Source organism: Microcoleus sp. LAD1_D5, from assembly GCF_036702115.1.
Lineage (GTDB): Bacteria > Cyanobacteriota > Cyanobacteriia > Cyanobacteriales > Microcoleaceae > Microcoleus.
In genome coordinates this window covers 114,103-162,600 of the sequence record NZ_JAUBSA010000006.1, presented here as the reverse complement: position 1 = coordinate 162,600, position 48,498 = coordinate 114,103, and the positions used below count along the sequence as shown (strand labels likewise).

39 protein-coding genes, 1 tRNA gene and 4 pseudogenes (1 of these 44 only partly in view) are annotated in these 48,498 nt (G+C 45.2%); 27 read left to right on the top strand and 17 right to left on the bottom strand.

All coding sequences use genetic code 11. The features are described 5' to 3' along the window. Nucleotides 1-120 precede the first annotated feature (120 nt). Nucleotides 121-1,234 (top strand): annotated as a pseudogene (locus QUA70_RS05135) (IS630 family transposase). Nucleotides 1,235-1,278: 44 nt separating this feature from the next. On the opposite strand, the pseudogene QUA70_RS05130 reads toward QUA70_RS05135, so the two are convergent. The 3 genes and pseudogenes from QUA70_RS05130 to QUA70_RS05120 form a co-directional block, all read right to left on the bottom strand. Beyond that, nucleotides 1,279-1,371: pseudogene (locus QUA70_RS05130) on the bottom strand (D-aminoacyl-tRNA deacylase); the annotation flags it as partial. Between the two features lie 288 nt (nucleotides 1,372-1,659). Beyond that, nucleotides 1,660-2,790 carry a GTP-binding protein gene (locus tag QUA70_RS05125; protein WP_333334698.1) on the bottom strand — a complete coding sequence of 377 codons (1,131 nt, stop codon included), beginning with the start codon at nucleotides 2,788-2,790 and terminating at the stop codon, nucleotides 1,660-1,662. A 462-nt stretch (nucleotides 2,791-3,252) separates the two neighbouring features. Continuing rightward, complete coding sequence (locus QUA70_RS05120) at nucleotides 3,253-3,654, bottom strand: fasciclin domain-containing protein (protein ID WP_333334689.1); 402 nt, start codon at nucleotides 3,652-3,654, stop codon at nucleotides 3,253-3,255. A 426-nt stretch (nucleotides 3,655-4,080) separates the two neighbouring features. On the opposite strand from QUA70_RS05120, the gene QUA70_RS05115 reads away from it, so the two are divergent. The 6 genes from QUA70_RS05115 (at nucleotide 4,081) to QUA70_RS05090 (ending at nucleotide 12,473) form a co-directional block, all read left to right on the top strand. After that, nucleotides 4,081-5,118 carry an aldo/keto reductase gene (locus tag QUA70_RS05115; RefSeq protein ID WP_333334687.1) on the top strand — a complete coding sequence of 346 codons (1,038 nt, stop codon included), beginning with the start codon at nucleotides 4,081-4,083 and terminating at the stop codon, nucleotides 5,116-5,118. Nucleotides 5,119-6,126: 1,008 nt separating this feature from the next. Next, nucleotides 6,127-7,254 carry a glycosyltransferase family 1 protein gene (locus tag QUA70_RS05110; protein ID WP_333345356.1) on the top strand — a complete coding sequence of 376 codons (1,128 nt, stop codon included), beginning with the start codon at nucleotides 6,127-6,129 and terminating at the stop codon, nucleotides 7,252-7,254. Between the two features lie 123 nt (nucleotides 7,255-7,377). Next, complete coding sequence (glf, locus tag QUA70_RS05105) at nucleotides 7,378-8,625, top strand: UDP-galactopyranose mutase (RefSeq protein ID WP_333334685.1); 1,248 nt, start codon at nucleotides 7,378-7,380, stop codon at nucleotides 8,623-8,625. A gap of 104 nt (nucleotides 8,626-8,729) precedes the next feature. Then, nucleotides 8,730-9,086, top strand: a complete 357-nt coding sequence (locus QUA70_RS05100) for an STAS domain-containing protein (RefSeq protein ID WP_333334683.1) — start codon at nucleotides 8,730-8,732, stop codon at nucleotides 9,084-9,086. 222 nt (nucleotides 9,087-9,308) lie between these two features. Continuing rightward, nucleotides 9,309-11,192, top strand: a complete 1,884-nt coding sequence (locus QUA70_RS05095) for a glycoside hydrolase family 2 TIM barrel-domain containing protein (protein ID WP_333334681.1) — start codon at nucleotides 9,309-9,311, stop codon at nucleotides 11,190-11,192. A 162-nt stretch (nucleotides 11,193-11,354) separates the two neighbouring features. Next, entirely contained in the window at nucleotides 11,355-12,473 is a 1,119-nt protein-coding gene (locus QUA70_RS05090; RefSeq protein ID WP_333345354.1) for a beta-glucosidase, read from the top strand. 134 nt (nucleotides 12,474-12,607) lie between these two features. Here the strand turns inward: QUA70_RS05090 and QUA70_RS05085 are convergent, their stop codons facing one another. From QUA70_RS05085 to QUA70_RS05070, 4 genes are all read right to left on the bottom strand, one after another. Continuing rightward, the gene (locus QUA70_RS05085) at nucleotides 12,608-13,657 is read right to left on the bottom strand and encodes a hypothetical protein (protein WP_333345353.1); all 1,050 of its coding nucleotides are present in this window, start codon (nucleotides 13,655-13,657) and stop codon (nucleotides 12,608-12,610) included. Between the two features lie 618 nt (nucleotides 13,658-14,275). Beyond that, nucleotides 14,276-14,348: transfer RNA gene (locus QUA70_RS05080), tRNA-Glu, on the bottom strand. Nucleotides 14,349-14,456: 108 nt separating this feature from the next. Next, nucleotides 14,457-14,624 carry a hypothetical protein gene (locus tag QUA70_RS05075; protein WP_333410323.1) on the bottom strand — a complete coding sequence of 56 codons (168 nt, stop codon included), beginning with the start codon at nucleotides 14,622-14,624 and terminating at the stop codon, nucleotides 14,457-14,459. Between the two features lie 87 nt (nucleotides 14,625-14,711). Beyond that, a complete protein-coding gene (locus tag QUA70_RS05070; RefSeq protein ID WP_333345349.1) occupies nucleotides 14,712-14,975 on the bottom strand; it encodes a hypothetical protein in 264 nt (87 codons plus the stop codon). A gap of 430 nt (nucleotides 14,976-15,405) precedes the next feature. Between QUA70_RS05070 and QUA70_RS05065 the strand changes: the two genes are divergently transcribed. Both QUA70_RS05065 and QUA70_RS05060 read left to right on the top strand, forming a co-directional pair. Beyond that, nucleotides 15,406-15,750, top strand: coding sequence for a transposase (locus QUA70_RS05065; RefSeq protein WP_333334671.1), 345 nt, complete (start codon nucleotides 15,406-15,408; stop codon nucleotides 15,748-15,750). 40 nt (nucleotides 15,751-15,790) lie between these two features. Further along, on the top strand, nucleotides 15,791-17,509 hold the full coding sequence (locus tag QUA70_RS05060) for an ATP-binding protein (protein ID WP_333334669.1): 1,719 nt from the start codon (nucleotides 15,791-15,793) through the stop codon (nucleotides 17,507-17,509). Nucleotides 17,510-17,654: 145 nt separating this feature from the next. On the opposite strand, the gene QUA70_RS05055 is transcribed toward QUA70_RS05060, so the two are convergent. Then, nucleotides 17,655-17,903 carry a hypothetical protein gene (locus QUA70_RS05055; RefSeq protein ID WP_333345347.1) on the bottom strand — a complete coding sequence of 83 codons (249 nt, stop codon included), beginning with the start codon at nucleotides 17,901-17,903 and terminating at the stop codon, nucleotides 17,655-17,657. A gap of 430 nt (nucleotides 17,904-18,333) precedes the next feature. Here QUA70_RS05055 and QUA70_RS05050 point away from each other — a divergent pair, with 430 nt between their 5' ends. From QUA70_RS05050 to QUA70_RS05025, 6 genes and pseudogenes are all read left to right on the top strand, one after another. Beyond that, nucleotides 18,334-19,095: an FkbM family methyltransferase gene (locus QUA70_RS05050; RefSeq protein ID WP_333345345.1), complete on the top strand. Its 762-nt coding sequence runs from the start codon at nucleotides 18,334-18,336 to the stop codon at nucleotides 19,093-19,095. A gap of 239 nt (nucleotides 19,096-19,334) precedes the next feature. Then, nucleotides 19,335-19,679: pseudogene (gene dtd, locus QUA70_RS05045) on the top strand (D-aminoacyl-tRNA deacylase); the annotation flags it as partial. Nucleotides 19,680-20,199: 520 nt separating this feature from the next. Beyond that, entirely contained in the window at nucleotides 20,200-21,426 is a 1,227-nt protein-coding gene (locus QUA70_RS05040) for a HetZ-related protein (protein ID WP_333334661.1), read from the top strand. Nucleotides 21,427-22,053: 627 nt separating this feature from the next. Continuing rightward, a complete protein-coding gene (locus QUA70_RS05035) occupies nucleotides 22,054-22,965 on the top strand; it encodes a DUF2382 domain-containing protein (RefSeq protein ID WP_333330786.1) in 912 nt (303 codons plus the stop codon). Nucleotides 22,966-23,315: 350 nt separating this feature from the next. Further along, the gene (locus QUA70_RS05030) at nucleotides 23,316-23,528 is read left to right on the top strand and encodes a hypothetical protein (RefSeq protein ID WP_333330784.1); all 213 of its coding nucleotides are present in this window, start codon (nucleotides 23,316-23,318) and stop codon (nucleotides 23,526-23,528) included. A gap of 336 nt (nucleotides 23,529-23,864) precedes the next feature. After that, the gene (locus QUA70_RS05025; RefSeq protein ID WP_333345343.1) at nucleotides 23,865-25,091 is read left to right on the top strand and encodes a mechanosensitive ion channel family protein; all 1,227 of its coding nucleotides are present in this window, start codon (nucleotides 23,865-23,867) and stop codon (nucleotides 25,089-25,091) included. Nucleotides 25,092-25,286: 195 nt separating this feature from the next. Here QUA70_RS05025 and QUA70_RS05020 read toward each other — a convergent pair whose 3' ends face one another. The 4 genes from QUA70_RS05020 to QUA70_RS05005 all read right to left on the bottom strand — a co-directional run bounded on the left by QUA70_RS05020 (nucleotide 25,287) and on the right by QUA70_RS05005 (nucleotide 29,001). Next, complete coding sequence (locus QUA70_RS05020) at nucleotides 25,287-26,255, bottom strand: TIGR03885 family FMN-dependent LLM class oxidoreductase (RefSeq protein ID WP_333345341.1); 969 nt, start codon at nucleotides 26,253-26,255, stop codon at nucleotides 25,287-25,289. A 189-nt stretch (nucleotides 26,256-26,444) separates the two neighbouring features. Next, nucleotides 26,445-27,296, bottom strand: coding sequence for a DUF1206 domain-containing protein (locus tag QUA70_RS05015; protein WP_333345339.1), 852 nt, complete (start codon nucleotides 27,294-27,296; stop codon nucleotides 26,445-26,447). 213 nt (nucleotides 27,297-27,509) lie between these two features. Further along, nucleotides 27,510-28,559 (bottom strand): AI-2E family transporter, encoded by a 1,050-nt coding sequence (locus QUA70_RS05010; RefSeq protein ID WP_333345338.1) that lies wholly within the window; start codon nucleotides 28,557-28,559, stop codon nucleotides 27,510-27,512. Nucleotides 28,560-28,572: 13 nt separating this feature from the next. Then, on the bottom strand, nucleotides 28,573-29,001 hold the full coding sequence (locus QUA70_RS05005; protein WP_333345336.1) for a hypothetical protein: 429 nt from the start codon (nucleotides 28,999-29,001) through the stop codon (nucleotides 28,573-28,575). A 353-nt stretch (nucleotides 29,002-29,354) separates the two neighbouring features. On the opposite strand from QUA70_RS05005, the gene QUA70_RS05000 reads away from it, so the two are divergent. From QUA70_RS05000 to QUA70_RS04985, 4 genes are all read left to right on the top strand, one after another. Continuing rightward, nucleotides 29,355-30,215, top strand: a complete 861-nt coding sequence (locus QUA70_RS05000) for a formate/nitrite transporter family protein (protein WP_333327771.1) — start codon at nucleotides 29,355-29,357, stop codon at nucleotides 30,213-30,215. Nucleotides 30,216-30,308: 93 nt separating this feature from the next. Further along, entirely contained in the window at nucleotides 30,309-30,923 is a 615-nt protein-coding gene (locus tag QUA70_RS04995) for a hypothetical protein (protein WP_333345335.1), read from the top strand. Between the two features lie 452 nt (nucleotides 30,924-31,375). Then, nucleotides 31,376-31,942, top strand: coding sequence for a DUF3611 family protein (locus tag QUA70_RS04990; RefSeq protein ID WP_333327765.1), 567 nt, complete (start codon nucleotides 31,376-31,378; stop codon nucleotides 31,940-31,942). A gap of 437 nt (nucleotides 31,943-32,379) precedes the next feature. Continuing rightward, the gene (locus QUA70_RS04985; RefSeq protein ID WP_333345333.1) at nucleotides 32,380-34,011 is read left to right on the top strand and encodes an alpha-amylase family protein; all 1,632 of its coding nucleotides are present in this window, start codon (nucleotides 32,380-32,382) and stop codon (nucleotides 34,009-34,011) included. Nucleotides 34,012-34,034: 23 nt separating this feature from the next. Here QUA70_RS04985 and QUA70_RS04980 read toward each other — a convergent pair whose 3' ends face one another. Together QUA70_RS04980 and QUA70_RS04975 are read right to left on the bottom strand one after the other, a co-directional pair. Next, nucleotides 34,035-35,000 (bottom strand): S-layer homology domain-containing protein, encoded by a 966-nt coding sequence (locus QUA70_RS04980; RefSeq protein ID WP_333345331.1) that lies wholly within the window; start codon nucleotides 34,998-35,000, stop codon nucleotides 34,035-34,037. A 50-nt stretch (nucleotides 35,001-35,050) separates the two neighbouring features. After that, nucleotides 35,051-35,974 (bottom strand): DUF2382 domain-containing protein, encoded by a 924-nt coding sequence (locus QUA70_RS04975; RefSeq protein ID WP_333345330.1) that lies wholly within the window; start codon nucleotides 35,972-35,974, stop codon nucleotides 35,051-35,053. 493 nt (nucleotides 35,975-36,467) lie between these two features. Here QUA70_RS04975 and QUA70_RS04970 point away from each other — a divergent pair, with 493 nt between their 5' ends. The 6 genes from QUA70_RS04970 (at nucleotide 36,468) to QUA70_RS04945 (ending at nucleotide 42,153) form a co-directional block, all read left to right on the top strand. After that, nucleotides 36,468-37,079: a hypothetical protein gene (locus tag QUA70_RS04970; RefSeq protein WP_333345328.1), complete on the top strand. Its 612-nt coding sequence runs from the start codon at nucleotides 36,468-36,470 to the stop codon at nucleotides 37,077-37,079. A gap of 155 nt (nucleotides 37,080-37,234) precedes the next feature. After that, complete coding sequence (locus tag QUA70_RS04965) at nucleotides 37,235-37,786, top strand: SH3 domain-containing protein (RefSeq protein ID WP_333345327.1); 552 nt, start codon at nucleotides 37,235-37,237, stop codon at nucleotides 37,784-37,786. A gap of 14 nt (nucleotides 37,787-37,800) precedes the next feature. Beyond that, nucleotides 37,801-38,922 carry an EcsC family protein gene (locus QUA70_RS04960; RefSeq protein ID WP_333345324.1) on the top strand — a complete coding sequence of 374 codons (1,122 nt, stop codon included), beginning with the start codon at nucleotides 37,801-37,803 and terminating at the stop codon, nucleotides 38,920-38,922. A gap of 134 nt (nucleotides 38,923-39,056) precedes the next feature. Next, a complete protein-coding gene (locus QUA70_RS04955) occupies nucleotides 39,057-40,043 on the top strand; it encodes a mechanosensitive ion channel family protein (protein WP_333345322.1) in 987 nt (328 codons plus the stop codon). 14 nt (nucleotides 40,044-40,057) lie between these two features. After that, nucleotides 40,058-41,383, top strand: a complete 1,326-nt coding sequence (locus tag QUA70_RS04950) for a DUF2254 family protein (RefSeq protein WP_333345320.1) — start codon at nucleotides 40,058-40,060, stop codon at nucleotides 41,381-41,383. Between the two features lie 17 nt (nucleotides 41,384-41,400). Further along, a complete protein-coding gene (locus QUA70_RS04945) occupies nucleotides 41,401-42,153 on the top strand; it encodes a hypothetical protein (RefSeq protein WP_333345318.1) in 753 nt (250 codons plus the stop codon). Between the two features lie 181 nt (nucleotides 42,154-42,334). Here the strand turns inward: QUA70_RS04945 and QUA70_RS04940 are convergent. Continuing rightward, a pseudogene (locus tag QUA70_RS04940) lies at nucleotides 42,335-42,593 on the bottom strand (IS701 family transposase); the annotation flags it as partial. Nucleotides 42,594-42,722: 129 nt separating this feature from the next. Here QUA70_RS04940 and QUA70_RS04935 point away from each other — a divergent pair. Next, entirely contained in the window at nucleotides 42,723-45,140 is a 2,418-nt protein-coding gene (locus tag QUA70_RS04935; RefSeq protein WP_333327737.1) for a bifunctional serine/threonine-protein kinase/ABC transporter substrate-binding protein, read from the top strand. A 410-nt stretch (nucleotides 45,141-45,550) separates the two neighbouring features. Next, nucleotides 45,551-46,270: a PHP domain-containing protein gene (locus QUA70_RS04930; RefSeq protein ID WP_333327734.1), complete on the top strand. Its 720-nt coding sequence runs from the start codon at nucleotides 45,551-45,553 to the stop codon at nucleotides 46,268-46,270. 349 nt (nucleotides 46,271-46,619) lie between these two features. Here the strand turns inward: QUA70_RS04930 and QUA70_RS04925 are convergent, their stop codons facing one another. Both QUA70_RS04925 and QUA70_RS04920 read right to left on the bottom strand, forming a co-directional pair. Further along, nucleotides 46,620-47,786, bottom strand: coding sequence for a CO2 hydration protein (locus QUA70_RS04925; protein ID WP_333345316.1), 1,167 nt, complete (start codon nucleotides 47,784-47,786; stop codon nucleotides 46,620-46,622). Between the two features lie 281 nt (nucleotides 47,787-48,067). Then, nucleotides 48,068-48,498, bottom strand: the end of a protein-coding gene (locus QUA70_RS04920) for an NADH-quinone oxidoreductase subunit M (RefSeq protein ID WP_333345314.1). 1,084 nt of this gene lie beyond the right edge of the window; the window shows 431 of its 1,515 coding nt (coding positions 1,085-1,515); its start codon lies beyond the right edge, outside the window — the gene reads right to left on this strand; the stop codon is at nucleotides 48,068-48,070.

Below are 48,498 nucleotides of genomic sequence, written 5' to 3'. Positions count from 1 at the left end.
AAACTTATATTGCCGAGGAGAACTCGAATTCACTCATCTTTCTAAATGCTGTTTTCTCACTTTTTCAGCAAGCCCTAAATAAGGTATAACTAAAATTTAGTTTAGTCAATCCATACACAAATGCCCGCCAAAAACCATCTCAATCCAAAACAAATAGAGAAACTACAAAAAGCCTTAAGAGAGGAAGAAAAGGCAAATATCAGAGCAAGAATTCTGATTTTATTATTGCTCAATGACGGCAAAACGCAATCTAAACTCACTGAGTTTTTGGGTTGTTCAGTAAACAAAGTATCTAAAAGAGTGTCTGAAAGGAGACCCCGACAATTTAGAAAGTTTAATAGATGACAGGATGAAGGGGAATCACAAAAAAGCCAGAGATAAATATATAGAAATATTATTAGAAACCATAGAGAAAGACCCTCAAAAATTAGGATATAATTTTGGAAGATGAACAGCGCAGAGAGTAGCAACATACTTAGAGGAATCCACAGGAATAAAATTAAGCGGAGGACAAGTTAGGAGAATATTAAAGCCAAAAAAGTATGTTTACCTCGCTCGCTAAGTATAGCCTGGAGTCCAAGAGAAATCCCGCAAAAAGAACAGCGTTTAAAATCAAGATAGCAGAATATTTAAAAATAGAAAAAGAAACTCCCGAACGATTACAGGTATGGTTTTGGGACGAGAGTGGATTTAGTTTAAGAGTCACCATAAGAAAAAAATGGTGTAAAAAAGGCAGCCGAAAAAAGGTCAGAGGCGACCGAAGAAAAGGCAGAGTTAATGTAATGGGAGGAGTGAGGAATTCAGATAAAAAAAGGTTTGTAGAGTTTCTGAAGAAAGGCAATTCACATGATTTTTATAAAGTCCTAAAAGTTTTTTATGAAGAGCTAATTAATGAATGGGTCTCAGCAGGTAATCAAGCATCAGAATTTGCTGAAAAAAAGCGAAAATAGTGATAGTTCTTGATAATGCTAGTTTTCATAATCAAGAAGAGTACCTAAAAAAAATTGAAAGAGAAATGCTTAATCTCCCTTTAGAATTTCTCCCCGAATACAGCCCCGACTATAACTTAATTAAATTAGTATGGCATGCGACAAAAGAATATATTGCCAATAGGCTATTTAAATCTATTGAAGAGCTAGAGTATTTATTGCAGATCCTCTTAAATGAAGGACAATTAATAATTAAATGGGGGCGAAAAATCAAAAATAAGGGTAATGCTTGTATCACAGTTTAAATGTGCAACAGCTTACTATCTTACCATTATTACTTCTTGGCCACTACCAGCAAGTTAAGTCCGTAGGCAATTTTGCCGACAATTTGACCGTTAATTTCGACTTGAGATGATTTGACTCGCGGGATGATGACTCGCATTGAAAATAGGTAATTGGTAATAGGTAATTACTCGTTACCAGGCTAAAGCCGGGTAAGGCAGATTCTGGCGTTGCTTAATCAGGGTATGAAAAAAATAACTTGAAAATCCCGCAGCTTTGTGGATACTGGTTTCTATGGCTGGCATATTTAGCCCTTCATACCCTAAATCAGCAACGCCCAGATTCTTATGCTCTGCCTCCTATCTTCCTGAGTACCACAGAGGCTCTTCCTCTAGACATCGGTTCCCAGGCTAGAGCCTGGGAACCAGTAGAAAAGAATATTTTACCGTTAGTTTTTCCCAAAACCTTTGCCGCGATTGGTTGAAGGCATACAAAGACAGTTTTCGAGTTGCGATCGCAAATTCTCGGTATCCAAACCCTGACCGATGAGAACAAGCTGGTTTTTCCGCTCACCTTTCCACTCGTCATCGTCCATCGAAAATCGCTTGCCGCTCAAGTGAAAAATATGCCGTTTGGGACTTTCTTCAAACCACATAATCCCTTTCGCGCGAAACACGTTTGTTGGCAGTTGGTTGTCTAAGAAATATTGAAATTTCCTCAGAGAAAAGGGCTTGTCGCTCTGGAAAGAAATTGAGGTAAATCCGTCATTTTCTAAATGGTCGGAGTGGTCGTGATGGCTGTGATCGTGATGGCTGTGATCGTGATGGCCGTGGTCGTGATGGCCGTGGTCGTGATGTTCATGATGTTCGTGGTGGTCGTGGTCGTGATGTTCGTGACTGCTAGGAGTTTCCTCAGATTGGAAATATTTGTCAGATTCAAACAATCCTACACTGAGGACAAGCGGCAGTGGAACTTGCGATTTTACTGTTCGCAGAATTCTAGCACCTTCTTTGATATCGCGAATCTTAACTTCCAACAAATCTAACTCTGCTTCTTCAACCAAATCAGTTTTGTTGAGGATAATTATATCGCCGTAAGCTATTTGACTGTAAGCTGCTTGAGAGTTGAACAAATCTAAGCTGTAGTTGGCTGCGTCTACTACTGTCACTATCGAATCGAGACGAGTTAGGTCGCGCAGTTCTGTTCCTAAAAAAGTCATTGCTACTGGCAGCGGGTCGGCGAGTCCGGTTGTTTCGACTACTAGATAATCGAGATTTTCTTGACGTTCTAGAACTTTGTAAACTGCATTAACTAAATCTTCATTAATAGTGCAGCAGATGCAGCCGTTGTTCAGCTCAACCATGTTGTCGTCGGTGGTGACAATCAGTTCGTTGTCGATGCCGATTTCGCCAAATTCATTTACCAAAACTGCTGTTTTCAAACCCTGCTGGTTGGTCAGGATATGGTTGAGCAGGGTTGTTTTCCCGCTGCCGAGAAATCCTGTAATAATTGTAACGGGCAATCCGTGTTTGGGAGCGTCCATCGCCTGTTCTGTCTCGGACTGAGTTGTAGATTGCATAGCTTGACTGTCAAATAATGTCGATCGCACTTTCTTTGTGGTTCTTATTGTATCTTAATTAGGACAATGCCTCCTCAACCCAGTTTCTCGGAAAAATGTTGGGTTTGGTTGCCCTGGTATCTACGCCTCAACCGGGAATCAGCCCGATAGTGCAAAATAAGTGGGCCGCTAATTATCGGCAATTGCTAACGAGTCGCGATCGCACTTTTTTATTTTTTTGATAAAATTTTTGTCCAGAGTACGTGTCGCAGTTAGCCTGCAACCAGTTTTCCCGGTAAATCCAACAGCGACAAATTGGGGGCAGAATTAAGCTGAGTGCGATCGCCCAATTCCCGCTGCTCTATAATAATTTTAATTATCGAGCTGCGTAAAATATTTAAATCTCAACTATCAACTGAAACAGGGCGGTGGCTAACAACAGCCACCGCCCTCAAGATAGTATGGCGCTATCTAAATCTGTGCTTACGCAGGAAGCAAGACTGAATCAATAATGTGGATGACACCATTATCAGCAGCAACATCGGCTGTTGTAACGGTAGAATCATTAATTTTGACGCCGTTGGAAGCATCAATTTTAACTTCTGAACCTTCAACTGTCTTGGCAGATTTCAGGTTGACCACATCAGCGGCCATAACTTTGCCAGAAACGACATGATAAGTCAAGATTTTTGTGAGCTTAGGAATGTCCTTAAGCAGTGCGTCTACAGTACCTTCGGGAAGCTTAGCAAAAGCTTCGTCAGTAGGTGCGAAAACTGTGAAGGGGCCAGCGCCTTTGAGAGTATCTACTAAACCAGCAGCTTTGACAGCAGCAACTAGGGTTGTAAAAGAGCCAGCCGAAACGGCGGTATCAACGATATCAGCCAAGTGAGTCACCTAGTTTTTGTAATCTATAAATCACTATAACGCTAAAAAGTTAATTTAGCTACATTAATTTTTTCTCTAGTTCTGTCTGGTTTTCTAATTATTTAAGATAGTATTTTTTTATTTAACTCCTTTCATAAAATACCTATCTAAAGGTAGATATTTATTTTGTCATTTTACGGTATTTAATTTATTCATGTAATCCTAAATACATTAGTAAGACGATCGCCCCTGCGCTGTTTAAACTAAACGCAGGGGCAATGGTCCGGAACCCTCGACCCTGCTACGACATTTTGATTAACTTGGCAAAACATTTAACATTCAGCGCAGCGCTAACACATTACAAAAGCCCGCCACCCCGACTGATGGCAACAGTTTGGGAAATCCCGATCTAAACTGTTAACAACCATTAACTAGCGGAAGGGTGACATGAGATACAAACTACTAGGTCACAGCGGACTTCGCGTTTCCGAAATCTGCCTCGGAACCATGACTTTTGGGGAAGAGTGGGGTTGGGGGAGCTCCTACGACGAAAGCCGGAAAATGTTCGACGCCTTTGCAGAAGCGGGCGGCAATTTCATTGATACCGCGAATCTCTACACCAACGGTACTAGCGAAAAATATGTCGGCGAGTTCATCGCAGCCGATCGCGAAAAATGGGTAGTTGCCACTAAGTATAGCCTCAACATGAAGAATGGCGACATCAACGGTTTCGGCAACCACCGCAAAAATATGGTCCAAGCAGTAGAAGCAAGTTTGAAGCGATTGCAAGTTGAATACATAGATTTGCTGTGGCTGCACGCTTGGGATTTTACGACACCCGTCGAAGAAGTGATGCGCGCTTTTGACGATTTGGTGCGCGCAGGCAAAGTTCTTTATATCGGCATTTCCGATACGCCGGCTTGGATTATTTCTCAAGCAAATACGATCGCCCACCTTCGCGGTTGGACACCATTTATCGGGTTGCAAATCGAGTATTCTTTAAAAGAGCGAACTCCTGAACGGGACTTGATCCCTATGGCAAAAGCCTTTGATATTGGCGTCACAGCTTGGAGTCCCCTAGCAGCGGGTTTGCTGACAGGAAAATACAACACTTCAGAAACAGCCAGCGAAGCTAAACGGCTGAATTCACCTGAATCGGGAAAAATTAACGAACGGGACCTCAAAATTGCTGACGAAGTTAGCAAAATAGCAGCCGAAATTGGCAAACCTGCTTCTCAAGTAGCCCTAAATTGGCTGATCCAACAGCCAGTCCAAGTTATTCCGATTGTGGGTTCGCGCAAACTCTCGCAACTTCAGGAAAATCTGGCTTGTTTGGAGTTTGAATTAACTCCCGAACAAATGCAGCAGTTAGACAAAGTAAGTGCAATTGAATTGGGTTTCCCTCACGATTTCTTAAAGAGTTCGACTGTGCAAGATTTTGCCTTTGGAGGGGGAATCGCCAAAATTGACAGCCGCCGACTGTAAAGTTGCTGCTATTTTCTAGTCGCGGGTTTACGTGGATGTTTTGCCTTTGATCGCAGATATCGGCGAACCCGCCCTTAGAGGGATGATTGACATTTGTGCTGTGGGCGCAAGGTTAAACTGACGCCCACAGCGCAAATGTCGTCACTTTGCTTTCTTGCCACAGACTCGCGCAAAATATTAGGTTTATCGTTGCGGTTGCCTGGTTTCTTTGGTATTGTTGAGACAGGTGTTCTTCGGTGAATTTAACCCGACTCCATAAACTGTTAATTGTTAATCTATCGGAAGTCAGAAATCTCCGAGGGAATTTGTATATTAGGATACAAATTTTTCCTACTAGCGAGTCGGATGACTTTAAAAAAGGCTAGGTTTGTCGAATCAAAAAGCAACATAAATTTGATCGCAAATTTTCTATCCTCTCCAAATAAAGCAATAAAACTCGCTCTTTTTTCACCCCGTACCTGCCACTTAAGAGTCATTTTACAAGGTCGATCGGCATTTTAACGGCTTTTGAACCCAGCATGCAAGCTAAGCGCGTCCTGAGATAGAAGTCATCCTTCAGATAGAAGTTATGGCTGAAAAACTGGGCTACATTTAACAACAATAGCAAGTCTAGCAATATTAACTTATCTCCAAGTTTCAATTCTGAAAAAAGCAGATAAGCGTGTTTTCCCGCAGCTAAACAGTTTCTTTGTTTGGTTCAATGAATGCGGCGCTTGCTCGTCAATAAAAATTCTCAGATTTATGCTTGCAACTTCAGTAAGACACTGCTGAGAAATATATCCTATTGACCAATTTTAACGGACAATTTTCATTGACTAATTCCAGAGGCTAATTATGTCGCCCCCAGAAAACTCAGTAAACAATAATTATAGCAATAAAGCTCGAGCATGGGAGATCCGATTTACCTCTATAGATCCAGCCAAATCGCCCTCTCAATTCGCACCCTCGCCCGCATTGCGCGCCAACTTATCAAAAACTGATGCTTTAGAGGCACCAGATTTAGTTTGCATGTCTCATTTGCGGTGGAATTTTGTCTATCAGCGTCCGCAACATCTCTTGAGTCGGTGTGCCCAACATCGTCGGGTATTCTTTGTAGAAGAACCCATTTTGAGCGGGGCTACAGATTGGTGGCTTGATGTCAGCATCCACGAAAGCGGAGTCTGGGTAATAGTACCACACCTGAGCGAAGGAATCAGCGAACCAACAGCACAAACTGCTCAGCAAGCCATGCTAGATGATTTGTTTCGAGCGGCAGAAATTAGCCAGTACATCCTCTGGTATTACACCCCAATGGCTGTCAGTTTCACAAACCACTTAAAGCCGCTAGCCGTAGTCTACGACTGCATGGATGAATTGTCAGCATTCAAAGGCGCGCACCCGAATTTAAAAGCCAATGAAAACCAGCTATTAAAGCGCGCCAGCGTAGTATTTACAGGCGGACATAGCCTTTACGAAGCTAAACAGCACCAGCACGAAAACATTCACCCCTTCCCCAGCAGCATCGAAAAAGAACACTTTGCCACAGCCAGGAATGTTTCAGAAGAACCGACGGATCAAAAAGACATTCCTCACCCGCGTTTGGGATTTTATGGCGTCATAGACGAACGCATGGATATCGAACTGCTGAGGGGAATTGCGGAAGCAAGGCCGGAGTGGCATTTAGTCATAATTGGCCCCGTGGCGAAAATCGATCAGGCAAGTCTGCCAACTCACCCAAATATACACTATCTTGGCGGCAAATCTTATCAAGAACTGCCAGCGTATCTTGGGGGGTGGGATATAGCAATGCTACCTTTTGCGATTAACGAATCGACTAAGTTTATTAGTCCCACGAAAACTCCAGAATACCTCGCTGCAGGCAAACCAGTGATTTCTACTCCGATCCGCGATGTGGTGCGGCCCTACGGAGTAAAAGGCTTGGTTCGGATTGCTAGCAATTCAGAAGAATTCGTTGCTTGTGCCCACGAAATTCTCAGCGAAAGTTCGGACGTTCGCACCAAGTGGCTGAGCGAAGTAGACGCCTTTTTAGCAGACAATTCTTGGGACAATACCTGGGGTGAAATGCTGGGGTTGATCAAAAGTGCGATCCACGAGAAACGGCAGAAAGCCGAAGACCGGATGAAAGTTTTAAGTTAGGAATGTGGAGGTTTAAGTTAAAGAGTTACCAATGCACCCACTCAAAACTTAACACTCAACACTCATCGCTTTGTTTGCAATTAGAAATGACCCATTAACTTACTAAAAATCAGAGGTGTTTCAATGTTTGACTATTTAATCGTCGGAGCCGGATTTGCAGGTAGCGTCATTGCCGAAAGACTAGCAAATGAGGCCGGAAAAACAGTCTTGATAATTGATACCCGCAACCACATCGGTGGCAACGCATACGATCACTACGACGACCACGGCATTCTCGTACACAAATACGGCCCCCACATTTTTCACACCAATTCCCGCCCAGTTTTCGAGTATCTTTCGCGCTTCACCGAGTGGCGGCCCTACGAACACCGCGTCCTAGCCAGCGTTGACGGTCAACTGCTGCCAATTCCGATCAATCTCAACACCGTAAACGAACTTTACGGACTGAATCTCACCTCATTTGAAGTAGAAGATTTCTTCGCGAAAGTAGCAGAACCAAAGGATTACATTCGCACTTCCGAAGATGTCGTTGTCAGCAAAGTCGGCCGCGAACTTTACGAGAAATTCTTCCGCAACTACACCCGCAAACAGTGGGGAATGGACCCGTCGGAACTCGACAACTCAGTGATTGCGCGCGTACCCACTCGCACTAACCGGGACGATCGCTATTTCACCGATACCTATCAAGCAATGCCGCTGCACGGCTACACTCGGATGTTTGAAAAGATGCTTTCTCACCCAAACATCAAGGTGATGCTGAATACCGACTACCGCGAGATTGAGGGTTTTATCCCTTACGGAGAAATGATTTACACCGGGCCGGTCGATACCTATTTCAATTATTGCTACGGGAAACTTCCTTACCGTTCCTTGGAATTCAAGCACGAAACACTGAACGTACCCGTACACCAAAAAGCCCCGGTCGTAAATTACCCCAACGAGCATTTATATACTCGCTGCACGGAGTTTAAATACCTCACCGGACAAGAGCATCAAAAAACTAGCATTGTCTACGAATACCCCCAAGCTGAGGGAGACCCTTACTACCCGGTTCCGCGTCCCGAGAATGCCGAAATTTACAAGAAATATAAGGCTTTGGCTGATGCAACTCCGGGAGTTTCTTTCGTGGGAAGGCTGGCGACTTACAAGTATTACAACATGGATCAAGTGGTCGCTCAAGCTCTGACAACTTACAAACAAATTACTACCAAGCCGGTGATTGAATTGGTAGAAAATGTTAACGGTACTGCCTCTAATGTAACCTCCTCGAATGAAGTTGCCCCTCGCCCAGCCGCAGCTTCTCTAGAAGTCGCTGCTGTCAACAACGGCAACAGCCACGGCAACGGCAACGGCAAATCTGTTAGCAAGTAGCTGGAAGCTGCGAGTTACGGGTAAAAAGGTAAGGTGCCCACGGAGCACCTTACTCGGTTTTCATCAAAAGTTATTTAATAATTCAAACAAGCATTGAGGTAAAAATGAACGTTCTAGTTAAAATTGTTTTGTCTCATGAGGTTTTGGAAATTTCTCAATCTGCTCAGTTTCAGAAAGAAATACAGCGCCTCATTGAAAGCGGTGGCAAAATTCTTATGCTGGATTTCTCTAAAATAAATTTCCTGAAAAATTCCGAGTTAATGGCTGTAGTGGCGATCGTGAAATTAGTTAGAGACAGCGAATGTATACTTTTGATCTCGGCCATGAGCGAACAAGTTAGAATTCTCTTTGAACTGACGGGACTACAGCAAATATTTCAGTGTTTGCCGTTTGCGGAAGAATTTTCTCTCAAAAGCGAGCTAACTGAACCGTTAGGAGGTTTGCAAAGTCTGGCGAGCTAGAGAGAGAGGAGGAGAGGGGGAGAGTGGGGTATACGAAAAATCTTCCTGGTTTTTTCTTCCTGGTTTATGGTTCCTTCTTCTGACTAATGACTTCAGCACAAGAGAGCCTTCAGATGAGGCTGTTTTAATGGGCAGAACTTTTGCAGATTAATCAGCAAAAAACTTGTCAAAGTGGTGGTAATTGTAGCTAACCTATAAATATAACTTTGGGTAGATGTGCCGATGAGTTGGTTAGGTAGAGAGCTAGAAAATTGCGAGATAGAAGAGTCTGCAACTCTTGATAGTAAGGTGACAGTTCAAGGACGGAAAACAGGTTATCCGCGCCCCCAACTGCGCCGGAGCAACTGGATTTGTCTCAATGGTCAGTGGAGGTTTGCTTACGATGACGCGGGCCACTGCGTGCAGCCGATCGATATTTCTGAGTGGACTCACACTATAGAAGTGCCGTTTGCTCCAGAATCGGCAAAAAGCGGGATCGGCGACACGAACTTTCACGCCAACTGCTGGTATGAACGGGAATTTGACGTACCCCACACAGAGGGCAGAGTTCTCCTCCACTTTGGGGCCGTAGACTACCGCGCCCGCGTCTGGGTGAACGGTCAGTTTGTCATAGAACACGAAGGCGGACACACTCCTTTCAGCGCAGACATTACAGCAGTTGTGAACCTCAACGGGCCGCAGCGGGTGACAGTCTGGGCCCAGGACGACCCGCAAGATTTGGAGCAACCACGGGGCAAGCAAGACTGGCAAATAGAGCCGCATAGTATTTGGTATCCGCGCACGACAGGCATTTGGCAGACAGTCTGGGTAGAATTGGTGCCTCACACTTATATCGAGCGCATCCGCTGGACTCCCCAGTTTGAACGCTGGGAAATCGGTTTTGAAGCGTTTGTGGCGGGTGATCGCAAGGAGGGAATCCAGATTAAAGTTAAACTGTCGATCGGCTGTTTGCTGCTAGTCAACGACACCTACGAAGTCCTCAACGGCGAAATTCACCGCCGTATCGCCCTCTCAGACCCGGGGATCGACGACTACCGCAACGAACTGCTGTGGAGTCCCGAAAAGCCGACGCTAATTAACGCTCAAGTGCAGTTGTGGGCCGACGGCAAACTGCTCGACGAGATTAAATCCTACACCGCCATGCGGACTGTCAGCATCCAGCGCGATCGCTTCATGCTAAACGGCCGGCCCTACTATTTGCGACTGGTGCTCGACCAAGGTTACTGGCCCGACACCATGATGACTGCCCCCTCCGACGAAGCTTTGCGCCACGATGTCGAATTAGTCAAAGCAATGGGTTTCAACGGCGTCCGCAAGCACCAAAAAATCGAAGACCCCCGATTTTTGTACTGGGCTGACGTGTTGGGACTCTTAGTTTGGGAAGAAATGCCCAGCGCCTACCGCTTCACTCCCAAAGCCGTTCAACGGCTGACGCGGGAGTGGACGGAAGTCATCGACCGCGACGCCAGCCACCCCTGTATCGTAGTCTGGGTGCCATTCAACGAATCTTGGGGAGTTCCGAATTTAGTCGAAGCCGCAGCCCACCGCAACTACGTGCAAGCGCTGTATTTCTTGACAAAAACCCTCGATCCGACTCGCCCCGTCATAGGTAACGACGGCTGGGAAAGCATCGATACCGACATCCTGGCGATTCACGACTACGACAACAACCCACAAACCCTAGCCAAGCGCTACGGGCCCGAAGTCCAGCTAGCCGATTTGTTTGATCGCGGGCGTCCGGGAGGGCGCATCCTCACCCTCGACGGCCACCCGCACCAAGGACAGCCGATGATGCTGACCGAATTCGGCGGCATCGCCTGCGCCGGCCACGAAAACCCCGATTTTTACAGAGTTTGGGGCTATGTGCGCGCGTGGGACACGAAGGAACTGCAAAGGCGCTACATCGCGCTACTGAAGGTGGTAAACAAAGTTGAAATGTTCAGTGGATTTTGTTACACCCAGTTGACCGATACTTACCAAGAAGCTAACGGTTTGCTGTATGCCGATCGCACTCCCAAGTTTCCCTTAGAGACGATGGCCGCGGCAACTCTCGGCTGGGATATTCCCGAAGAAAGTTCACCGCCGCAAGCTATTACTCAGTGCTAATTGGGCATTGGGCATAGGGCATCGGCAAAACAGGGCATCCGTTATTAGTTATTAGTTATTAGTTAATTGCTAACAATTACCAATTTCTAAATTCCTAATGCCCAATGTCCTATGCCCTATGCCCTATGCCCAATGCCCCATGCCCCATTACCCATTCGATAGATGTTTCAAAGTTTTTTCATGGGTGGCTTTGAATGTTCTACCCACAGATTGCGATCAGGAAAACGCCTCGATGTCACAGCCGCCACCGGCCACGATAAATTTGCAGTCGCCGACTACCAGCGATTGCAACAGCAAGGCATTTACACAGTCCGCGAAGGCCTCCGCTGGCACTTAATTGAACACTCGGCCGGAAAATACGATTTTTCCAGTTCCCTGCCAATTATCCGGGCCGCCCGCGACACAAAAATGCAGGTAATTTGGGATTTGTTTCACTACGGCTGGCCCGACGATATTGATATTTTCAGTCCCGAATTCGTGTCCAGGTTTGCCAACATGGCGCGCGCTTTTATGGAAGTGCTGACTGAGGAAACAGACCAAACACCTTTCGTGACACCTGTGAATGAAATTTCATTTATTGCTTGGGGAGGCGGCGATGTCGCCTACATCAATCCGTTTGCAAAAGGGCGGGGAGACGAGCTAAAAACCCAGTTAATCAAAGCTGCGATCGCAGCGATAGAATCAGTTTGGGAAGTCAATCCCCGGACTCGCATCGTTCAAATCGACCCGGTAATTAACATTATTGCCGATCCTGACAGACCGCAGGATCGAGACGAGGCAGAAGGTTATCGTTTATCGCAATATCAAGCTTGGGATATGTTGGCTGGACGTTTTCGCCCGGAACTCGGGGGTAAGGAAAAATATCTCGATATTATTGGGGTGAATTATTACGATCGCAATCAGTGGATTCACAATGAAGAGCCGATGAAATACACCCATCCGCTGTACCGCCCGTTTGGTGAAATGCTGCAAGAAGTGTTCGAGCGCTACCGCCGCCCTTTATTCATAGCCGAAACGGGTACTGAAGACGATTTTAGACCTGTCTGGTTTAATTATGTGTGCACTGAGGTAATGGCGGCGATGAAAGCAGGAGTTCCGATAGAGGGAATCTGCTTGTATCCGATTGTTAACCATCCGGGTTGGGACGACGACAGGCACTGTTACAATGGTTTGTGGGATTATTGCAATGAATCGGGCGATCGGGAAATTTACCAGCCTTTGGCGGATGAATTGCAGTTTCAAAGGCAGCAGATTGAACCGTTGGTGAAGTTGCGAGATTGATGATTGCCATATAATAATGAAACCCAACAACAGTTGATGTTGGGTTTCACTAAGTTCAACCCAACCTACTACAGAAATTTCGAGCGATCGAGCGGACACGATCTAAGAGCTCTTCTCACAATTTTGTATGTAATCTATCCCACATCTTCGTTTTGAACTTGTTCACTTTGACTGGCTTTGGCTTCCAACTCTGCCATTTTTTCCTTCCTTAGTTCATGTAAAGTCCTCTTAGTCGAACTAAGCACTGCCCATTCATAAATATTTATAGAAGACCACCCTGTAACTTTCTTTCCCCAACTATTATAGGAGATTTCTTCCCCATTAAATCTGACCAATGTAGGATCAATCATTATAGCTTCAGAGCTTTCAAAATCTTTAATTTCAAGGCTATCCCCAGCGTTGATTAATTCCCACTCAAACAACTTGTCCATTCGAGGTAGAAAAGTTCTTGTAATGGCAGAATTAGTGGATATAATTTCTCCCTTGATTGTAGAACCTCCTCCGGCTAAACCCACGTAAAAATCATCCAGTTGTGCCGGAGGCAAAATTTTCTCAATACTCAAAAAACCTTGCTCTCCTATAAAAACAGGAGTGATATTAAGACAGATCGCATCTACCCCATTTGAAATCAACCAAGCAACAGCAGAAAGGGTTTGCTCATCAAAGGATGAGGCTATAAGTATTATTCGTTGTTTTTTGTTAAAGGTTTTGAGTGCGTCATTACTTGACAAAAATTTATTCAACTCTTGTCTCGCTTTTTCACTAGGAGTCAAATCACGTAATTCATACTCATCTTTGTGGATCTCGATATACGAGCTATAGACCAACTCTACAAGGGATTCAGGTGTAGAAATTTTGGCATAACTCGCGGCATACCTGATAGCTTGAAATTCAAAAGGTTCTTTTCTGGTCTTGATATCTTGTACGTCGCGTTTAATCTCGATTAGAACAATATTGCCATCTGCATCAATGGCAGTCAGGTCGCTAATCCCCTTACTCGCATTACGAACTTGTTGACCAACAACTAGAAGAGTTTCGTTATCTCCAAAGAGCAAATTAATGTTTTTGCGTAAGAACTCTTCAATATGTCTTTCCTGTAAGTTTAAGTCTTTAAAGTTTCTGACTTTTATTTCTATTGCTTCGTTCCTGTGGATGCCGCCGTCGAAAGTAACAGGTATGTACATCGCACTCCCCTTTGCTGCTATTGGCTGTCTAAGTGCTCAACTATATTGAGCCTATTATATCTAACAGTCCGGCAATCCGTCCGTCCGCCAGCGGTTGAAACCCCTGCCTCAAAGAAAAAGTCCTCTTGCATACGACTGAAGAACTCATTAGTGCTCGACCGAGGACTTAAGGTATTAACCAGGGACTTAAGACAGGGGTTGAAACCTCTACATCAAACAGGACTTACGCAGGCACACTTATAGTATGCCCAACCAAGGATCTCACCTTTTCTCTCATAAAGAGCGAGCGTCACGAGATTAAAAACTTGATGGCTCAAAAAATCACCAACTCTCCTTTTCAACAAGAAATAAACGTAACCCTGGCAAGTTTAAATTCTCTTTAATTGGTAATTAATTGCTAATTCTGATAATTGATTTAATCAGGGGAGTTACGAATCAACACCAAAGAAACCAAACTAAAGAAAGCGGGTTTTGGCGGTTGCTGCAGGCTGTGACGGGTCTTCTCAGCAAAAACCAGGTTTCTGGCTACCCCTGCGTAAGTCCTAATAGCAATAAGGGCGGGCAAAATGCCCACCCCACATACTAGATATCACTTTGATATCAGACTTAAATTTTCAATACCCCCAGGGGAATTCGAATCCCCGTCGCATCCGTGAAAGGGATGTGTCCTAGGCCTCTAGACGATGGGGGCGCGTTGCGTTTGCTTGTGTTCCGCACCTTTATTACCTTAACTAATCTTTCCCAATCTGTCAACTACTTTGCGAAAGTTTTTTTTCTACTTGTCCCAAAGCTAGTCACACTAGGCTTTGAGGATACGATCGCAATTGTCGATCGCCCGGCCGGTGAGCAATCTCGAACCGTGGGTGTTCTGGGTGGGGATGCCCAAACAAGCGACGCGGGCCATCTGGCCGAACTTCGTGGCGATCGCAGCATCTCTCCCAAAACAGCTAATTGCCCCCAACAGCACCTCTAAGCCGGCTGCTGCGTGCAGTTCCCCAATTCTTCATCGTACAGTCCGTAGTCCTCCTGAACCAGCAAAACCGGGTTGTCGCCGTCAAGAATCGGCTATTGAGCCACCAAGCTTGCAAATTTCCCAAGCAATCAGCGCATCCAACGGCTGGCACTGCGTAAAATACAAAGCTGCGATCGCCTCGGCTCCTTCGCCGACGACACCAAATAAACATTCACCGCAGGCTCTTTCAAACATTCCGCCAGAGCCAGCAAAATAGCCACAGAAGCCTTGTTGTCCAGGCTGTACCTCGCTATCCATCCAATCATTCAACCGCAGCGGGCGTTTGCGGTGCTTTCCCACCACCATCCGCGTTCCCGATCAAATTCCCGCAGACGTAATTCCTCGGCTGTACATTTACCGAAGAAGAATTCAGAATTCAGGAACCAGAATGGATTCTGTGCGACAGGATGGAGAATCCAGGTTTCAAGCCCCCGATTTTAATCGTGGAGCCGAAAAAATTCTTTCATTACCGAAAACCCTCACTTCAGGCATGGGGTATTCTGAATTCTGTCTTCTGACCAAGAATTTTTTGATGGTACCCGCCACGTGATTTATCCGTGGAATCAATCCAAAATCTAAAATCTAAAATCCTCCAGCCCCCGCATTTATCCGTGGGGTCAATCCAAAATCTAAAATCTAAAATCTAAAATCGAATGACTCCTTCTCCTTGTTTTCGATCCAGGCATTTTCCCACTCTAAAGAAACATTTTCCTGCTGACCTTTTTGAGGAGATGCGTTGGGGTTTCACCTCACCCCGGACAAACTGGTGACGCGAGCAGGAGCCGAGCAACGGCAGCCATTACTGGTGGCGGATACACTGCTGGCTAACAAGGGCTATGATCCAGATCAGCGTGTGATTGACCGCCTCAATGCCGAGGAGAAGACCACCGTCATTTCACCTCACCGCAATTGCAAGACCCTGGAAACTTACGATGCTCAATTGTACAGAGCCCGTCATTTGATTGAGAACTTTTTCCCCAAGCTCAAGCAATATCAGGCAATCGCGACGCGCTATCAGCCTAGGGCGGTGAACTTTCCGGCGTCGATGCTTCTGGCTGCGGCGGTCATCTGGTTGAATTGATGACACCCCCTAAATTAACTTGACAGTGCCGTAAATTAATATGCCTAACCTCTTGAGCACCTTCTTTTCTAGTAATTTCATTCCTCACGGGCATTGTTACCTCTGGAAACCGGGGTTAGTCTGGCTGCACTTAACGTCAGATGCCTTGACTACCCTCGCTTATTACTCGGTGGCGGTTGCCATTGTTTACTTTACGAATGAGCGTAAGGATCTGCCTGCCCACACGGTGACGCTGCTGGTGGGTTTCTTTTTTATCTTTGCCTTATGTGGCACTACGCACCTGATGGGAATAGTGACACTTTGGCACCCCATTTATTGGGTTTCAGGACTGATCAAAGCTGTCACTGGTGTTTGGTCTTTCTATACGTTCACCTTTTTACTGATTCCCTTAATTCCAGTGGCACTCGATACGCCCAGTCCAGCTCAACTTGCCCTTACAAACCAGGAACTAGAAGAGAGTCGCCGCCGTATCCAGGCGATTAATGTGGAGCTAGAGCAACGGGTGCAGGAACGCACTTCCCAACTGGAAGCGTCTAATCGCACCAAAGACGAATTATTGATGCGTGAACAAGTAATTCGGGCAGAGGCAGAGGCAGCTAACCGTGCCAAGGATGAGTTTCTCTCGATTCTTTCTCATGAACTCAGAACTCCTCTCAACGCGATCTTAGGGTGGTCAACGATGTTACGGCAAAAAAACCTGAGTGAGGATAAGGTGGCGCGGGCTTTGGAGACGATCGAGCGAAACGCGAAGTCTCAAGCCCAGCTCATCGAAGACATCCTCGATGTTTCTCGCATCATCACAGGTAAACTGCGCCTCCGAGTCCGTCCTGTCAACCTCGTGCCGGTGATTGAATCGGCGATTGAGTCTGTACACTTGGCGGCTGAGGCAAAGTCAATTCGCTTGCAAAGCGTGCTCGATTCTGAAGTTGGCCCGCTTTTGGGTGATGCCGATAGGTTGCAGCAAGTTGTGTGGAATCTACTTTCTAATGCCCTCAAATTTACGCCTAAAAACGGGCGAGTCCAGATTCGTTTGCAGCGGGTTAATTCCCATGTTGAAATTACTGTCAGCGACACTGGACAAGGCATCAGCTCGGACTTTCTACCCTTTGTCTTTGATCGCTTCAGCCAGCACGACAGCACGACCACTCGCAGTTATGGGGGGTTGGGTTTAGGGTTAGCCATTGTGCGTCAATTAGTTGAATTACATGGCGGGACTGTAACAGTAGTGAGTCCAGGGATAGGACAGGGGACGACCTTTACAGTCAAACTGCCCGTGATGATTATCCATCTACCACCCAGCGATCCAGAGCCATTAAACTCGCTCGTTGAGGGGAATGGGATGTTTCAAGCCTCGCCGACCCTTGAAGGCTTACAAATCTTAGTGGTGGAGGACGAGGCTGACGCGCTAGAGTTGCTGAGCACGATTCTCGAAAAGTATGGTGCTGATGTCATGGCTGTGGCTTCGGTCAAGGAGGCCTTGACCATTATCGAAACCGCAACCGATCACAGCCCCGATGTTTTAGTTAGCGATATTGGGATGCCGGATGAGGATGGCTACTCCCTGATCCGCAAGTTGCGTCAACTTGAAGCGCAGCGGGGCGGTAGGCTACCCGCGATCGCGCTGACGGCTTATGCCCGGAATGACGATCGTCGGCAGGCACTATTAGCAGGTTTTCAGATACATTTGACCAAACCTGTAGATGCTGCTGAGTTAGTGGCGGTGGTGGCCAGCCTCACCGGACGTACAAGCAGGTGCTAAAACCCAGGTGTTCAAGAACAAATGTTGCGTTTGAGAATAATCGGCATCTTGTCAGCTTGGGGTGAAGGCTAGCGGTTGTGGCAAATCAAGCTTGTGACTTTTGTCTCCAGCACAAACCTCTGTTAACTTGATTCAGGTAACAAATCTACTGTGTCAAGGATAGGAAGCACTCAGAGTGGTTATCAAGTAGACCCTGCATGAGTGCTAGATTCTTTAGGATGCCAATTTCATCTTTGTCAGCCGTAATGGCGATCGACTTTTGGGGATTGTGGCCGGGAATTAGGGCGATCGCATTGTTCGCACGATCGAGCCAAGCATTCACTCCCCGGCCTGCGAATTTTTCCCTCAACCGCTGGTTAATTTCCGCCTCCGCAGCCCTGAGAAAGTGGAGCATTACTAACTCTTCAATTGTTGGGATCTGTCCATCGAACTCTCACATTTTTCAATTCCGTGTTTTGAAGCACATTTTGACCCATATTAAACAAGATTTACTCTCAATTTACTCTTCTTATGAACAAAACAACAACTTTCTGTAATGTTCTAGCCATCCTCCCATGATTTGTAAATTTATTACTTTCTCCCCGAACCCGCAGGGAGGGTTGGGGTGGGGAAAAAAAATTACAACTCCTGCAATGATTCCTATATCTAGCGCATTCTCAACAAACACGCAATCAGCCGGATTGGTTGACTAAAACTCTCGCCTTCAGGTTGAATTCGCCGACATAAACTCGATTTACAATCGGTCCCCAAGGTGAATTATTACCTAGAGGTTTTTTCATCATCTAACGTTATTTTAAAATTAAAACCAATCTCAATCTTTGCCTATGCTTGTCCATAAACTTCAGCAACTCGTGCAGCGCCAAATTCGAGCCAAAAAGTTAGGGATTAAATTTAATAGAGTGGCTAATTTTCAATTGCCCGAACAATTAATTGTGCAAGGAAAACTGCATCAAGTAAACGTACCTTCAGAGAAAGGCATGGATGGAGAATTTATAGAAGTGCTTTTAGACGACTGCTACGGAGTCGAGCAATTATCTGAATCGCTGATGACAATTATTGATATTGGAGCCAATGTCGGCTTATTTCCGATTGCTGCGAGGAACAGGTTTCCCCAGGCCGTAATTCACGCCTACGAAGCTAATCCCTACCTAGAAAATTACCTCAAACATCAATCTCAAATCGCAAATTTTACATATTTTATGGAAGCAGTAGGATGTCGAGATGGTAAAGTAGTCCTCGACATTCGGGAAGTTTCGGGAAAAACTAGATCCACAGTTAGCGAAAGCGGCGACATACCAATGATATCCTTTCGCAGGGCGATCGAGCGAATTGGTGGTAGCATCGATTTAGCCAAAGTAGACTGCGAAGGTGCAGAATGGCTGTTATTTGAAGATCGAGATACTTGGCAACTGGTGCAAAACCTTTCTTTAGAATATCACTTGTGGTCTGGTCACACTCACGCGGAAACCAGACAAATTATTGAAAACTTAGGATTTCGGATCGGAAAGCAAATACCAATAGATAAATGGTACGGCTCGATTTTAGCATCTCGAACCTGCAACCCTGAAGGATATAGCAGATGTTGAAGAAGGAAGGAGGAAGAACGAAGTAGCCAGAAGAAGTGTTTTTACAAATATGAGATGCTCCTGATTGCTATAGATAAAAGTCTTATGATTAACTATAGATAAAAAACCTCAAAATTTAGAATACGAATTTGGAAGATGGACAGCACAAAAATTAGCAACATCTTTATAAGATAGTGCTGCAATTAAATTAAGTTAAGCGCCAGTTCGGAGGATATTAAAGCCAAAAAAGTACGTTTACCACCGAATCAGAAATCGATGGGATGGCTCGCAAATGCCTAGAATTACGTTTGTTTCCCGACTCGGCCGGGGATACCGGGCGCTGGGACAAGTCCGTAGAAGACCTCGGCGGCGAGTTGCTGGTTGTCAGTCAGTTTACGCCCTACGGCGACTCTCGCAAAGGTCGGCGACCTTCCTTCCATGGAGCAGCAGCTCCTGAACGAGGCGAAATTTTTTATGATAAATTTGTCGAAAAGTTGCGCCCGAACGGCTTAAAAGTTGAAACAGGCGTGTTTGCAGCGATGATGCAAGTCTCGATCGAGAATGACGGGCCGGTGACTTTGGTATTAGAGAAAGAATCAGGCTGAATTGTTTGCAAACAAAGCTCTCTGTGCTTCTTCCTTCTTCATTCTTACTTCTTGAATAAGATCAAATTTTCAGATTAACCGGGTTTCCTAAATGCTGTGCCGTAGCTTCAGAATACATTGCAGTTCGCTACACTCTGCCGAGTCTCGATTCCATAATCTCCAACGCCCAAAACGGCCTCAAATAGCCAGTTAGTAAATTGTCCACTCAGCCGTCTCGGAGTACCCGGATCTCAAAGAGCGATCGCCCCACCCAAATAACAGCTCAGAATGCTTGTACAGTAAGGCTTTAACGGAAATAAAATCAATCTTCTACAGCCAGCGCTTAGAATCAGATTCAGCAGCCAAAAACTGTTGCATGAGAGAGTGGAACACTGGCCTCACTGCGGTTATCTCTACTTCCGTAACATTCAATGTATAGAGAGTTGAATCAGCACAGCAAGCGAAACCGCCAGCAACTGCCACCTCACTCTCTGACAAATGTCCTCGCACACCCGCTGTGTCCTACCACCCGATAAACGCCATGACTGTCCAAGCTGCCACCAACACCGTCAACTGCAACACTGCTTCTGACCTCAACAGCATTCCGGAACAAACCGCCGAAATCAATACGGTTCCCAGCATCGATATCCTCGCTTTGGCTAACTTCGCCCTCAAAGAATTGCAAGGGGAAATGAAAACTGCCAGCCGCAGCGCTCAAGCAGTGGCGATGCGGATTGCTAAGGAAGTCGAACGGATTTGCCAAAAGAGCGATCGCATCCAAATTTCCGGCGAAGTTGAAGCTTGGCAAATCACCTTGGCTGAGCACCGGTTGCAAAAAACCCTGCAATACTACCGCCTCGGTTCCAAACAAGGCCGCGTCGAACTGCACTCCCACCTCGCGGCGATGATTTACCGCCATGTTGCTTCTTTCCGATCGAACTTGAACTTCCAAGCTCGCTACAACATGATTGAAGACTTTTTGCAAGGCTTTTACATCGAATCTCTGCGAGCTTTCCGCCGCGAACACCAACTCGATGTCACCTACCAGCCCCGCACGCAGCTAGAATTGGCTGAGTACATGGCTTTTACCGAACACTACGCCAAGCGCCAAATCGGCTTACCGGGCCGCAACCGCCAGCGCCTGATCGTGTTGCGCGCTCAAGGATTTGCCAAGGGCCAACCTCCCGAAACTGCGATCGACATTGAAATGGCTGTAGAATCCGGCAAGGGAGAAGATGCGGAAATGTACAGCCGCTCTCCGGCGCTGCAACAAGTGCGCGAGCAAATGGTATCGGAAACTGTCGATCCGGCTGATGCTGTGCTGCGCGATCGAGTAGTCTCGGAATTGATCGCCTATCTGGAAGCCCAAAATCAGCCAGAATGCGTGAATTACTTAACTTTAAAATTGCAAGACCTTTCGGCTTCGGAAATTGACCGCGCGCTCGGTTTGTCTTCCCGCCAGCGCGACTACTTGCAACAACGTTTCAAGTACCACGTCGAAAAATTTGCCCGCACTCAAAATTGGAAACTCGTCCACGAATGGCTGGGTGCTGATGTCGATCAAAAGCTGGGAATGACTTCGGACAAATGGGAAGCATTTCGCGCTCAACTTGCGCCCGAAATGCAGCAACTGTTAGAATTGAAGCGGAATCAAGAAAGCGACAAGGCGATCGCCACCGCGCTCAAATGCACTCCCAAACAAGTCCAAAAACGCTGGGCGCAACTGTTGGAGCTGGCTAGCCAGACTCGCAACAGCAGCCAAGCTTAATTGGTACTCAAATATGAATGCAACTGTTTTCTTGAGACTGGAAAATGCGATCGGGTGCGGCACCTGCACAGGACTGCCCGCCCCGGCGTCCGCTCTCAAATCAACAAGCGCTGTTACTTATTTATCGCCGCTTTTTGGCAAATTCAATTTATTAAAACTACATTACTTTTTTTAATATCTTTCGTTCCCTGGTTAGGCCGGGGAATTTGTTTTTATTAGTCATTAGTCATTAGTCATTAGTCATCATTTATGGGAAATTGCTTGCTTAAGAGGTAGCATAATCAAGGCAAAGTTGTTCAAATTTGTTTCCCGAAAATATTTCACATAAAAGTCAATTTTTAAACTAATAAATTATGTAGATATTTTTGAGCCGTTAATGTAAAGTATCAAAGTCGAATTTATAATTTTTTTTTATAAAAATAGTTAAAAACCGATTGTCAAACTTGAGGGTGCGGAAGGTGGATAAAAAATGACAAGTCATCTATCCAAAGACAGAAAAAGATTAAAATAAATATACTCATCTTACTATTCTGTTTCATTTAATCCTTCATAAGAAGGAAGCATCAAATTTGAGTTCTATCTAAAATGAGGGCATAACTTGATGTAAATAGAAAGGGAAGGACTCCTATGTTACTTTACAAAATTGAAGATTTTAATCCCAACTACCGCGAAGCTGCTTTTAATGGCGAAGATATCAAAGGTCTGGATATCTATGCTGGAAATACAGAGGAGAAGATTGGCTCTATCGATACCGCGCTAGTGGATGAGACAGGACGTTTCCGATATTTTGTTGTTGACACGGGTTTCTGGATCTTTGGCAAGAAGGTATTAGTTCCAGTTGCTCTTTGTCGAGTTGAGGTTGATGCAGAGCGCATCTATGCGACGGGTTTGAGGAATAAAGACCAAGCAGAAAGACTACCCAGGTATGAGGATGGGATGGTAGTTGATTACGATTATGAAGAACAAGTGCGGGGTGTTTATCGTACTCTAACTGTAGAAGGGTCTGCACCTGTAGAAGCATCATTGCCTTTAGAAACCTCATTGCCTGTACAAGAATCTGCACCAGTTTCTATGCCGCGTTCTGTCTCTAACCAAGCTAGCGCTGCTGGTTATGACCGCAACACCTACACTTACGAACAAGAGCCTCACTTGTATCAGATGAACGAGCGCGAGCATCACAAATTCCGACTCTACGAAGAACGACTGGTTGCAGAAAAAAGCCGTCACAAAGCTGGCGAGGTAGCAATTGGCAAGCGAGTTGAAACCGAAACGGCACGAGTTTCAGTTCCAACAGAAAAAGAGCGAGTTGTAATTGAGAGTGTAACTCCAGGAAAGGCAGGTGCGCCAGTAAATCGGGATACTCCCTTCAAGCAGGAAAAGGTGATGCGTATGGAAGTTTACGAAGAAACTGCTGATATCAAAAAAGAAGCTTTCGTGCGCGAAGAAGTTAACATCAGGAAAGAAGTTGAAACGGAGATTGTTGAGGCAACGGAAACACTGCGTCGCGAAGAGTTGGACGTGAAGAGAGAAGGGCGTTAGAGTGCGAATGAATTGAACAAGGGTTTGTAGTTGCGCTGTCTTCGCCCACATGAGCGTTGAAGCGCAAATACGAACTTAAAAAATCACTAGCCATGCAAACAAAGGAGAAGATTTATCCTATCTAATTGCTGGCGTTTGTCGCTAATAAGTGCAGCCTTCCTAGCTTTCTCGTTTAGCATCGCTGCGATTTGATGCAGCCGTTATTACCAGTATTATAGCGGCACCCACAGTCTACGCCTGCTAAAAGTGCTCCCCCAACAACAGTAACAACTGCAACTGCACCTTGTGGGAGATCGGCATCAGAAGTTGTCAAATCCTATTATAAAGATGCCGACAAAATTCCTAAAGATGTGGTTGATGAAGTGGCAGCAGCGACAAAAGCAAATATCCCGGTCAACTATCCAGACCCCAGAGTTGTTAATCCAACCGAGTTGCTCAGTCGGGGGAGTGCTACGGCGCTAATTCATCAAGCTTTGGTTTATCTAGGTCAGAGCGAACCACTCTCTAATAATGAGGAAGCTACAAAATACCTTCCTGCTAGTGCTGCTAAAAAGCATAATTGATTTTTAAAGCAGTATCAATCCTAAAAGCGATCGCATTTACATACTGATTTTCATCGTTGAGCGATCGCCTTGTTTTATTCTTCTAACGTCTCCTGTGAGCCATCCGTGGATTCGGGATATTGCTATTGGTTTAGGATATCCTCGATCGCTATTTCTTTTAGCCCAACTTAGATAACAACAGCGGTAGTGCATCGAATCAAGCAAAGCATAAAAATTCAGTGGAGGCGGTTAGCACGATCGAGCGTGCGGTCGGTTCTGTTGCTCGCGCTCTTAATTGCCATAACGATAACGTGTATTACCCCGAATTCCGCAGGCGCGCAAGACGAACGGGTAACAGTGCGTTTAGATGGTCGAGCAGTGTTTCGGGTGAGTGCGGTAGAAAACGTAGATGCAACCGCACGTGCGCGGCAGATTGAGCGGCGCATGAGCCGACTGTTGGAGAATCCTACGGCGATCGCACCTCCCCGCATTGAACCGACTCAAGATAGCGATCAGCGGGTGATTACGATTGCTGGAGTCCCTGTTGTCACCGTAACTAAAGCAGACGCTCAGGATAATTTGACAACGGTTGATACGCTGGCAACTCAGTGGTCAGAGGCGATTACTACCGCCCTAACGCGAGCCAGTCAGCGCCGTCTTTCCCCTTCGGAACGCTTTGTGGCAGAGGTGCAATCCTCGGTGCAAACCGGATTTGGACGACTGGGTGAATCTGCGATCGCGATTATTCCCCGCGCGCTAGCTGCATTACTGGTGATTGGAGTATTTTGGGCGATCGCGGCTTTGGTGCGCTGGTTGATGCGCGTGATTTTCCGTCACATTGTAGAAGACTTAACGGTAGAAAACCTAATCAAACAAGTCGCCTACTATGTTGTCTGGAGTCTGGGTTTTATTGTGGCCCTGGATGCCTTTGGGTTCGATCCGCAGGCAGTTGCCACCGGATTGGGTTTAACGGGTCTTGCTCTCGGCTTTGCTTTAAAAGATATCCTTTCTAACTTTATCAGCGGCATTTTAATTCTGGTATTGCGTCCTTTTGAACTTGGGGATCAAATTGTTGTCGGGGAAACTGAAGGCAATGTCGAGCGGATCGAATTGCGCGCAACCCAACTCCGTACTTATGATGGTCGAGTGGTATTGGTTCCCAATGCGGAATTGTTCACCTCGCGCATTACCAACAACACCGCCGCCCCGATTCGTCGCAGCAGCGTGACTCTGTTTATCGGCTACGATAGCGATTTGCAAACAGCGGTAACTGTGATGACAGAGGCAGCGCAAGCTACGGAAGCCGTGCTCAACGATCCGCCAGTTTCCGTGCGAATTCGAGATTTGGGACAGGATGACATCTTGGTTGAGGTGCGGTTTTGGACGGACTCGCGGCGTACTGACTTTGTGGCGACAACCTCCGCCGTGAGAGGGGCAATCGTTCTTGCCTTCAAAGATGCTGGCATCGGCTTGCCCGATCCTGATGTGCGAATACTGATGCCGCGCCATCCCGATAAGTGGCGAACCGCATTGGGTTTCGGAGATAGCGATCGGACTCAGGATTCTGACAATGCTAGTGGGTAAGTCATATCGATTCCGGTTGCACCGTCCGTGATTGTTGACTGTTGACTGTTGACTGTTGACTATTAGTCAAAAAACTGAAAATAGCGCGCTATATTTGTTGGCAGCTTGATTCGACTTTACGCCCGACGATGAAGCGCGGATTTGATATCATTCCCGCGCCGCCGGAATTGATATCAGTAGCATCATAATTACGAATCAACTTTTTGTCAGCGCTGGCACTACTTTTTCGCCAAACACCTCAATAAACTGCTCTTGTTCTCGGTTAACGTTGTGCAAAATTAGTTCATCAAAGCCCAATTCAATATCTTTTTGCAACCACTCAATATGCTGCTCTTGGTCGGCCGAGATGCGGACGTGTTGATATAACTCCTCTGGTTGCACAAACTCCCCGGCGGCATCAAATTGATCGGGTGTTATCAGTTCTGTCAAGATTTTGCTTTTGAAGATGTTACTACGCCATTGATCATGAGCGCCTTGTAGTGCTTTCTCTGCATTACTGTCATAGGAAAGCTGCACTTTCAAAATCATTGGTTTTCCTTCTCCGCCACCGCGACGAAACGCATCGACGACTTTTTTTAACTTTTCAGGTGGGCGAGAAGTAGTAATTAATCCATCTGCCCAACTGCCCAACCATTCTGCGGTTTCTGGGGTAACTGCCGCGCCGATAATTAATGGGAGAATTTCCGGGCGGGTATAGAGTTTTGCATCTTCTACGCACACTAAACCGCGATGGGTAACGGTTTCTCCTGCCCAAAGGGCGCGGATAATATCGACACATTCTTTGAGGCGCGCGTTGCGATCGCTCTTAGTAGGCCACTTATCCCCAGTAATATGTTCGTTCAACGCTTGACCGCTACCAACCGTAAGCCAAAAACGATTTGGAAACATTTCTGCTAAAGTTGCTGCAGCTTGGGCAATAATAGCCGGATGATACCGCTGTCCGGGAGCGCAAACAACCCGATAGGAAAGCCTCGGCGTTGCTTGCATTGCTGCACCCAACCAAGACCAAGCAAAACCACTTTGTCCTTGCGCTTCACTCCAAGGATGAAAGTGATCGGAAGAAAGGGCATGGGTAAAGCCAGCTTGTTCGGCCATTTGGACATATTTCAGCAGTTCGCTGGGCTTAAACTGTTCATGGGAAGCATGATAACCAATTTTTGCCATAAGTTTTTAGGAGTTTTGAGTTGAGTAGGGGCGGTGCTTCCGTGCCCGCCCTGAGTTTTGAGTTAAAATCTCCCGACTTAAAAGTAGGTGACTTTATCAAAACGCCTTGTAAAAGTTATGAGTTTTGAGTTAGATAAGTAAAAAAAATCTTGTACTCAAAATTCATAACTTTCTGCATAACGGGCAAGCTTATGAACTGAAAATTCGCCGATAGCGAGCTTCAATTACCGAGTAGATGCCATAGGCAATTAAACCCAAAGGTACTAGAGCCAAAATCACTGGACTAAAAGGCTGTTGTGCCACAATTCCCAACACCTCGCCCAATCCTTTCGTTTGACTGGCATCCGATAGCCTTGCTGCTTGAATTAAGAAAAAACCGATTATAACGAAAACAACTCCACGGGCAGCAATTCCGAATCGACCCAACCGTGTCGCCCAAGTTTGCTCGGTTTGGCTCATTTCATCGAGCTTGAAATGGCGACGAAATTTGGCTTTATATGCTTGGTAGAAATAAGAAAAACCTACACCAATAACAATTGATCCCGCCAATCCTACCAGCCATTGTCCAAACGGTTGCGCTAAAACTTGGGCGGTCAAATCTTCGGTTGTATCGCTATTACCACCGCCCGAACCCATTATCAGTTTTACAGCCGTTAAAGCCAAACCTGCGTAAGCTAAAGCACTTAAGGCGTAGCCAATGCGTTGGGCAATTCGCTTGGCATCCATTTTCTGTCCTTGGTGTTCTGGGTCGAGAATTGTCTGAACGATACGCAAAAGGGCATAACCAATAATGCCAATCGTTACAAGAAATAGCAGAAATTTACCGAAGGGTTGGTTAACAATTTCTGATAATGCACCGCTAGTATCGGTTGTCCTGCCACCCGTACTAAAGACTGCTTGTGCTGCTAAAAAACCGACAATAAAGTAAACTAAGCCTTTGGAAGCATATCCCAATCTTGCCAGTCGCTCAAACCAGGGATGAGAAGCTGCCTGTCCAATTGAGTCTTTAATGCTGTCGGTGGGTGAGTTGTCCCGTTTCATATTTTTTGACAATTTAGTTGTTAACGACTGCTGGCATAGATAGATGGTGAATTCCTTTCCTGTTAACTGAGTTTTTAAACAAATAATTTATCTTATTATCTATTAATTTAATAATTAGCTTGTTTAGAGATTTTTGTCATCTGTCTTGAGCGGGAGTGTCATCGGTTGATTGATTGATAAATTTCACATAAATTGGGCTTGACAAATATAGCTTTATGGGTTATTTACTGGCTCTGATGGAGCAGTCTGCCAGCGGTCTAGTATATCTTTGATTAAAACTTCTTTAACCCAAATTTGAATAACAATTAGAATTGGTAGTGCTAAAAATAATCCCAAAAAACCAAAGAAAAATCCGAATGCTGTCACGATAACTAAGGTGTAAGCGGGAAGCAGAGATACCTGCTTTTTCATAATGATAGGTGTGACCAAGTTGCCTTCAATTTGTTGAATTAGGAAATAAAGCAACAACACCGCGCCTGCTTTTGCAGGCGAATCTAATAAAGCCAGCAGCAGCGGTGGAATTACGCTTAAAATTGCGCCCATATAGGGAATCAAGGCTAATATGAATGCCAGAAGCCCGTTCACAAAAGGCAGTGGAACTTGCAAAACAAACAAACCAATAATGCTCGTAATACCAATAAAACTCATGCTTAATGCAACGCCGGCCAACCAACCCATTAAACCCTCTTCGCATTTTGAGAGAATTTCATCGGCTCGCTGACGGTAAAAAGCCGGAAAAAGGCTGATAATTGCGTGGCGGTATGGCATCGGATTTACCAGAAGCATGCTTGTCAAAACGGTAATTAATAAGGTATTGAGAATCAAGCTTAGATAGTTGGAAAACAACTGATAAATATGCGAACTTGTCCACCGAAAAAGCGTTTGAATTTCTTGGGTTAAATCGTCAATACTGGGAAGGTAATCAAAAATTTGTCCCGGTAATCTTGCTTGCAACCAATAGAACCCAACTCGCAGTTGTTCTATTCCTAGCGGGACGAGTTGGGACAACTCTTGAAATTGATTGCTCAGGCGCGTTACGATGAGAGTTACCAAGACAGCGCTCGCTGTGACTAGAATCGCAACTGCTAAGGCGATCGCCACTCCCCGCTTCGCACCCGACTGCTGCAATCTTCGCACTAAACGGTTGAGAGCGATCGCTAAAATTACGGCGGTAAAAAACAGTAAAACAATCGTTCTAATTTTCCACAAAATATAGAGCGAGGTTACCAAAGCCAAAAAACCGATCCACTTTCCTAAACTCACAACAAAAGCCTCTCTATTCACCAACACTTAACTCTAGCAGGGATATTTTTTTGGCTAAACTTTCTACAGCGAGAGTGAGCGATCGCATCAATTCCGAATCCTCACTGTATTCTGCTGAAGCCAAATTCATCAGCCGCTGACTTTGGCTAATTTCTATTTCCTGACTCCAATCTTGTGCGGTACTATCTTTATAGACCCCAAAATCCCGCAGATTGAACGGAATGCCGGAGCCACTTGCATGATATTCTGCCAACGTAAAACTCACAGCAGGTATTGGCCAATTGCAAATGAGGGTAGGCGCCAAGCCAAAAAAACTCCTGCTAGTCCCAAAAAAACGGCAATTTCCACCACGAATGCGATCGCACTCAGGCTTGACTAGGTTCTCAAGTTTGAGAGAGGACTTTTCCTTCCCAATTACAGCGAGCGAACCAGCTAGAATCATCCACAATCGCGTTCGTGGTTTAATTTTTGAATTGGTCAGGTTTTCTTGTACTCAAGGAATTAATTTTGTACAAAGATACCTCCTAAGACTGCCACTCTTACATTTTCACCCTACACCTCTGTATGGCAAAGATTGTGCAAAATTAAAGCAAATAGCCAAATATCTTACTTAAGATATATTGCTTTTACATTCAATTTTAAAATCACCAAACTTAAGATAGATGTTGCACAACTATTTTTTCTCTACAGACACTTTTTAGACAAACCCAAAGCTCATTCTCAGGTTAGGCGCGTCGCTATTGTTTAGTTTGTATCCTGAGAACTACGAAGTTGATATAATTTAACAAGAGCGAGATGACACAAAAAGGCGATCGAGCAAGCGAAGCAATAGAATTGCTGGGTCAACAAAAGTTGGAACTAAGCGATCGCGATCGTGAAGAGATCATCGAGCGCATCCGTCCCACTGCCTTAATCATTCACGAAACGATTAGGATTGAGGGTGAAAGTGAGTTGTTGCGTCCAGTTTCAGCCCTAGCTTGGTCTGGATTAGCCGCAGGACTATCTATGGGATTTTCCCTGGTGGCTCAAGGTGTACTCCAAGCAAATTTACCCCAGCAATCTTGGAGTTCCATCATTGTCAGCCTTGGGTACAGTATCGGCTTTGTCATTGTGGTGATGGGGCGTCAGCAATTGTTCACTGAAAATACCCTGACTGTCATTCTGCCTTTGTTAAGCGATCGCAGACGCAAAGTTTTTATGCGAGTGCTGCGATTATGGGGAATCGTGTTAGCCAGCAATTTGTTAGGTGCATTCATATTTGCCTCAATAGTTGCACAGGTTGGAGTCTTCCCGCCTGAAATTCAAACAGCGTTTGGCGAAATAGGTTTAAGAGTTATCAAGGGAGGATTTGGGATAACTTTATTGCGGGCAATCTTTGCTGGTTGGTTAATTGCTTTAATGGTCTGGCTTCTCCCCGCCGCTGAGTCTTCCCAACTGTGGGTAATTGTTATCATCACTTCCCTGGTTGGGCTAGGTGAATTTCCTCATATTATTGCCGGATCGGTGGAAGTTTTCTATGCAGTGGCAATTAAAGCTGTTTCCTGGCAAGAATATTTTGGCAAATTCATGATACCTACCCTAATTGGTAATATTTTAGGCGGAGTTACCTTAGTCGCTGCCTTAAACCATGCCCAAGTTGCTCAAGAAGACCTCTAGAAATTGAATTCAAATAAACCACATAAAGGGCATGGAAAACCCCGATTTATCTAAGAAGTCGGGGATGTGTGAGCTTAAGATAGAAGGAGAGTGATGATGACTACAAACTGGCGTGGCTATCGAGTTGCAGGTTGGGTAGGACAGGCGTTATTAACAATAGCAGTAATAGCTGCTCTGAGTCAAGGAAAATGGCAAAATGCCTTGTGGTTAGCCTTATTCTTAGTAGCATCCCTGGCGTTTGTGGTGATAGACACTCACTTGCCAACGCTTTTTGATTTCCTGTTTGTGCTTGCTGCCTTACTCAACGCCGGAGGCTGGGTTTGGGGACTGTTTTACCAACCGGGACTTTATGATGAAATTGTTCATGCTTTCACGACTTTTGCCGTGACTTTAGCATTGAGTTTTTTAGCATACAGTTCAATGCTGACTATTTTTAGCAACCACAAACTGCTGTACTTGCTAACAACAACCAGTTTTGGGATTGCGATTGGTGCTTTGTGGGAAGTTGCCGAGTGGACTGCTGGTATTGTTCTCTCAACCGAAGTGATTGAGAGCCTGGATGATACGATTATTGATTTGATTATGGATAGTTTGGGAGCTGCGATAGCTGCCCTAACTAGCTTATGGACGTTGCAAGAATGGATGGGCCCCAGTGCGGCTGTTGGGAATCAAGCATCTATCGTCAATAGTCCGAGCGATCGCACTTAACTCGCAAATTCATCATTTTTTCTTCAAACATCTTTCATCAGATAGATATTTTCTTATTGCCTCCGACAGATGGCAAGGTTGGGCTAGTTAGATTAAATAGAGATAGAAGCAAGATTTTGAAATGGTGAACAGAGACAAGAGACGTTTTGCCTAAGTCGATTTTTGAGACTCTAAATTCCCATTGTCGCAAGAAGTTGATTGTTCAGAACGGGAGGATTTTAGGAAAATCAAATCAACCACAACGACAGTTGCTGTGTTGAGTTCAACCTTTTATTTACCGGAAATTGCCTGATTCGGTTCCCACACATCAGGCATCCTGCTTGCCCTTAACTGACTTTTCAGGAAAACTCTAATAGCTAACCACAAGGCGATCGCTTGCGACAGGAAGACAAGCAGAACCTATTTCTTACCTAGTTTATTTTGATGCTCAATTCAGCAATAAGGTGTATATAATGAATCAACCAGAATCCTTGCCGCAACCGCTGACCCAAAGCGAATTTGTCGCAACTTTTCGCTTGTTTAGTAGATTTAGCTTCTGGATACAGTTATTCTTGGGTGCTGTTTCCGGCATTGTTTTATTATTTGCTATGTTGGGTCGCAACATGAGCGACCAAACCAATAATGCAGGTATTGGTTTCGGGGTATTTTTAGCGGTTGTTGGTCTTTTATTGCTGTGCTTTAGAATATTTTGGGATTTTCGCTATAGGCTGTTAGGCAGACTTTTGCACGCCGAAAATTCCCAGGTATATCCCAGCAAAGAACATATTACTCACACCTTACGGATTGGATTAGTTTCTAGTTTGGTGGGGGTATTAATCGCCTTTGTTGCTTCTGAAGAAACAGTTGCTTTAGTCCTCGCAAAAACTCTTAGTCAGCCCCAAGCGATGACAGCTTATTCGCCAGAAAATGTGATTCGTTCCCTAGATATTTTTGTGACGATGGCAAACGTCAATCTGATTGGCGCTCACTTTTTTGGAGCTGTTACTTCTCTTGGATTACTCAATTGGGTAGAAGAGTAATTGGCAGCATTGGCGATCGCTAAAGGGAAACACAGCTCCTATGTCGTCAGGACTGACAAAGGCTGACCGATTTAACTAATGTTTATGCTGCTGCACTGTCTTGGCGAAAGAGAGCGAAGGCAGTGCAGCTACAAGCTAAACAACTCGGCTATTTGGATGAACATCGAATCGGAAATTGGTAGCGATCGCTCCTGCTAATGGTAGTCAGCCGGATCGACCGTTTTTTAATTGAAAAAACGTAATTTATTTATTATCTTGATAGATATTTCATCTACCTTTATATTGAGAGATGTATTTTTAATTGGGACAAACAGGACTTAGGCTCCTATTCCGAAAAATGAGCTATACCAGTGGCATTCAGCTTCCTAAATAGCCCTGTGACCTGATTTCTGAACACAGCCAAGTTACACAGTTTCTCTATGAGGAAATTTACTGCAATGAAAGACCTCTGGTATAAAAACGCAATTGTCTACTCCCTTGATGTTGAAACATTCATGGACTCTGACGGCGATGGTGTCGGCGACTTTCAGGGACTGATCAACCGCCTAGACTATTTATCCGCGTTAGGAATTACTTGTTTGTGGTTGCTGCCGTTTTATCCTTCCCCTAACCGGGACAATGGTTATGACGTGATGGATTACTACAACATTGATCCGAGACTGGGAACCCTGGGAGATTTTGTCGAGTTCATGCACCAAGCAAGGGAACGAGGAATTCGCGTGCTGATCGATCTGGTAGTAAATCATACGTCCAATCAGCATCCTTGGTTTGTTGCATCCAAAAGCGATAAAAACTCCAAGTATCGCAATTACTACGTGTGGTCAGAAAATCCACCCAAAACTGATCCAGAGTTGCTGGTGTTTCCCGATGCCGAGGACAGTATTTGGGAGTACGACGAACAAGCAAACGCTTACTATTTGCATCACTTTTATAAAGAACAGCCAGATTTGAATATTGGCAATCCGGCGGTACGAGAAGAAATCTGCAAAATTATGGGTTTCTGGCTAGAACTGGGCGTGTCTGGATTTCGCATTGATGCTGTTCCCTTTTTAATTAAAGGAATTGGCATCGAAGGTGCGGATCCCGAAAAGCTGCGAGGTTTCTTGGAAGAAATGAGAGAGTTTGTGTCATCGCGTCAGGGTGATGCAGTGTTGCTGGCCGAAGCAAATGTCGATCGCGATCAAATTCCTGTCTACTTTGCTAAGGGCGACAGAATGCACATCCTGTTCAACTTTTTGCTGAACCAGCATCTGTTTTTGGCCCTGGCGCGTCAAGAATCTACAGCATTGCGCGAGGGACTAAAAACCTTACCGGATATTCCTAATATTTGTCAGTGGCTTAATTTTGTGCGCCATCATGATGAACTGACGCTAGACCGCATTACTTCATCGGAACGAGAGGAAATTTTTGCAGCATTTGCCCCTGAGAAAACTATGCAAATTTTCGGGCGGGGGATTCGTCGTCGCTTACCACCGATGATGGGAGGCGATCGTCGCCGGGTTGAACTGGTCTACAGTTTGCTTTTCACCCTGCCTGGTACACCCATGCTGCGCTATGGCGAAGAAATTGGCATGGGGGATGACCTTTCGCTGGAAGGTCGAGACAGCGTTCGCACGGTGATGCAATGGTCAGATGCAGCGAATGGTGGCTTCTCGACGGCTGCAAGTGATGCCCTGGCCCGACCTGCGATCGCCAACGGAGAATACGGTTACAAACAAGTCAATGTCGTCGCAGCGCAGCGCGATCCTGCCTCATTAATTAACTGGATGGAACGTGCAATCAGCATCCGCAAGCAATGTCCTGAGTTGGGTAGGGGCAAGTGGCACATTCTCGAAACCGACTCTCCCTCGGTGTTAGCCCACTGCTGCGACTGGCAAGGCAGGACGGTGATTGCTGTCCACAATCTAGCCGACAAACCTTGTACCGCTACGCTCAAATCTAACGAATACAGCCATCTGTGCGATTTATTTGGCGATCGGCTGTATGAATCTCTCGATGCCGACTCGCCATCTATTCCCTTAGAACCCTACGGCTATCGCTGGTTTCGAGCCAATCGAATCCAGGGGTAAAAAAGTTAATGTTGATGGTAGAACTAGCGACGTGGACTGTTAGGAATGTACTTAGCAGCTTCCTTGTCGGGAAGCGGTTCTATCTGACCTTGATTGACCAAAGCTTGATGAATTAGGGCAGTAGCACTACCCCGACTGAGCAACTCGTTCGGATTAAGAACTCTGGGATCTGGATAGTTGACCACTATCTTTGCCTTTGTCGCTGCTGCCACTGGCTCAACCGCATATTTAGGAAGTTTCTCGGCATCTTTATAGTACGACTTGAGAAAATTTAATGCCGAATTTTTAGCAGGCGCAGTTGCAGCTTTTGTCGTTGTTGGTGGAACAGCCTTAGCCGGTTTAGATGCGGGCGCAGCCGCAGGCTGCAGCCTTGCCACTACAGGTAATAACGGCTGCATCAAAACAGTCGCTGCGAAGGGAAATGCCAAACGGTTCCTAGCAATTCGACGTTTATTTACTGGAGTTTGCTTTGCTGGAGTTGCAGCAGCTTGATCAGTTTTGACAACAGCGGGATTGTAATCCATATTTAAACCCCTCATTAACACAACTAATGCTTGTGCTTTAGTCAAGGGCTGCTTCGGACGAAACTCCTTTCCGGGAAAATCATTCATAAATCCCGCTTCATAAGCTTCTTGAATCGGAGTTTCTGCCCAGTAGTTTTTAGGCACATCCTTAAAGTAACTTCCACTCGGTATCTTTCTAATGCTGGCTCGATTAAAAGCTTGGCGGATCATCGCCGAAAATTCATCCCGATCCACCGCCTGGTTTGGTCTAAAAGTTCCGTTTACATATCCGGTAACAATGTCTTTTTCAGCTAAGGACTGAATAAACGGACGCGCCCAGTAATTCTGCGGTACATCAGGAAATTTTGATTTAGCTTGTTGAGCAGCAACTTGCTGGGAACTTAGCACAAAACCAGTGCCACTGACACTAACGGCTAAAGCTAAAAAGGCTACGCTGATTGACGGTAAATGCCTGCGATTAGACATGATAAATATCCTCCTGATTTTTGCATTTTTAACGACTCTATTTGGCTGAGTTAAAGCGGATTACGTTGTTTTATATCCGATTCCCATTCGGTTTTTACAACATCTAACTCTTCGCGACGTACTGTGTCTGTTTTCTCAACCGTATCTTGATCAACTTCTTTTCTGATTTGCACTTCCTCGCGCACGAACGCTTGCTTTTTGATATTGACACTTTCTTCGTAGATTTCAAAATGTGCCATTTCTTCTTGCTTGAAGGCGGTATCTGGAGTTACTCGACTCCCTGCATATTCTGGAGTAGTGTGCTCAATCACAACTCGCTCTTTTTCTACAGGAATTTCCAGTTGTACCGTTTTGGTTTCAACTTGTTTGCCAATTATTACCTCGCCTGTTTTGCGACGGGTTTTATCTGCAACTAATCGTTCTTCGTACAGTTTGAGTTTTTGATTATCCTGTTCGTTCATTTGATACAATTCAGGCTCTCTATCGTAAGTATAGGTATCCCTGTCATAAGCAGGATTACTAGATTGAGGCGAGACAGAATGCGTTCTCGAAACGGGAACAGGTCCTTCTAAAGGTAATGATGCTTCTACTGGTACAGATGCTTCTACTGTTGAAGTCCTATAAATACCCCGCACTTGTTCTTCATAATCGTAATCAACTGCCGTCCCATGCTCATACCTGGGTAGTTTTTCCACTTGGTCTTTACTCTGCAAACCTGTAGCGTAAACGCGCCGCCCCTTAAAATCAACGCGACAAAGAGCGATGGGAAGTAAAACTTTTTTGCCAAAAATCCAAGAACCAGTCTCTACCACAAAATAGCGGAAACGTCCTGTCTCATCTACCAGCACAGTATCGATCGTGCCAATTTTATCATCGGTATTTCCGGCATACACATCCAGCCCTTTGATATCGTCCTCATCAAAAGCTGCTTCGCGGTAGTTGGGATTAAAATCCTCAATTTTGTAAAGTAACATTGTTGTTTCCTGTACTATCTACATCCACTTGTGTACCTACTTTAGATAGATATCAGTTCTAATACTTCCTTCTTATGAATGATTCAGCAAATTGAAAATCATCAAGATAGCGATATTTATTTATATTTTTCTATCTTTAGGTAGATGAATTTAGCCGTCCTGTACTAAATGTAAGAAATTTATCTACTCATTCTTAGGTTGGGTGGAGCCAACCTACAACGTTTCTGCCACCAACTCTCACAAGGATTTATTAGGTTTTATTATCACCTTAACTAGGGGATATCCTACAAAATTAAGGGCATCTCTAAACGAGCTGCTGGTTTTTTTTTAAAGGAGATTTCGCTTTTATGAGCGAAATTACTACTTGTGATATTTAAAATTTTTAACTTAAAAATATTATGCCCATCGGTAGATATTCTGGTAATGATGATTAAGTAAAATTAAATTACCTTCAAGAAAAAAAATGACCACGTAACGCAGGGGTTAATCTTTTATGACTTATCCAGATCGATCGGGCAGTGACCTCACTGATCCTACAATCGTCAATCCGCTGGTGGATTACCACGACCAAGTGAGGTGGGGGCCAATTCTGGCAGGAATTGCGATCGCTCTGGGCACTCAACTAATTTTAAGCGCTTTGGCAATGGCGATCGGATTAAGCGCCGGTGCAACAGGGGCGGATGCAGGTTCCGTTGGTTTTGGGGTCGTAATTTGGTCGATTATCAGTTTGCTGATTTCCCTATTTTTAGGCGGTTGGGTGATGGCTCAAAGCTGCGGCCCTATGACCAAGAAAACAGCACTTTTGAATGCAGCAATTCTTTGGGGAGCTACATTAACACTTAGTTCTTGGTTATTAGCAAGCGGGATATCGGGTGCTGTTGGCGCTGCCGCGGCTAATGCTGGAGAAATTGCCAATCAAGTACAACAACAGGGCGGCGTTAATATACCGAATCAAGCGCCGAATGTAGATTCAAATCAAGTTCGCGATATAGCTGGTAATACAGCTAAAGCTGCTTGGTCATTTCTAGTTGGCTCTTTGCTGGGTTTGGCAGCGGCAATGAGTGGTGGTGCTGTTGGCGCTCGCAAACCTCGCGTTTATGCTTGATTAGCGATGATAAAACCAGAAAATTCAACAAGCACAGCAGCGAGTCGAATGATTTTATACCACTGTGATGATGATTCATCCTTTCTTGGAGAAGATGAACGAGCTAAAAACCTTTTCTAAGGTTTTGGCATAGAGATTTAAAAGGAGATAAAGCGATGCAAGAGCAGAGGATCTGGCCAAAATATACAAGGTTAACAAGTTCGATATTGTTAACGGCAACCGTTTTAGTTGCTCCCTCGTTCGCCGCTGATACAAATAAAACACAGATTCAAGGTGAATCTTTACTAGCGCAAGTACCGGATAGCTGTCGCCAGGTTATTGCGAGGAATGGTCTTAATGTTCGGCGACAACCAACGGCTAACAGCGAAGCGATTGGCCTCATAAATTCCGCGCGAAATGTGACGATTCAAAGTCTTGGTGAGAATGGCTGGATACCAATTACAGCCCCCATACAAGGTTACGTATATGGTGGTTTTCTCGGAGCGTGTGAAGTCGCAACTCCCCCGCCTCCTACTAACTGCCGCCAAGTTGCAGCCCAAACAGGAATTAATGTGCATCAAGCACCTTCCACTGATGGGGAAAGCGTTGGAGTCGTCGCGAATGGACGAAGAGTGACGATTGAAGGTGTAGGAACGGATGGTTGGGTGCCGATTACAGTGCCTCTGAGAGGCTACGTCCAAGCAGAAAACCTGGCGTATTGTAGTTAATTGAAAAAACAGTGATGGATCACCAATCAAGCCCAAAAAAAGAAACTAATTCACAGCAAAAACCTGGTTTGTTAAATTTCATTGCCGAGACAACAGAATCTGCACTGAATACAGGCAAAGCGGTTGTTGACACAGCATTTAATCTGGGGGAAGCTGCGGCTAAACAAACTTATCGATTGATTGGAAAAGCGACGCAAGGAACCGGAGATGCGGTAACTTATGTTGGCAATCTTCCCTTTGTTAAACAAGTGGCAGGGGTACTCAGGCTTGATTGGTTAGTTGGGGTCAGCGATCGCATCGACTTAGCCAAAGCCGAAGCTCAAGTCAAGGAACTCCAACAAAAGTATCCCAATGAAGATCCCAGCGAAATTGCTCATCGCATTATGGTGGAAAAAGCGCTCCACGCCGGTGGTGTCGGATTTGCTAGCAGCATTTTACCCGGTGTCGCGGCTGCACTGCTGGCGATCGATTTAGCCGCGACTACTGCGATTCAAACCGAAATGGTTTATGAAATTGCCGCCGCTTATGGGATGGATTTGCAACAGCCAGCCCGAAAAGGGGAGGTTTTGGCAATTTTTGGGTTAGCGCTAGGCGGTAGCAACGCAATGAGAGCTGGTTTGGGCTTTTTACGCAACGTACCGCTGGCTGGCGCGATGATTGGTGCGAGTACGAATGCTACGATGCTGTACGCGCTGGGATATGCGGCGCGCCAGTTTTACGAAGCCAAACTGAGGGAAGATACTGCAGAACCTGGAACCGAAACGCTGCAAGCGATCCAGCAACAAAGCGAGAAATATCTCGATGTGGCGATCGCGCAGCAAGCAGGGATGGATCAAATTATGGTTCACATGATTTTGGCTAGTTATCCCAACAAAAACTGGGAAGATATTCTGCCAGAATTGAAGGCATTCCAATTAAATGCCGATTCTCTCAAAAGGATTGCTGCTAACATCAAGTCCCCCAAACCATTGGGTGCATTGTTAGAGCAACTTAACCCCGACTTTGCAGTACCGCTATTAGCTCAATGCCGTCGCATTGCCGAAAGTCGCGGAGAGGTTTCCGAAGCAGAACAGAGGGTGCTGGATGCGATCGCAGAAAAACTCAACGGTCAAGATGTGGCTTCGATATCCACTTGAAAAAAATTGTTGGTGTGTTAGCTTTCTGCGTAACGCACTATCCCCAATATTTACAGTAATCTACAGCCTTAAGATAGAGTTTGACAGGGCGAATTTTAACACTATCAATAACGACTGATGCAAGAGGAAGTTGTATGACAGCAGAAATATCCGGAGTCTGGGACAAGATTGAGAGCATGATCAATGGCTTCATTGTCCTGCTGCCTAATATGATACTAGCGTTAGTTGTTTTCGGAATCTTTTTCTTTGTTGGGAGGTCAATTAAGAGAGCGGTCAGGCGGCTTACCCGCAACCACCGCCAATCCCGGAATTTGGGACTGGTGTTGGGAAGGTTAGCGCAGGGTATTACTGTTCTGGTTGGTCTGTTTATTGCCTTGTCGATTATAATTCCCACATTTAAAGCAGGCGATTTGGTGCAACTGCTGGGAATTAGCGGGGTAGCGATTGGTTTTGCCTTTCGCGATATCTTACAAAACTTCCTAGCTGGTATCCTAATTCTTTTGACGGAACCGTTCCAAATCGATGACCAGATTGTGTTTAAAAACTTTGAGGGAACCGTAGAAAATATTGAAACTCGCGCTACAACAATCCGAACCTATGATGGTCGCCGGATTGTAGTTCCCAATGCGGAATTGTTCATTAATTCTGTTACTGTGAATACCGCCTTTGATAAACGCCGGATGGAATACGACGTTGGTATCGGCTACGGCGATGATATTCACCGAGCCAAGCAGTTAATGATGGAAGCCCTGCAGAGTGTGGATGAGGTTTTGAATGACCCTGCTCCTGACGTGCTGCTGATGGAACTTGCAGGAAGTAGCGTCAATATCCGCGCTCGATGGTGGATTGCTCCGCCACGACGAATGGACGATCTGCGATCGCGGGACAAGGTACTTTCTGCGATTAAGGAAAAGCTGACTGCCAATGGCATCGACTTGCCCTTTCCTACGCAGCAAATTTTATTTCACGATCAAACCGAAGAGACGGATGGCGATCGCAAACGTCAACGGGAAGGATGGCCCGCTGGTAATGGCGAAGTTCCCAAACCCCGCAGCATCAGCGGTTCTCTGCGACAACTAATTGAACAGCGATCGCAACAAGACGGCAACGGACAATCTTAACCCCACCCCAACTCATGAAAAATGTCAAATTAAGCAAACTTTGGGACTCGCTGCACTCTAGCTACTGGTTTATCCCAACGTTGATGGCGGTGGCGTCGATGATTTTAGCGATCGCAATGCTGACACTTGACCGCACGGGTAATACACCAAACTGGAGGTGGATTTACACGGGTGGAGCCGATGGTGCGCGATCAGTTCTTTCATCGGTTGCCAGTTCAATGGTCAGCGTTGTTGCTACAGCTTTTTCCATTACTATTGTGGCGCTTCAGTTGGCGAGTTCAAATTTTGGTCCCCGATTGCTGCGTAATTTTATGCAGGATACGGGCAATCAAATCGTGCTTGGCACTTTCATTGGCACGTTTATTTACTGTTTACTCGTACTGCGAACCATTCATGGAGAAGGAGAAGGATACAGTCTCTTTGTACCCCAACTCTCGGTTACAGTTGGTACCGGATTGGCAATTGCCAGTATCGGCGTACTGATTTACTTTATCCATCACGCATCAACCATTATTCAAGCGTCCCATGTAATTACTCAGGTTAGTGGGGATTTAGACAAAGCTCTAGAGCGTCTGTTTCCCCAAAAAATTGGAGAAGGTAAGGCGAAAAACTCGCGACAGATGGTAGAAATTCCTGCAAATTTTGACTCGGAAGCAAGTTCAATCAAAGCGACTGGCGAGGGTTATTTACAAGCAATCGATGACGACGAATTAATGAAAATTTCCCGTCATTACAATCTGCTTGTACGTCTTACAACTCGACCGGGAAAGTTTATCGTCAATGGCAGCGATTTAGCGAGGGTTTTCCCGGAAAAACAGGTGAATCAAAGCTTGAACCAACAGATTAACGATGCTTTTATTCTGGGCAAAGAACGGACTGAATATCAAGATGTAGAATTTCCAATCGATCAATTAGTTGAAATTGCCTTGCGTGCGATTTCTCCTGCTGTCAACGATCCGTTTACTGCGATTCGGTGTATCGATCGACTCAGCGCCGGATTATCCCGCCTCGCTCAAAGGGATTTTCCCTCGCCCTATCGCTACGACGATGAACATAATTTGCGCGTCATTGTTGAAGGAGTGACATTTGAAGGGTTAATTGATGCTGCCTTTAACCAAATTCGCCAGTACAGTAAATCAGATGTGGCGGTAACAATTCGCTTATTGGAAGCTATAGCTTGCATCGCCACTTACACCCGCAATTCCAAACAACGAAAAGCTTTACGCCGTCAGGCGGAGATGATTTTAAATACTAGCCGCGAACAAATCTCTCAGGAGCAAGACCAGAAAGATGTCCAAGAGAAGTATTACCAAGTCATTAAAGCTTTAGGAGATGATTAATTTGGTTGAGCAGAATTATGGTAATAGCAGCAGCTTTGCGATCGGCTCCTAATACTTTAGCTTTAACCGCGCTGATTGCCATTGGTTTAGCGCTGACACATTTATTTTCCGGCAAGTTGCGGTTTGCTCCTATTCCTCGCAGTGGTTGGCTTTCAGCAGCAAGTGGGGTTTCGGTAGCTTATGTTTTTGTGCATATTTTACCGGAATTAAATCTGCACCAAGTGGTATTAGAGCAAGTAGAAGCAGGAGTTATTTCCTATCTAGAACACCACGTTTATTTAATAGCTTTGTTAGGATTGACTGTATTTTACGGCCTGGAGCAAATGGCAAATTTATCTCGTCAGCGTGGCGAAGAGGATGTGACCAGTCTTGGTGTTTTTTGGTTGCACATTGCCTCTTTTTCAATTTACAACGCTCTGATTGGCTATCTGCTGGTGCATCGGGAACAACCGGGCATTACCAATCTGCTGTTGTTTTCTTGTGCAATGGCACTGCACTTTGCAGTGAACGACTCTGGTTTGCGGGAACACCACAAGCATATTTATGACCGCATCGGGCGCTGGATACTAGCAGCAGCTATTATTGTGGGGTGGGTGTTGGGTAGCGCTACGGAAATTGGAAAAACTGCGATCGCAGTTTTATTTGCTTTTTTAGCCGGAGGAATTGTTCTCAACGTCCTCAAAGAAGAATTGCCAGAAGAACGAGAAAGTCGGTTTTGGGCATTTGCTCTTGGTGCTGGAATTTACACCGCTCTTTTATTGGCTTTGTAAAGGAATCAAAGGAAGCCAAAACATTCGAGCTTAAAACCATTAGAAGGAGCCAATCGTTCTTTCCGACGCCGTTTAAAATTACCGGGATAATTTTTCCTAGCACTGCTACCAACTGCGACGGTATTAACAGTCTTAACTTTAAAAGGTAAAGCTCTGCTCATAGTTTAAATGCTTAAAAGTTTACATCTAATGACAGACTTTTTACTCCCTCATATAAATGTTTAGTTACTAAGACTACCCATTTATCAGTTTTGGTGATTTCACGCCATATATTGTCGGCCAACTATTGCAGTTAAAGAGCCACTTTTTCGCCATTACCTGAGTCATCTATGATTAGGGTAAACCCCGTTTTTTGGGATTTGTGGGTAAAAACATCGTCTCTCGCGACGACACCATTTATCCAAGCATGGGGGCATGGCGGTGGGAGCTGTTTCCTTTATGAGAGTTTTTCGACGTGGAAGCGCCAACTACACTACAATGGATTTTACCATAAAAGGGACTAATTTTTGGTTTAAGTCCTTATAATCAACATTAAAAGCCGCAGCCTGTCAAGAGGTGTTGGAAAATTTATGTGTGTCAACTTAGGGCATATCCTGCATGAAAGGTACGAAATTCTCGCTTTGTTGGGAGAGGGAGGGTTTGCTAGAACCTACACGGCTGTACAAATAAACCAACCTAATAATCCTCTGTGCGTTGTTAAGGAAATTCCTTTTCCCCCATCGAACGATCCGCGCGTCTTGGAGAGGGCAAGGAACCGATTTGAAAGGGAGGCTAGCGCTTTGCGCCGTCTCGGCAACAACTCGCGCATTCCCGAATTATTCGATAGCTTTGAAGAAAACGATTATTTTTACTTAGTGCAAGAATACGTTAAAGGACATCGGCTTAGTCAAGAACTCACTGCGGGCGATCGGTGGAATGAGAAAAAAACCGTTGCTTTTTTGCGGGAAGTTCTGGAAATATTAAAGTCCGTCCACCAAGAAAATATTATTCACCGCGATATTACACCTTCTAACTTAATTCGGCGCAAAACAGATAAAAAAATTGTTTTAATTGATTTTGGGGCGGTCAAAGAAATAGGCACTTTTACCTCTAACTCTACTGGTGAAATATTCAGCTCGCAGGCGATCGGCACCAGGGGTTATATGCCTGCTGAACAACACGATACGCGGTCTCTCCCGCAACCCTACAATGATATTTATGCAGTAGGAATCATCGCGATTCAAGCCCTCACCGGGCGGCGTCCCACCTATCTGCCGCAAGACCCCGAAACTGGTGAAATTGTCTGGGATTATTTAATATCTGAACCTGTTAGCGACAAGCTCAAAAATATTTTAACCAAGATGGTGCGTTTCCACTTTCAAGACCGCTACCAATCTGTGCATGAAGTTTTACAAGACTTAGATTTGTCGATCGTCGCACGGCCCGAGTTACGCAAAACTTCGCGGAAGTTGCGATCGCGCTTTCGCTGGCTGCTGTTCGGCTTTGCGGGAATTGCGGCTTTTGGGGCGATCGTACTTTTAATCCCCAGAATTTCCCCGCTAATCCCCAGAATTTCCCCGCAACCAATGCTGGCTACACCCTCCGCAGATGGTGTAAGTTCCGGCGAAAAACTCCTAGTGCAAACCTCCGCCCTGTGGTCAAAACAAAGAGGAATCAATGAGTTTGGCGACTCAAATTATCCCGAAGCTTTAAAATTGCTCAAACAGTCCTGGCGGGAAGACCGCAGAGATCCAGAAACTTTAATTTACATCAACAATGCCCTGCTGAAGGCAATAAATGCAGAATATTACACGATCGCAATTGTTGTTCCCATCCGCAGAAATCTGGACGGCAGCATCCTCAACGCAAATTTAGCCGAAGAACTGCTGCGCGGCATTGCTCAAGCACAAACAGAAGTTAATTTAGGTCTCATCCAACCCAATGACAGCAGCAATAAAGATTTTCCCGGTCAAGGATTTCTCCAACCAAAAGCTATTAGAAAAAAAGGTCTCAAAGTCATCATTGCTGATGACGGAAATCTCAAACCCTACGCCGTTCAGAGGGCTAATTCACTGGTCGCCCAGCCCGATATTTTAGCAGTCATCGGACACTACACCAGCGACATGACTGTGGAAACAGTCGATATTTACAATCAAAATCAACTAATCGCCATTTCTCCGGGAAGCACCACAGAAGAACTGACGCGAAAACCTCGAAAATTTTTCTTTAGGACGGCTCCGACAACTAGCATAGAAGCTGAATCTTTGGCAAATCAACTGCTTTTGGTTGGTGAGAAAAAAGTCGCAGTATTTTACAATCCCAACAGTCCATTCAGCGCTTCTTTGTGGGAAGAATTCAAAAAGCAATTTGAAGCAAAAGGAGGCTCGACTTTTAGAATAAGTAATTATTACGACTTATCTAAAAATAATTTTAACGCCGAAGCAGCCATCCAAAAAGTTGAGACAGCCGGAAAAACAGCATTACTTCTCATTCCCGACGGTCAAGTCACTAATTCCCTGGAAAATGCGATCGAAATGATTAAAGCTAACGGCGATCGCAATTGGATTGTCGGGCCCTGGACTCTGTACGAGCCGAGAACGCTAGAAGTAGCAAAACAGCTAAAGTCTATTGAAAAACTGGGAATATCCCTGTTTTGGCATCCGCTAGCAAGCTTTGACAAAAAATTTCCTGTCAACGCGGAAAAATTGTGGGGAGGCCCGGTGAATACTCGATCGGCCTTAACCTACGACGCCGCCCGGACGCTGATTAAAGCCCTAGAAATGCAGCCGGAACCCAGCCGTGAAGGAATGCAAAAAACCTTAGCAGATCCAAACTTTAAAGCCGAAGGAGCCACGGGTATAATTGAGTTTGACTTGAAGACTGGAAATCGGAAAAACCCTCCTAAACGAGTAGCGCATATTGTACCCTGTTCTACAGCAATATATGGCGTTACCTTTGTGCCGAACGAATTTCCCACAGCCGCAGATGCAGGTTTAAAGTGTGATTGAATTGATATCTTGTGGCATTTTCCACAAACCTTTTAAGGGGGGGCAGGATGCCCAACCCCTACTTCCCACAAGAAAATTTACTCTTTGTGGAACAGGCCGGAAAGCCTGTTGTTAAGAATGATGCCATAAGTGCGCGTAAATTGATATCTTGTGGGATTCTCAATAAACCTGTAGAGGCGAGTTTTACCAACTATAAATGGCCTAAAATCAATAATCTCATAAACCCGCCCCCACCGGACGATAAAATCCTGGATAGAGAATTGTGCTAGATGTGCGAGTGAATTGATATCTTGTGCCGAACGCAACAATCCGCCAGATGTTTCAATCCTACAGCCGACTATTGCCACAGGTGCAACATATCAATTTATTAGATATATTAAACAAAGCTAGTTTTTTCTATAATAACGTTTATGGCTGTCAATTTCGCTACCTCCCCCGCTTCTAGTCTCAAACCAGAAGCCCAGAATATCTCAGCACTCAAACAAGTCTTTCAGACAATTGAGGCCGATAGCTGTCCGGGTTCCTATAATTTTCATATGCACACAGTCTACTCCGACGGGCGATTGCAGCCAGAGAAATTGATGGAACAAGCCATAGCCGGAGGTCTCAAAGGCTTAGCTATCACCGACCACCACAGCACCCAAGGCTACGTTAAAGCTCAAATTTGGCTGGATAATTGGAAATTAAACCATCCCGACCAAAATAGCGAAGCACCTAGTCTCTGGACAGGCGCTGAAATTAATGCCGAATTGCTCAACAATGAGGTACACATTCTCGGTTACGCCTTCGATCCGCAACATCCCAGTCTCAAACCCTACCTACGAGGTAAAAGTACAGAAGGCACTTATTGTTATTCCGCAGCCAGGGTAATTGAAGCTATTCATGAAGCAGGAGGTTTAGCAGTTCTCGCACATCCTTGCAGGTATCGATTGACTGCAGATAAACTAATCCCAGAAGCAGCCAGTTTCGGCATCGACGGTGTAGAAACCTACTATGCTTACGCTAATCCCAATCCTTGGAAACCCAGTCCCATACAGACTGCTTTAGTCAAAGATTTAGCAGAAACTTATGGTTTGCTGGGAACTTGTGGCACGGACTCTCACGGTCTGAGTCTTCTAGTCCGAATCTAGATAGTTCGGAAATAAGAAGTGCTTTATCCTGTCATTACCAGTCTAAGCGTTAGCGGATATATCTCTTATGAAAGCAATCACAATGACCCGAAAACAAACAGTTTATCATGTCATATTATGTCCGCTAAAATGACTACTATAAAATTGTTTGGTAGTGAGGACTTCAGTCCTCATAAAAGTTTGAGGACTGAAGTTTTCACTACTTGCCTTATAAGGGCTATTTGACAAGACGTGATATCATTTCGATAGCCCGGATGAGCTTTCGCCCTCCAAAAGAAAGCAATTGCTTTCTTCAGGTAATATGGTTGCAACTCCTAGAGACATTGCGCCCTCAAAACCAGTCGCCCTTCTACCGTTCTGGGAACAACTGACAAGCCCGGTTAGTTGGCTGATTGGCCCAATCCAAGCGAGAATTCCCAAATCTATCCATCCAACCTTCCAAATAAGCTCGATTAGCCTTTTTTTCCTCTGGATCGGAGGTCTTCATTGGATGAGGTGCTAGACCCAAAATAGTCGCCGTCGTCACGCAAAACATCGACTTTTGAAAACTTTGACAAATTTGCACCCGCACATCGTCTTCACCGCGACAGCTAGTGCGATAAACTTCGTGCAAATACTCCGGCAAATAATGCCGCATATCTTGCATCAATTGAGTTGGCGGAATCCCTGCACCTCCAATAGGTAAAGGATCAGCAAACAAAGCCCCGTAGGCAAAATCTTTTTGTTTTTCCGGGATTTGATGAGCTTGAGCGTTGTAGGAAACTGTGCCAAAAAAAGCTGTACCCCGAAAGAAAATTGACTCTACATAAGGCACTGCTACATCTGGTAAAAATGTCAAGTTAGCGGCCGCCGGAATGATATCGTAGACTTGACCGTGAATCTTGACGCTGTAGGTAATTGGTAGACTGGCAGCGCTAACCAAACCTGCTAAGACAAAATCAACTACGTCAGCGATCGACTTAATTTTACCGGCTTCGTAGCGATCGGACAAATCAATAAACAAATCGCTCATTACCCGCCAAAACTGACCGAGACCCGTGTAGTAAGCCAGCATCCGCACTTGTTCCGGCAAAAAATCAGGAAATGCTTTATGGAGTCCCTGCATGAAAAAATTGCCTTTCAGCTTAGCCGCGATCGCCTTTTCGGCCAAACTGCTAAATTCCGGGGAATCCAAATAACTGTCCAAACCCCCGCCGCCGTGCCAAAGCATTGTTCTCATGCAATATTCCGCATACTCAAAATTTATGCGATCGTGCCACAAATAGCGCATTAACTTCGGCCGAGTGACTTCCCCATTGAAATATTTAAAAAACGGAAAAAGCACTAAAAACTGTTCTTCGGCAATATAATTGAGATTGCGAGAATAGGCATCTAGAACAATAGCATAACTTTTAAGAACGCCGACAACTTCAACTACATTTTCCGTAGATTCAGGCAGTAAAGCTTTGCCTGATTCCAAGAGGTCAATGTATGCGGCTAGGGGATGGGCAGACGGTTTTAATACGGTACTTTTCATCGGGATTTAGCCTGAATTTAAAACTATTTTTTTACTGTTTATAACTCTGCTATTATATCATTTTTGGTAATGTTTGCTACATAAAAACACAAACCTTTACTTTTTAGTGATATAAAAATACCTACCCTCCAGGAGGCACTCTATCTCGAAGAAAGCGGGATTTTTACGGTTTATGTAGGCGGCGTTTGTTTGTAGTGAGTATGGCCATCCTCACAATTGTAGGATGACTTGTATTCTCACTACAAACGAATTGGATTGGGGTCGATCGACCGGACATCCTATCAATCTAAGTTGTGAGCAATCACTTTAACTTGCGGTGGCACATTAGCTACCATTCCGATCGCAGTTTTCTCGCTCAAAGCAACTAAAACTCCCGGCTGCACTCCCATGATTGCAATAATTATTGCTAAAACCAGCGAAGGAATGCGATCGCGCCAGCGGACTTGCGGCAAATTTACCACCAAATCCGAAAGGCGGCCGAAAAAGGCGCGGTTGACCATAATTAAAAAGTAAACTGAAGTTAAACCAGTGCCGATCATGCAGAGCAAAGTTTGCACGGGAAACACTGGCAAACTGCCCCGAAACATCAAAAATTCAGCAATAAATCCAGCCAAACCAGGAACGCCGGCACTAGCCATCACGCCGAGGATCATTAAACTGCCAATCATCGGCAAACCGCGATCGGGATTGAACAAACCTTTAAGCACATCGA

What these genes read in the sequence shown, in the direction of transcription:
- QUA70_RS05125 (WP_333334698.1), bottom strand. Translation starts at nt 2,790, where the DNA reads ATGCAATCTACAACTCAGTCCGAGACAGAACAGGCGATGGACGCTCCC.
- QUA70_RS05115 (WP_333334687.1), top strand. Translation starts at nt 4,081, where the DNA reads ATGAGATACAAACTACTAGGTCACAGCGGACTTCGCGTTTCCGAAATC.
- QUA70_RS05110 (WP_333345356.1), top strand. Translation starts at nt 6,127, where the DNA reads ATGTCTCATTTGCGGTGGAATTTTGTCTATCAGCGTCCGCAACATCTC.
- glf (WP_333334685.1), top strand. Translation starts at nt 7,378, where the DNA reads ATGTTTGACTATTTAATCGTCGGAGCCGGATTTGCAGGTAGCGTCATT.
- QUA70_RS05100 (WP_333334683.1), top strand. Translation starts at nt 8,730, where the DNA reads ATGAACGTTCTAGTTAAAATTGTTTTGTCTCATGAGGTTTTGGAAATT.
- QUA70_RS05095 (WP_333334681.1), top strand. Translation starts at nt 9,309, where the DNA reads ATGAGTTGGTTAGGTAGAGAGCTAGAAAATTGCGAGATAGAAGAGTCT.
- QUA70_RS05090 (WP_333345354.1), top strand. Translation starts at nt 11,355, where the DNA reads ATGTTTCAAAGTTTTTTCATGGGTGGCTTTGAATGTTCTACCCACAGA.
- QUA70_RS05085 (WP_333345353.1), bottom strand. Translation starts at nt 13,657, where the DNA reads ATGTACATACCTGTTACTTTCGACGGCGGCATCCACAGGAACGAAGCA.
- QUA70_RS05070 (WP_333345349.1), bottom strand. Translation starts at nt 14,975, where the DNA reads ATGGTGGTGGGAAAGCACCGCAAACGCCCGCTGCGGTTGAATGATTGG.
- QUA70_RS05060 (WP_333334669.1), top strand. Translation starts at nt 15,791, where the DNA reads ATGCCTAACCTCTTGAGCACCTTCTTTTCTAGTAATTTCATTCCTCAC.
- QUA70_RS05055 (WP_333345347.1), bottom strand. Translation starts at nt 17,903, where the DNA reads ATGCTCCACTTTCTCAGGGCTGCGGAGGCGGAAATTAACCAGCGGTTG.
- QUA70_RS05050 (WP_333345345.1), top strand. Translation starts at nt 18,334, where the DNA reads ATGCTTGTCCATAAACTTCAGCAACTCGTGCAGCGCCAAATTCGAGCC.
- QUA70_RS05040 (WP_333334661.1), top strand. Translation starts at nt 20,200, where the DNA reads ATGACTGTCCAAGCTGCCACCAACACCGTCAACTGCAACACTGCTTCT.
- QUA70_RS05035 (WP_333330786.1), top strand. Translation starts at nt 22,054, where the DNA reads ATGTTACTTTACAAAATTGAAGATTTTAATCCCAACTACCGCGAAGCT.
- QUA70_RS05020 (WP_333345341.1), bottom strand. Translation starts at nt 26,255, where the DNA reads ATGGCAAAAATTGGTTATCATGCTTCCCATGAACAGTTTAAGCCCAGC.
- QUA70_RS05015 (WP_333345339.1), bottom strand. Translation starts at nt 27,296, where the DNA reads ATGAAACGGGACAACTCACCCACCGACAGCATTAAAGACTCAATTGGA.
- QUA70_RS05005 (WP_333345336.1), bottom strand. Translation starts at nt 29,001, where the DNA reads ATGATTCTAGCTGGTTCGCTCGCTGTAATTGGGAAGGAAAAGTCCTCT.
- QUA70_RS05000 (WP_333327771.1), top strand. Translation starts at nt 29,355, where the DNA reads ATGACACAAAAAGGCGATCGAGCAAGCGAAGCAATAGAATTGCTGGGT.
- QUA70_RS04995 (WP_333345335.1), top strand. Translation starts at nt 30,309, where the DNA reads ATGATGACTACAAACTGGCGTGGCTATCGAGTTGCAGGTTGGGTAGGA.
- QUA70_RS04990 (WP_333327765.1), top strand. Translation starts at nt 31,376, where the DNA reads ATGAATCAACCAGAATCCTTGCCGCAACCGCTGACCCAAAGCGAATTT.
- QUA70_RS04985 (WP_333345333.1), top strand. Translation starts at nt 32,380, where the DNA reads ATGAAAGACCTCTGGTATAAAAACGCAATTGTCTACTCCCTTGATGTT.
- QUA70_RS04980 (WP_333345331.1), bottom strand. Translation starts at nt 35,000, where the DNA reads ATGTCTAATCGCAGGCATTTACCGTCAATCAGCGTAGCCTTTTTAGCT.
- QUA70_RS04975 (WP_333345330.1), bottom strand. Translation starts at nt 35,974, where the DNA reads ATGTTACTTTACAAAATTGAGGATTTTAATCCCAACTACCGCGAAGCA.
- QUA70_RS04970 (WP_333345328.1), top strand. Translation starts at nt 36,468, where the DNA reads ATGACTTATCCAGATCGATCGGGCAGTGACCTCACTGATCCTACAATC.
- QUA70_RS04965 (WP_333345327.1), top strand. Translation starts at nt 37,235, where the DNA reads ATGCAAGAGCAGAGGATCTGGCCAAAATATACAAGGTTAACAAGTTCG.
- QUA70_RS04960 (WP_333345324.1), top strand. Translation starts at nt 37,801, where the DNA reads ATGGATCACCAATCAAGCCCAAAAAAAGAAACTAATTCACAGCAAAAA.
- QUA70_RS04955 (WP_333345322.1), top strand. Translation starts at nt 39,057, where the DNA reads ATGACAGCAGAAATATCCGGAGTCTGGGACAAGATTGAGAGCATGATC.
- QUA70_RS04950 (WP_333345320.1), top strand. Translation starts at nt 40,058, where the DNA reads ATGAAAAATGTCAAATTAAGCAAACTTTGGGACTCGCTGCACTCTAGC.
- QUA70_RS04945 (WP_333345318.1), top strand. Translation starts at nt 41,401, where the DNA reads ATGGTAATAGCAGCAGCTTTGCGATCGGCTCCTAATACTTTAGCTTTA.
- QUA70_RS04935 (WP_333327737.1), top strand. Translation starts at nt 42,723, where the DNA reads ATGTGTGTCAACTTAGGGCATATCCTGCATGAAAGGTACGAAATTCTC.
- QUA70_RS04930 (WP_333327734.1), top strand. Translation starts at nt 45,551, where the DNA reads ATGGCTGTCAATTTCGCTACCTCCCCCGCTTCTAGTCTCAAACCAGAA.
- QUA70_RS04925 (WP_333345316.1), bottom strand. Translation starts at nt 47,786, where the DNA reads ATGAAAAGTACCGTATTAAAACCGTCTGCCCATCCCCTAGCCGCATAC.